This is a genomic window from Nostoc sp. DedQUE07 (genome assembly GCF_034530975.2).
Taxonomy (GTDB): Bacteria; Cyanobacteriota; Cyanobacteriia; order Cyanobacteriales; family Nostocaceae; genus Nostoc.
Genome location: NZ_JAVRCC020000026.1, coordinates 49259 through 106929, shown reverse-complemented (window position 1 = coordinate 106929; position 57671 = coordinate 49259). Strand labels below are relative to the sequence as shown.

The 57671-nt window shown below is 42.5% G+C and carries 45 protein-coding genes and 1 pseudogene; 22 read left to right on the top strand and 24 right to left on the bottom strand.

The window, feature by feature from the left end; genetic code table 11:
• The first annotated feature begins 302 nt into the window (after window positions 1-302).
• Window positions 303-668: a VOC family protein gene (locus RMZ95_RS20110; RefSeq protein ID WP_322685421.1), complete on the top strand. Its 366-nt coding sequence runs from the start codon at window positions 303-305 to the stop codon at window positions 666-668.
• 193 nt (window positions 669-861) lie between these two features.
• On the opposite strand, the gene RMZ95_RS20105 is transcribed toward RMZ95_RS20110, so the two are convergent.
• Window positions 862-2133 carry a hypothetical protein gene (locus tag RMZ95_RS20105; RefSeq protein ID WP_322685422.1) on the bottom strand — a complete coding sequence of 424 codons (1272 nt, stop codon included), beginning with the start codon at window positions 2131-2133 and terminating at the stop codon, window positions 862-864.
• A gap of 25 nt (window positions 2134-2158) precedes the next feature.
• Window positions 2159-3232: an undecaprenyldiphospho-muramoylpentapeptide beta-N-acetylglucosaminyltransferase gene (gene murG, locus RMZ95_RS20100; protein WP_322685423.1), complete on the bottom strand. Its 1074-nt coding sequence runs from the start codon at window positions 3230-3232 to the stop codon at window positions 2159-2161.
• Window positions 3233-3316: 84 nt separating this feature from the next.
• On the opposite strand from murG, the gene RMZ95_RS20095 reads away from it, so the two are divergent.
• Both RMZ95_RS20095 and RMZ95_RS20090 read left to right on the top strand, forming a co-directional pair.
• The gene (locus RMZ95_RS20095; protein WP_322685424.1) at window positions 3317-4156 is read left to right on the top strand and encodes a nuclear transport factor 2 family protein; all 840 of its coding nucleotides are present in this window, start codon (window positions 3317-3319) and stop codon (window positions 4154-4156) included.
• 152 nt (window positions 4157-4308) lie between these two features.
• A complete protein-coding gene (locus RMZ95_RS20090; protein ID WP_322685425.1) occupies window positions 4309-5082 on the top strand; it encodes an SDR family oxidoreductase in 774 nt (257 codons plus the stop codon).
• A gap of 644 nt (window positions 5083-5726) precedes the next feature.
• Here the strand turns inward: RMZ95_RS20090 and RMZ95_RS20085 are convergent.
• From RMZ95_RS20085 to RMZ95_RS20050, 8 genes are all read right to left on the bottom strand, one after another.
• Entirely contained in the window at window positions 5727-6350 is a 624-nt protein-coding gene (locus RMZ95_RS20085; RefSeq protein ID WP_322685426.1) for an O-methyltransferase, read from the bottom strand.
• A 70-nt stretch (window positions 6351-6420) separates the two neighbouring features.
• Window positions 6421-7305 (bottom strand): NAD(P)-dependent oxidoreductase, encoded by an 885-nt coding sequence (locus tag RMZ95_RS20080; protein ID WP_322685427.1) that lies wholly within the window; start codon window positions 7303-7305, stop codon window positions 6421-6423.
• A gap of 458 nt (window positions 7306-7763) precedes the next feature.
• Window positions 7764-8486 carry a carbonic anhydrase gene (locus tag RMZ95_RS20075; protein WP_322671952.1) on the bottom strand — a complete coding sequence of 241 codons (723 nt, stop codon included), beginning with the start codon at window positions 8484-8486 and terminating at the stop codon, window positions 7764-7766.
• A gap of 1000 nt (window positions 8487-9486) precedes the next feature.
• Window positions 9487-13209 carry a diguanylate cyclase domain-containing protein gene (locus RMZ95_RS20070; RefSeq protein WP_322689044.1) on the bottom strand — a complete coding sequence of 1241 codons (3723 nt, stop codon included), beginning with the start codon at window positions 13207-13209 and terminating at the stop codon, window positions 9487-9489.
• A 399-nt stretch (window positions 13210-13608) separates the two neighbouring features.
• Window positions 13609-14016, bottom strand: a complete 408-nt coding sequence (locus RMZ95_RS20065; protein ID WP_322671950.1) for a response regulator — start codon at window positions 14014-14016, stop codon at window positions 13609-13611.
• 203 nt (window positions 14017-14219) lie between these two features.
• Window positions 14220-14597, bottom strand: a complete 378-nt coding sequence (locus RMZ95_RS20060) for a response regulator (protein WP_322685559.1) — start codon at window positions 14595-14597, stop codon at window positions 14220-14222.
• An 82-nt stretch (window positions 14598-14679) separates the two neighbouring features.
• Entirely contained in the window at window positions 14680-17235 is a 2556-nt protein-coding gene (locus RMZ95_RS20055; protein ID WP_322685558.1) for an ATP-binding protein, read from the bottom strand.
• On the bottom strand, window positions 17232-19085 hold the full coding sequence (locus tag RMZ95_RS20050) for a response regulator (RefSeq protein ID WP_322685557.1): 1854 nt from the start codon (window positions 19083-19085) through the stop codon (window positions 17232-17234). The genes RMZ95_RS20055 and RMZ95_RS20050 overlap by 4 nt, the downstream gene beginning before the upstream one ends.
• A gap of 749 nt (window positions 19086-19834) precedes the next feature.
• On the opposite strand from RMZ95_RS20050, the gene RMZ95_RS20045 reads away from it, so the two are divergent.
• Window positions 19835-21784 (top strand): RluA family pseudouridine synthase, encoded by a 1950-nt coding sequence (locus RMZ95_RS20045; RefSeq protein ID WP_409883253.1) that lies wholly within the window; start codon window positions 19835-19837, stop codon window positions 21782-21784.
• Window positions 21785-21882: 98 nt separating this feature from the next.
• Entirely contained in the window at window positions 21883-23217 is a 1335-nt protein-coding gene (locus RMZ95_RS20040) for a DUF4041 domain-containing protein (RefSeq protein ID WP_322685555.1), read from the top strand.
• A 39-nt stretch (window positions 23218-23256) separates the two neighbouring features.
• Here RMZ95_RS20040 and RMZ95_RS20035 read toward each other — a convergent pair whose 3' ends face one another.
• Both RMZ95_RS20035 and RMZ95_RS20030 read right to left on the bottom strand, forming a co-directional pair.
• Window positions 23257-24519 (bottom strand): formylglycine-generating enzyme family protein, encoded by a 1263-nt coding sequence (locus RMZ95_RS20035; RefSeq protein ID WP_322685554.1) that lies wholly within the window; start codon window positions 24517-24519, stop codon window positions 23257-23259.
• A 34-nt stretch (window positions 24520-24553) separates the two neighbouring features.
• Window positions 24554-25621, bottom strand: a complete 1068-nt coding sequence (locus RMZ95_RS20030; protein WP_322685553.1) for a trypsin-like peptidase domain-containing protein — start codon at window positions 25619-25621, stop codon at window positions 24554-24556.
• A 520-nt stretch (window positions 25622-26141) separates the two neighbouring features.
• On the opposite strand from RMZ95_RS20030, the gene RMZ95_RS20025 reads away from it, so the two are divergent.
• The 6 genes from RMZ95_RS20025 (at window position 26142) to RMZ95_RS20000 (ending at window position 30446) form a co-directional block, all read left to right on the top strand.
• Window positions 26142-26348: an RRXRR domain-containing protein gene (locus tag RMZ95_RS20025; RefSeq protein ID WP_322666382.1), complete on the top strand. Its 207-nt coding sequence runs from the start codon at window positions 26142-26144 to the stop codon at window positions 26346-26348.
• Window positions 26349-26416: 68 nt separating this feature from the next.
• Complete coding sequence (locus RMZ95_RS20020) at window positions 26417-27073, top strand: hypothetical protein (RefSeq protein WP_322685552.1); 657 nt, start codon at window positions 26417-26419, stop codon at window positions 27071-27073.
• 1 nt (window position 27074) lies between these two features.
• Window positions 27075-27836, top strand: a complete 762-nt coding sequence (locus RMZ95_RS20015; protein WP_322666378.1) for a class II aldolase/adducin family protein — start codon at window positions 27075-27077, stop codon at window positions 27834-27836.
• A 270-nt stretch (window positions 27837-28106) separates the two neighbouring features.
• A complete protein-coding gene (locus tag RMZ95_RS20010; RefSeq protein WP_322685551.1) occupies window positions 28107-29225 on the top strand; it encodes a sulfonate ABC transporter substrate-binding protein in 1119 nt (372 codons plus the stop codon).
• A 101-nt stretch (window positions 29226-29326) separates the two neighbouring features.
• Complete coding sequence (locus RMZ95_RS20005; RefSeq protein ID WP_322685550.1) at window positions 29327-30148, top strand: NADPH-dependent oxidoreductase; 822 nt, start codon at window positions 29327-29329, stop codon at window positions 30146-30148.
• Window positions 30149-30167: 19 nt separating this feature from the next.
• Entirely contained in the window at window positions 30168-30446 is a 279-nt protein-coding gene (locus RMZ95_RS20000; RefSeq protein ID WP_322685549.1) for an SDR family NAD(P)-dependent oxidoreductase, read from the top strand.
• A gap of 604 nt (window positions 30447-31050) precedes the next feature.
• Here RMZ95_RS20000 and RMZ95_RS19995 read toward each other — a convergent pair.
• Together RMZ95_RS19995 and RMZ95_RS19990 are read right to left on the bottom strand one after the other, a co-directional pair.
• Window positions 31051-32079 (bottom strand): glycosyltransferase family 4 protein, encoded by a 1029-nt coding sequence (locus tag RMZ95_RS19995; RefSeq protein ID WP_322685548.1) that lies wholly within the window; start codon window positions 32077-32079, stop codon window positions 31051-31053.
• An 80-nt stretch (window positions 32080-32159) separates the two neighbouring features.
• Window positions 32160-32348 carry a hypothetical protein gene (locus RMZ95_RS19990; protein ID WP_322685547.1) on the bottom strand — a complete coding sequence of 63 codons (189 nt, stop codon included), beginning with the start codon at window positions 32346-32348 and terminating at the stop codon, window positions 32160-32162.
• Between the two features lie 51 nt (window positions 32349-32399).
• Here RMZ95_RS19990 and RMZ95_RS19985 point away from each other — a divergent pair, with 51 nt between their 5' ends.
• Entirely contained in the window at window positions 32400-32540 is a 141-nt protein-coding gene (locus RMZ95_RS19985) for a hypothetical protein (protein WP_322671937.1), read from the top strand.
• Between the two features lie 416 nt (window positions 32541-32956).
• Here the strand turns inward: RMZ95_RS19985 and RMZ95_RS19980 are convergent, their stop codons facing one another.
• From RMZ95_RS19980 to RMZ95_RS19960, 5 genes are all read right to left on the bottom strand, one after another.
• Window positions 32957-33796, bottom strand: coding sequence for an aldo/keto reductase (locus RMZ95_RS19980; protein WP_322685546.1), 840 nt, complete (start codon window positions 33794-33796; stop codon window positions 32957-32959).
• A 30-nt stretch (window positions 33797-33826) separates the two neighbouring features.
• Entirely contained in the window at window positions 33827-34390 is a 564-nt protein-coding gene (locus tag RMZ95_RS19975; protein ID WP_322685545.1) for a type 1 glutamine amidotransferase domain-containing protein, read from the bottom strand.
• A gap of 54 nt (window positions 34391-34444) precedes the next feature.
• The gene (locus RMZ95_RS19970; protein ID WP_322685544.1) at window positions 34445-35623 is read right to left on the bottom strand and encodes a zinc-dependent alcohol dehydrogenase; all 1179 of its coding nucleotides are present in this window, start codon (window positions 35621-35623) and stop codon (window positions 34445-34447) included.
• A gap of 123 nt (window positions 35624-35746) precedes the next feature.
• Entirely contained in the window at window positions 35747-36916 is a 1170-nt protein-coding gene (locus tag RMZ95_RS19965) for a zinc-dependent alcohol dehydrogenase (RefSeq protein WP_322685543.1), read from the bottom strand.
• 93 nt (window positions 36917-37009) lie between these two features.
• Window positions 37010-37522 carry an SRPBCC family protein gene (locus tag RMZ95_RS19960; RefSeq protein WP_322671932.1) on the bottom strand — a complete coding sequence of 171 codons (513 nt, stop codon included), beginning with the start codon at window positions 37520-37522 and terminating at the stop codon, window positions 37010-37012.
• A 433-nt stretch (window positions 37523-37955) separates the two neighbouring features.
• Between RMZ95_RS19960 and RMZ95_RS19955 the strand changes: the two are divergent.
• The 3 genes and pseudogenes from RMZ95_RS19955 to RMZ95_RS19945 form a co-directional block, all read left to right on the top strand.
• A pseudogene (locus tag RMZ95_RS19955) lies at window positions 37956-38102 on the top strand (ISAzo13-like element transposase-related protein); the annotation flags it as partial.
• Complete coding sequence (locus tag RMZ95_RS19950; RefSeq protein WP_322685542.1) at window positions 38054-38590, top strand: SDR family oxidoreductase; 537 nt, start codon at window positions 38054-38056, stop codon at window positions 38588-38590. The pseudogene RMZ95_RS19955 and the gene RMZ95_RS19950, both read left to right, overlap by 49 nt.
• Before the next feature lie 232 nt (window positions 38591-38822).
• Window positions 38823-40175 carry an NAD(P)/FAD-dependent oxidoreductase gene (locus tag RMZ95_RS19945; RefSeq protein ID WP_322671930.1) on the top strand — a complete coding sequence of 451 codons (1353 nt, stop codon included), beginning with the start codon at window positions 38823-38825 and terminating at the stop codon, window positions 40173-40175.
• Window positions 40176-40388: 213 nt separating this feature from the next.
• Here the strand turns inward: RMZ95_RS19945 and RMZ95_RS19940 are convergent, their stop codons facing one another.
• The gene (locus RMZ95_RS19940; protein ID WP_322685541.1) at window positions 40389-42827 is read right to left on the bottom strand and encodes a single-stranded-DNA-specific exonuclease RecJ; all 2439 of its coding nucleotides are present in this window, start codon (window positions 42825-42827) and stop codon (window positions 40389-40391) included.
• A 421-nt stretch (window positions 42828-43248) separates the two neighbouring features.
• Between RMZ95_RS19940 and RMZ95_RS19935 the strand changes: the two genes are divergently transcribed.
• The gene (locus RMZ95_RS19935) at window positions 43249-43689 is read left to right on the top strand and encodes a thermonuclease family protein (protein ID WP_322685540.1); all 441 of its coding nucleotides are present in this window, start codon (window positions 43249-43251) and stop codon (window positions 43687-43689) included.
• A gap of 777 nt (window positions 43690-44466) precedes the next feature.
• Here RMZ95_RS19935 and RMZ95_RS19930 read toward each other — a convergent pair.
• Complete coding sequence (locus tag RMZ95_RS19930; protein ID WP_322685539.1) at window positions 44467-45504, bottom strand: low specificity L-threonine aldolase; 1038 nt, start codon at window positions 45502-45504, stop codon at window positions 44467-44469.
• A 680-nt stretch (window positions 45505-46184) separates the two neighbouring features.
• Between RMZ95_RS19930 and RMZ95_RS19925 the strand changes: the two genes are divergently transcribed.
• Complete coding sequence (locus tag RMZ95_RS19925) at window positions 46185-46967, top strand: ABC transporter ATP-binding protein (protein ID WP_322685538.1); 783 nt, start codon at window positions 46185-46187, stop codon at window positions 46965-46967.
• Window positions 46968-47061: 94 nt separating this feature from the next.
• Complete coding sequence (locus RMZ95_RS19920) at window positions 47062-48576, top strand: MlaD family protein (protein ID WP_322685537.1); 1515 nt, start codon at window positions 47062-47064, stop codon at window positions 48574-48576.
• Window positions 48577-48945: 369 nt separating this feature from the next.
• On the opposite strand, the gene RMZ95_RS19915 is transcribed toward RMZ95_RS19920, so the two are convergent.
• On the bottom strand, window positions 48946-49908 hold the full coding sequence (locus RMZ95_RS19915) for a general stress protein (protein ID WP_322685536.1): 963 nt from the start codon (window positions 49906-49908) through the stop codon (window positions 48946-48948).
• A 588-nt stretch (window positions 49909-50496) separates the two neighbouring features.
• Here RMZ95_RS19915 and RMZ95_RS19910 point away from each other — a divergent pair.
• Window positions 50497-51351: a neutral zinc metallopeptidase gene (locus RMZ95_RS19910; protein ID WP_322685535.1), complete on the top strand. Its 855-nt coding sequence runs from the start codon at window positions 50497-50499 to the stop codon at window positions 51349-51351.
• A gap of 97 nt (window positions 51352-51448) precedes the next feature.
• Window positions 51449-51628: a hypothetical protein gene (locus RMZ95_RS19905; RefSeq protein WP_322685534.1), complete on the top strand. Its 180-nt coding sequence runs from the start codon at window positions 51449-51451 to the stop codon at window positions 51626-51628.
• Window positions 51629-51737: 109 nt separating this feature from the next.
• Here RMZ95_RS19905 and RMZ95_RS19900 read toward each other — a convergent pair whose 3' ends face one another.
• On the bottom strand, window positions 51738-52034 hold the full coding sequence (locus RMZ95_RS19900; protein WP_322685533.1) for a DUF3288 family protein: 297 nt from the start codon (window positions 52032-52034) through the stop codon (window positions 51738-51740).
• 307 nt (window positions 52035-52341) lie between these two features.
• Between RMZ95_RS19900 and RMZ95_RS19895 the strand changes: the two genes are divergently transcribed.
• Window positions 52342-54795 (top strand): ATP-dependent Clp protease ATP-binding subunit, encoded by a 2454-nt coding sequence (locus tag RMZ95_RS19895; protein ID WP_322685565.1) that lies wholly within the window; start codon window positions 52342-52344, stop codon window positions 54793-54795.
• Window positions 54796-55129: 334 nt separating this feature from the next.
• Here RMZ95_RS19895 and RMZ95_RS19890 read toward each other — a convergent pair whose 3' ends face one another.
• On the bottom strand, window positions 55130-56635 hold the full coding sequence (locus tag RMZ95_RS19890) for a DUF3131 domain-containing protein (RefSeq protein ID WP_322685532.1): 1506 nt from the start codon (window positions 56633-56635) through the stop codon (window positions 55130-55132).
• 149 nt (window positions 56636-56784) lie between these two features.
• Between RMZ95_RS19890 and RMZ95_RS19885 the strand changes: the two genes are divergently transcribed.
• Window positions 56785-57360 carry a TIGR04376 family protein gene (locus RMZ95_RS19885; RefSeq protein WP_322685531.1) on the top strand — a complete coding sequence of 192 codons (576 nt, stop codon included), beginning with the start codon at window positions 56785-56787 and terminating at the stop codon, window positions 57358-57360.
• The last annotated feature ends 311 nt before the right edge of the window (window positions 57361-57671 follow it).

Genomic DNA, 57671 nt, shown 5'->3' with positions numbered 1-57671 from the left:
CGCCTATACCGGAGAAGTCTGGAGTGCTGCCGTGGCAAAATGTGAAACTACTTTACACTGCTTTACAAAATTTAATCAAGTTTTATTACTACAGTAAATCTGATATGAGTTATCAGGTTTGCTTATTTAAGCTTGAGCTTTAGTGTTTGCAGTTGTTCACAATACTGTTGAACACAGGATTTAGATATATTTACTCTGGTGTTAGCTCTGAAAAGATAAAATAGAAAGGAACATTGTTGTTATCGACTCTGAAATTGAGAGTTGATATGGATTAGTACCAAAATTAGGAGGGAAGGTGTGACATGACAATTACTCTAAATCACACCATAGTGCCCGCACATGACAAAGAAGCAGCGGCGAGGTTCTTTGCAAAAATTTTCGGTTTAGAGGTCGAGCATCCCATTGGTCACTTCGCTGCTGTACATATAAATGATGCATTAACGCTTGACTTCACCGACGCTGAAGCGTTCGAGCCACATCATTATGCGTTCCACGTTAGTGATGAAGAATTTGATGCAATTTTTGCACGCATCAAAGAGGCAGGTATTGAATACAGTAGCGACCCCATGCATCACAAGAAAGGACAAATTAACCACAGAAAGGAAGGTCGTGGCTTCTATTTCTATGACTCCGATGGCCACAACTTAGAATTATTAACCCGTGCATAGATTTTTGAGATCAGGTCAAGCCCTTCGGGCAGGGATGCATCTTTATTGGGAAAGGGGAAAGGGAACCCCATAACTAAAGTTAGGGGCTTGATATGAGGCGAGGACGCTGTATTTCTCGTACTACGTATCTCGAAATACATCTTTTTCCTTTCCCTTTAACCTTTTCCCTTTCCCCCCCTCTTTGGTCAATGCATTACTTCTTGACTAAAAAATATGCCGTAGCATAATCCGGTAATTGGCTGATATTCTGCCCAAATTCTGTTTTATTCTTGAAAATACCTGCCAAAAAATCGAGCTGATAAAGATTGGGTAAAAATGCTCCGCCTGTATCGGCGATGACTCCCATTTGCAGATGTTTGCGACCACCTTGAGTATGCTCAATCACAATCACTTTACCTAAACCGATATTTAAAACATCTCCAGCAAAAGTAACTCCGGGTTTGATAGAAATTTTTGCATCTATTTTGTATCCATAGCCTTTAATAGCATCAACTTCTCTAAAATACCAATAACGTTTTTGTGCTGTTGCCTTTAATCCACGGATATAAGCCATTCCATTGTTTCTATCTACATTAAAAAATGCCTTATAACCATCTGTAAAATTAATCAGGATTGTTCCTTCCATAATTGCTTCTTCTAAGCCATTTCTGGTTAGATAAGCAAGAGTATTAACTTTTCCAAATTCTCGACCACCTGGTTCATAAATACCAGATAAAACATCTTGCTTTGTGTATCGAGTGTAGAATTTATCGTTATTAGAGTTATCTTTTAAGCTATAAATTGGTATATTAAAAGTAGAGGTTTTCTTGCGGGAACCAGGGTGAGTAAATACAGCATATTTGGTAATTCGTAATTGCTTTTGCTGTTTAGCTTTGGGGTTGTAAGCAGACCATTTAATGACTCGAAAGTTGGTATTAATAAATTGAGAGTCTTGTAAACGAGTAGCCCGATTATTAGCAATATCTTCCTTCAAAACAGCAATCATGAAATCCAAAGTTTTGAGGACATCGGATATAGTAACTCCTTGAGTAGCAAGCACTCCTGTACGCATAATATCTGGGTCTGCTGAAGCATAATCTTGAAAATATTTTCTAGTATTAACGAGAACAGTTAATAAATCTCTTTGATTGAATTTAACCTTACTATTTGGTAGTTTTCCTGAAGTAGCAATCTGGCTGCCATTAATGTTAAATTTATATTTTTTGAACTCATCAACAACTGGATAGGGTGTAGATGCTGTTAACAAATTCTGTCGAGATGTAAAAGCATTTTGAGACTTGGAGTTAAGTCGATCGCTATCTTTATTTGAGGTCAGAGAAATCTGCGATTGAAGTAGGGCAGAATTTTCTTGTTGAGTAAATGACTGTTTAGTTTTTGAGTGGGTATATAGATAACTACTTGCTAAACTGACAAGTAATAAGGCAGCACAACCTACTGTAAAGCGAAGTTTTTTGCTAAATAACATATTCTTTAATGCGAAATAATCAACGTTATGTTTCTATCACCTCACGCACTAACTGCGCCAATTTTTCGGCACTATCAGGAACTGCGATCGCCTTTGCTTTTTCCCCCATCTTTGCTAACTCTTGCGGTGACTGCAATAAATTCAACACACTACTTTGCAATACTTCAGTCGTCAACTCAGATTGCTTCAACGTTAACGCTGCACCCGATGAAGTAAATACGTCTGCATTGTAAGATTGATGGTCTTCTGCGGCAAAGGGGTAAGGAATCAAAATCGCTGGCGTTCCACACACTGCCAATTCTGTTAAGCTACCTGCGCCAGAACGACTAATCGCCAAAGAAGCACGTTGCAACAACGCTGCCATATTGTTGTAAAAAGGCAAGGCTATGTACTGTGGATGTTTGAGACTATCTGCTTCGGGATCGCGATCGCCAGTTAAATGTACTACATAAACACCAGCATCAAACCAAGCTTTTGCAGATTCGCGCACCAATTTATTTACTGCAACTGCACCCTGGCTACCACCAAAAACAACAATTAAAGGCACACCATCAGGAATAGCTAAATCTAGTGGCGCATTAATTGCCCCATCAAGAAATTGCGATCTTACCGGAGTACCAACATAGACATTTTTGGCACGAGGTAAATACTTAGCAGCGACTTCAAATCCCAAAGCTACCGCACTACACCAAGGGCCAAAAAAGCGAGTTACTTTACCTGGTAAGGCGTTAGATTCGTGGAAAACCACGGGTAAACCGAGAGAACGCGCCGCAATCACGGCTGGCCCGGCAATGTAACCGCCAGTGGTAAACACCCCTTGAAAATTTCCCTGTTTGAGAATTCGTCTGACTTCTAGAATCGAAAGGGCGAGTTTACCCAAAATGCGAATCGAGGAAACTCCAAACCCTTGCTGAAACCCTTCAACTGCAATAGTATTCAAGGGATACTGTTTCGGGACAAGTTGAGTTTCTAGCCGATCGGGTACTCCCAGCCATTCTATTTGATAATCTGGAAGTTTTTGTGCCAGGGCGATCGCTGGAAACAAATGTCCACCAGTCCCACTGGCAGCTATTAATAATCGTATCGGTGCGTTTGCCATCAAACCTCTACCGTTTAGCGTCTAGCTTAACTAAGATAAAACAATTTGCTTGCTTTCTCTAATCAAATCAGTAAACTCTTACCAATGACTAACATTATTACCGCCTTAGTGAGACATCAACTCAAATTTCCAGCAAATATTTGGCTAGTTTCGTTTCTGCTGACTATTGGTTTAACAACTGGTTGGCAACGTACTCAGGCGACGACACCACAGCAATTATCCCAAGCCACAACAGCCCAAAATGCACCAGCTGCTTTGACAAACCTGTTGACACAAGTTGATACCGCCGCCAGCCGAGGCGATATCAGAGGGGTGTTGCAATTTTACAGTCCCAATTTCACTCATGGCGATGGATTAAACCTCCAAACCCTGGAAAAGTCTTTGACTTCACTTTGGCAACGATATCCGAAATTGCAATACAGCACGAAACTGCTATCTTCAAAACCTGAAGCTAATGGAATTATTGCTGAAACAGAGACGAAGATAACTGGCTTACCCTCTGGTAACGGTAATAAGTTAGCTCTCAATGCCACAATTAAATCGCGTCAGCGCATTGAAGGCGGAAAAATAGTCCGCCAAGACATTTTGTCAGAACGCACCCTGCTTACTTCTGGTAGTAATCCGCCCCAAATTGATATTAAATTGCCCCAGCAAGTGCAAGTCGGTCAGAAGTATAATTTTGATGCGATCGTTCAACAGCCACTTGGTGATGATTTTTTACTAGGAACGGCCTTAGAAGAATCTATCCAACCAGATAAATTTCTTAATCCTACACCCGTCGATTTGGAATTACTGACATCTGGCGGATTGTTTAAAGTAGGACAAGCACCATCTACCCCAGGTAGCCAATGGATTTCTGCTGTCATCCTGCGAGGTAATGGAATGACAATGGTAACTCAGCGCTTGCAAGTGGTGAAGAAGTAGTTAGGAGTTAGGAGTTAGGAGTTAGGAGTTAGGAGTTATAGACCGAATGATGATAAATTATGAACGATGAAACTTGTGCTAATTCATAATTCATAACTGTTAACTCCTCACTTCTAACTATCCTTGTTTACTTTTCACTCCTAACTATCCTAATGACTTCCCTACAAAATCAAATCATTTTGATTACTGGTGCAAGTAGTGGTATTGGTACTGCTTGTGCAAAAATCTTTGCTGGTGCGGGTGCAAAACTGATTTTAGCAGCACGAAGGTTAGAACGTTTGCAGCAGCTAGCAGATACTCTGAGTAAAGATTTTAGTACTGAAATTCATTTATTACAGCTAGATGTGCGCGATCGCCATGCTGTTGAATCTGCTATTGCAAATCTACCCCCTGCCTGGTCTGACATCGACATTCTCATTAATAATGCTGGCTTGAGTCGTGGTTTAGACAAGTTACACGAAGGCAGCTTTCAAGACTGGGAAGACATGATTGATACTAACGTTAAGGGTTTACTTTATGTCTCCCGCTATGTCGTTCCAGGAATGGTAAGTCGCGATCGCGGTCATGTGGTAAATTTAGGTTCCATCGCCGGACATCAAACCTATCCCGGTGGCAATGTCTACTGTGCTACCAAAGCTGCTGTCAGAGCAATTTCTGAAGGTTTAAAACAAGACCTGTTGGGTACGCGAGTCCGTGTAACTTCTGTCGATCCTGGTATGGTAGAAACGGAATTTAGCGAGGTACGCTTTCACGGAAATACTGAACGCGCCAACAAAGTCTACCAGGGAGTTACACCCCTAACAGCAGATGATGTGGCTGATGTGATATTTTTCTGTGTGACGCGATCGCCCCATGTCAATATTAATGAAGTTGTGCTAATGCCTGTTGACCAAGCTAGCGCTACCCTAGTTAATCGACGAACATAAAAGTAACCGATCTCATCCCATTCTCAAAAAGCTTACCTCTGCCACTTACTCTACTCAAGAGACATTTGGTAGAAAAAATGTAGAGACGTAGCAATAGTACGTCTCTACTAAGGTTCTGGATAATGCATATTTAATTTCACTAAATATTTAAAGTCTTACAGTTTATGTTTCAGTTTACGTCTAGAGAGTTTGTTAAGCCTTTAAGTAAGTTGGCGAGAAAAAACATAACTATGTTAATAAAGATAAACGAAGCTCAAACTCTCTTTCCTCCTGCCTCCTGCCTTGCCCTGACGATAAATATTCACGACGACCTACTTACCAACTCAGCTAGAGTGAAGAACTCTTAACCCAAGCGTATTGGATTTTAATTGTAAATTAACCTATTTAATAACTTTTCTTAACTGTGTTTTACGAAGTATTTAGTTACTGTATTTAGGGATACGCAATTATTTTTTACAAATAAGCGCTAACCAAATCAAACATGGCCAGAATATACTATACCTTCCTGGCAGGGGGACTTGTTATATAGTCCCTGCTGGGTTTATTTGTTACAAGCTTTAAGTTTTTTCTAAATTTTCATGAGTTTGCGTTAGTGTAGATGGACTCAAACATCGCCAACACTATTTTCAAGGCAGATATATTGGCTATTGATCGGCCGTGACGATCGCGATCGCAAAGCCGTCATATCCTTTGCTACCCACAGTCTGGATTGCCGTGGCGTTGACGCGTGGCTCAGAAGCAAGCAGTTCGTTGAAGCAGCGCACCCCCTGAACGCTAGGATCGTTGCTACTGGAATCAATCACCGCTCCGTTACGTACAACATTATCAGCGATAATCAGGCTGCCGCGACGGGAAAGCTTGAGCGCCCACGCGAAGTAATCGGGATTACTTGGCTTATCAGCATCAATGAAGATTAAGTCAAATGGGCTGTGACCTTCGGCGGCAATCTGTGGCAGTGTAGAGAGGGCTTGTCCGAGGCGGAGGTCAACAACGTCAGACAGACCAGCGTAAGCGATATTGGCGCGGGCAATTTCGGCGTGCTTTGGGTCAGCTTCCAGTGTGATTAGGCGGCCATTGCTGGGTAACGCCCGCGCCAGCCAGATCGTACTGTAGCCGCCCAGTGTGCCAATCTCTAAGATGCTTCGCGCTCCTTGGATTTGCGCCAACAGTAACAACAGTTTGCCTTGGTTTGGCGAAACGTTGTGCGGCGGTAGTCCGGCGGCGGCACTGGTTTGGAGGGCTTTATCCAGCACGGGATCTGACGGCATAAGCAGATCGGTAAAGTAACGATCGACCGCAGTCCATTGCTCTTGAGTCATAGATTCTCAATTTTTACGATTAAGTGTCACTTGCTTCATGAGAAAGGATTGTAATGATTTCATCCAACGGGCGATCGCGATTAGACTTTTCTGGTGTTTCTTTACCCAAGGAGGTTTCTTTCACCAAACGGTAAACCTCAGCTGCTCCGTAAAAAATCTGCTCTGTCAGACCTAACTCTTTAAAGGTTTCTGCAATCTCTTCCATCTCTCCTACCCAACGATGTGCTTTCGGTGTCATCGTGGGAATGGAACGCGTCAAAATACTAGCAAGTTCTGGTTGACTATTAGATATTTCATCCCATAGTTCCTTATCTAAACCTAAACGATGGGCTGCAATTAGTAATTCTGTGCCAATTGCTGTAAGTCCTTTTGTCAGGGCTGCGTAGGACATTTTCAACCCGGAAGCCTGACCAATTTCATCACCAATTACCCGTACATCCAAGCCATGATCTCGCAGTTGTTGGACTTGATTTGCCTGTTTTCCAGAAGTGTAAATGCGGGTGCGATTGGGAACTCGCGGTGGTGGGCCAATAATTGATGCATCTACAAATGTTCCCCCAACTGATTCAATCAAGTGGCCGATATTTATGACTTTTTGGGGTGCGATCGCATTACAATCAACGTAGAGAATGGGTTTACCAACATTGGCGATCGCCTCAGCTACTTGCTTCGCCGCTTGGGTAGCCACTGCCGGGACTAGAACTGACAACACCACATCAGATTCAATGACCAATTGTGTGAGGGAACCCACATCTTGGATGTTGGCTGCGGCTGCTAATTGCCGAGTTCGTTCACTGCGATCGTCTAGGGCTGCAATAGTTTTCAATCCATGTTGATTGAGAACAGCTGCGATCGCCTGTCCCATATCACCCGGACTTAAAATACCAATAGTTTGGATAGGCATGGAAAGTTTTATATTTATTTTATGGCTGACAAGTTAATTCAAGTAATTGAGTAGTCATCAACTACGATAAATCGATGTATATGCCGTACTTTAATCAAACCACGGATAAGCTTAACAAGCAAGCTATCTGCTGAGAGATATGTAAGAGGTAGGAGCAAAACCAGTACGGTTCGGTTAACGTTTTTATATTTTGAAGATCCCCCCAACCCCCCAATTTATTGGGGAGCAAAAAGCCTCTTTTACCCCCTTTTTAAGGGGGTCGCCGTAGGCGGGGGGATCTTAACCGAACCGTATTGGCAGCAAAACAATCTTTATATATAAGGATTTTGATGAATTGCAATAGGAAATGGCAATTTCTCAAAATCAACTAGATTTATTTCAATTTCTAATAGGGATTTTAATGAATTGCAATACACTAATATAGTGTAAGAATCCTACACTGGAAATGTGGGAGATATTCAAGTAAGAATGTTGACTTTACCAGTATCAATATCGTAACAAGCACCAACAATTTTTAGTTTACCTTCACGAAGCAATTTAGCTAAAATAGTTGAGCTTTCTTGCAACTTTTCAGTTTGATATTGAATGTTGGCTATAACTGCATCTTGCATATTATCGCCAGTTCTGAGCTTTACCCTTTCTACAGATGGTTTGATACCTTCAATAATCAAACCAATTCTGCCCGGAAGTGGTTCGTTTTTGATTGCTTCTGCTACTGCACCACATCTTCTATGACCCAAAACCATAATCAACTGCGAACCCAATACTGCTGTAGAATATTCCAGACTACCTATAACCGTGTCACTGACAACATTACCAGCAACTCGCACGACAAATAAATCTCCAAGTCCTCGATCGAAGACAATTTCTGCGGGTACTCTAGAATCTGCACAGCCCAATATGGCGGCAAAGGGATACTGAGCTTTCGCAACTAATCGCAGGTGTTCTAGTGATTGATCGGGATATTGACGTTTTTGATGGATAAATCTTTGATTACCATCAAGCAAGCGTTTGATGGCTTCATTTGGACTGATTGAATTAGGGTTAACTGGGTGAATATCAGCAACAGCAGTTTGCTCTGTATTCCAAAAGCTATCACCAAAAGTAGTAGCTGCAATACCTACAACACTGGCGAATTTCAAGAAATTACGTCGCCCGACAAATCCATTAATTCGACTCATCAATCTACCTGACAACAATAAAGCTGTTCCCAAGAAGATATCAGACTTAATTAAGATGCAAGAGTACTTGATTACACGGTTTAAGAGTCATTTAATATTCGCGTGATTTCGAGTGGTTATAATCCTATCTGGTTGAGCGATGAAAGCAGATGAACAAGCGATATAAGAGAGTCATTATAGCAGCTTTATCGCTTCTTTTCTAAATTCTAACAATTAATAAAAATATAAGTTTTTTAAAAGGTTTTTGGAGAGACATTACTTAAAATATTCTGTAAATATAGGGATATTATCTTTCAATCTATTAGTCAAACTATTTTAGAGGATGTTTGAAAAGTATTGGAAATTAAACTTTTCAAACATCCTCTAAAAGCGATAGTGTAGCTCGTTTGGTATTTGCTTCTTGATTCATTCAAACACAAAGCTCTGTTCTGACGTTCATTTTCAAAAATTTGTGGTTGACTGAAATTGATTCTTTGGTTAATAGTGTGTTTTTTCTAGTCAAATTTAAAGTACTTTTATCTAAACTCAGGTTAGGCATCTCTTGCCAGCAGTGGCGGCAGAACCAGTAGGTTTCTTGTAAACGAATGTGACGAAGCATTTGGTTGGAACAGCAAGGGCAGTTTGTCATAAAATTGTTGTTTTATTAAAAAAATTAAACACAAATAAGTAGTTTGCTCTTGGCTTAACTACCAACAGCTTTAATTTATAAACAGAAAATAAAGAACTAATAAAGAAATGATAGTAGTTAAAAAACTTTAGAAAATATTAACAATTACTTGATGAGCGTAGGATCGCAAGAACCGCAGGCATTACTCACTCTCTAAGCTCGACTTTATCCATTTTTACGAAACCCAAAACCTGACACTGAAACCTTTGTGGGACGGTAGTTTTACTTTTTAGATTTAACCGATAATCAGTGACATGGAAAAAGTTTTTGCCAAAAAGCTAGGGTTTTTGCCGTATCAAGATAAGCAAGTTCTTAATTTTGGATAAAGTCGAGCTAAGACAGTCTATTTATACAAGAACGATTACGCCCGTTTGCTTTGGCTTGATAAAGGGCTTGATCTGCTGCCTCAATCAAATCTAAAGGAACCATACTGGGTGTCGGAATCACTGTAGCAATTCCGATACTCAAAGTGACGTGGTGCATCACAGGCGATGCCGCGTGGGGAATATTTAGCTGTTGGATAGCTTTATGAATTTCTTGGGCAACGTGAAAAGCCCCATCACTAGCAGTGTTAGGCAAGATGACAACAAACTCTTCTCCACCATAACGAGCAGCTAAATCTCTAGAACGTTTGACATTTTGTTTGAAAGCTTGGGCAATAAAGCGCAAACAATCATCTCCGGTCGTATGACCATAAGTATCGTTATATTGTTTAAAATAATCAATGTCGCATAAAAGTAGTGAGAGAAAACCTTGTTCTCGTAAAAGATATTGCCAGGTAGAATTAAGTTTAATATCAAAACATCGGCGATTGGCGATTTGAGTTAATTCATCCACCATTACCATATTTTCAAGCTGCTGGTTGGCACGCTGCAATTGTTGATAAAGTTCTGATTGCTGAATAGCGATCGCTACCTGTGTTGCCAATTGCTGAAGCAGTTCGCTTGCCCAAGATTGCCACTGACGCGGGGCGCTGCAATGATGAGCAACCAAAAGACCCCAAAGGCGATCGCCCTGTAAAATTGGTACAACCAGCTTGGCTCTGACTTGCAACTTTTCCAATAACTCTACATGACAAGGGGCAAATCCGGCGGTGTAGATGTCTGGAGTAACTCTGAGCGTACTTTCTGGATAAGACTGTCCTTGTATATTGACAAAATAGCTGTCTGTAATTTCCATATTCAAAATCGATTGCCAACCTGCTGTTATAGACTCCGTGACAATCACACCACTCCAATCACGGTTAAAGCGATAGATGATGACGCGATCGGTTTGCAGAAAATGTCGAACTTCAGCAACAGTTGTGTTTAAGATTTCATCCAAGTCTAAAGACCTACGGATATGTTGAGCGATCGCATAAACCATACGTTCCCGTTCTGTTTGCTGTTGCAGGGCAATTTGTGCCTGTTTGCGGTCTGTGATATCTGTAAATGATGTCACCACCGCAGATGGTTTTGATTCATCCGATTCAAACAGTGGCTGAGAATTGATTGAAATCCAAGTCAAACTGCCATCAGGTTTATGAACGCCCATAATCACGTTAAATTGGGGTTGTCCGGTGCGTAAGGTGACAACAGCAGGGTGAGTTTCACCTGGAAAAGAAGTACCATCTTCATGAATCGCTCGCCATAGCAAAGCGATGGAAGTTCGCCCCATCATTTGATCGGCTGTTAACCCTAAAATTCTTTCGGCACTGTCATTACAGGTGGTAATGCGTCCATCGGATTGCTGTAGGACAATACCTTCTGCCATCGCTGTAATTACGGAACGATAGCGTTGTTCGCTTTCTCGCAGCGCTTCTTCCATACGCTTGCGTTCAGTAATATCAGTATGAGTTCCTAGCATCCGTAGGGGAAAACCATTCTTGGCGCGACTCGAAACTTGACCCCGATCTAAAATCCACTTGTAGGTTCCATCCTTGCACTTAATCCGATATTCACTGACATATTGTTGGGTTTCACCGGACAAATGCTTGCTAACCTCCTCGTAAACCCTCGCTTTATCATCGGAGTGAACCCGCTGTTCCCATTCACTGAGGGTATTTCCAACTTCATGCTCTGCAAACCCTAACATTTCTTTCCATCGCCGGGAAAAAAAGACTTCGTTAGTTTCAGCATTCAAATCCCAAACTGCGTCGCCATTTCCTTCCAAAGCATACTGCCATCTTTCTTCACTGGTTTTGAGTGCGGCTTCGATTTGTTTACGAGGGGTGATGTCTTCAAAAATGTATAACCGCCCAAAGTATCGATCCTGAGTATCCCGAATTTGACTGGAAAAGCGGCGAATCGTTCGCCCATCGACAAATAAAATTTCATCCTCAATCGTGCAACGATTTTCTTCAGACTGCAACGGTTTATAGGATTCGACAAATGCCGATGCATCGACAATTGAAGATATACAATCAGGAATGATGTCATTATTTTTTAAAGCACCCAAACGCATTTGGTCTTCTAGATGTTCGATGCCCCAAATTTTACAGAAGTGGTGATTGAAATAGAGGATTTCATCGGTACGATTGTCAACAACAAAAAATCCCAGCAAAGAAGTTTCAGTCATAGAACGCAGCAAAGCTTCCCGCCAGCGCAATTCTGATTCTGTACGCTGGTGTTCTTGTAGTGCAGCTTGTTGCTTGGTAATATTGTTTTCGTTGACGAGGATGATGGAGTTACCTGTTACTGGATCGCGGGTGCATCGTATATCGATCCCATGCCATTGAATTCCCTCAGTAGTAAACACCTGAGCCTCTATGCTGAACGCCTCACCGCAATTAATCGCTTTCATAGCTTGTTGTCCAACACTCTTGTCAACAAAGTGACTCAGGAAAATATTCTCAGCTGACGAGTTAGGGTACAGGGTATCCCGATAACAGCGAAGGGCTGCCGGATTTTGCATCAAAGGTACACCATCGATCGTGTAAAGCGAGATCATTACTCTGGTGTGACGTAGGGCTTCAATCGATCTGAGTGTTTCTCGATCGATCTGATTGATAATTTCTGTCGATCCTTCAACCAGCATCGCCATTCGCCCTTCTTCAATTTGAATCCCAGAAAAGATGCAGCGCAGAGAAACAGGTTTTCCTTCTGGGTAAAATGTCCAGTTTTCAGTGATGGTTTTCCCTTGCTGAAATTCTTGCAAATAGCTTTGCATTCGAGTGTGAGTAGACTGGGAAACATCACTGAAGTTGCGACTGAGCAATTCTTCTCGACTTTGAGCATTCCAAATATGCACAGCGGATTGATTCGCCCACCACATCTGCAAGTTTTGAATATCATAAATCCAAACTGGAGTTTGTAATCGGTCAAATGCAATCAAGTCTGCAACTGATATATTCTTTGGCAATGCTGTTCTTGTGATAATGGAACCTCTAAAATTCTGATACAGAGTTCTTTTGATTGATTTTAACTTTGGCTGAACTGTCAAATTTTTCAGGTTTTGATTCAGTTGCAGCGTTAGTTTTTGGCAGGATGTAGCCTTTTGCCGATGGCGTTCTGCTTCCCCAAGAGCGATTCCTAGTTCTGCGGCTATCAGTTGGAAATACTCAATTTCTAAAGAACTCCATTGACGCGAACCACTGCACTGGTGAGCAATTACTAAGCCCCATAAATAAGGATATGTACTAGAAACTCCATCAAGTTCTTGATTATTGACTAAAATTGGTACTACTAAATTAGCTCGAATCTGCAAGTCTGTTAATAGTTTTTTGTAACAAGGGTCAAGGTTTGTAGTATTAATGTCTTCAATGACACTAACGCTTCCATCTCGATATCGCTCTACCCATATCGCATTGAAGCAACGATCGTAAATTAATTGCCCTAGAATCGGTTTCCATCCATTACTTACAGACTCTTCTACGATGACTCCATCTCCATCCGGCAAAAAACGATAGATAATGGCGCGATCGCTTTCTAATGTTGTTCTAACTTCGCTGACAATAATCTTGAGAATTTCACTCATTTTAAGTGACTGATGAATTTGATCGGCCAGCATCCTAATTCGATCGAGGATTTGCTTTAAATCAATTTCAGAACCCGATAGACGATTGAACAGCATAGTCATAATCTATGTATATGCACTTAGGTAGATGTAAGATTTTTCTCTGGTATTTAATTTTATTCCAAATTACCTAAAACGTTAAGTTAAATTTAAGCTTAAACTTGATATACAGCAGAATTCAGAAGTAAAACAGGCTTTATACCTGGCTTTGAGACGAATCGTTGCGTACTTTACTTTCTTTAAAATCCGCTGTAGCAATCCAAATTGAAACGTGAGAAAATATATAGGCAGAAAAAAAGTATCTATAAGTGTTTTAGCGATTTTATTTTTTACTAATAATTTAAGATTGCTATTATTGGTAATAACTTATTGATTTTATTAAACTTATTAAGTTTAGGTATCAAAGTCTTCTTAATTCTGACTTCTTACGGATGTTTTACCCATTCTTGTTTAATCTTTTAGTCAAGTAAAATCCCAACCCAGCAATTGAGCAACTTGAGACGGGAGGGTAACTGGATTAAAGGGTTTGAGAATTACACCTGCAACTTGATACTGTCGCAAAATTTGCGAATCCAACCATCGCGCTTTCGCACTGAGCAACACTACAGGAATAGCTTGAGTTTCTGGATGATTTCTTAGTTTATTCATAAATTCAAAACTAGCCAAATCGCGGATTGAGATATCTAATACAATCGCATCAGGAGTATAGTGTACTGCATTCTGCAATCCTTCTAATGGAGAATCTGCTGTCACCACATTCCAACCAGCTAAATCTTGGAGGCAAAATTTTACTATCTCACGGACATGCAGTTCATCATCAATGAGCAATATCGTTTTGCCGATTATATTTACCTCCTTTAGCATATTCATTTGATTTCATATACCTTTTTTGGTTACAGATATAGCAAGGGACTGGGGACTGGGTGAAAAGCCTTTTGTGTCTAAGTTTTATCGTCTGTTGATGTCCTAACCACCAAGACTTGTGCTATAAAAGGTTTTTATCTGTAACCAAAAAATACATTACAAAAATAAAAAACTAATAAAGATATAGATTTCGTTACCAAACTTAATTATTAATCGTCCCACCCCAGAATCTCACTAACTTCGTTGCAAATAGAGGTGGGTTCAAAAGGTTTGGTGATAATTCCGGCAATTCCCATCTGGGCGAAACGGGCGCGATCGCTCCCTTGGACTTTCGCTGTTAACAAAATCACTGGTATAGCTTCGGTTTCTGAATTTGCCTGAAGTTTTTCGTAGACTGCAAAGCCGTCCATGTCAGGCATAGAAACATCAAGTAGAATGGCATCAATAGGTTCTGTCTGGGCGATTTTTAATCCTTCTGACCCTGATGCAGCTGTCAGGGTGTCCCATCCTCCTAAGTCTTCTAAACAAGCTTGCACTAATTCGCGGATTCGTTCTTCATCATCTACAATTAACAATTTTTTTGTCATTTGTCATTTGTCATTGAGTATGGGGATTGAATCTTCAATTTTGAATTTTGAATTTTGAATTTTGAATTGATTTCTCCCCTGCCTAATTTATCGGCAATGGCAGAGTGAAGAAAAACGTGCTGCCAACACCAAGAGTGCTTTCAGCCCAGATTTGCCCACCGTGCCGATCGATAATACTACGACAGATTGCCAATCCCAAGCCTGTGCCGCCTTTGGTGCGAGAATCAGAGGCATCTACTTGCTGAAATCTTCCAAAGATTGCTTCTAACTTATCTGCTGGAATACCTCGTCCTCGATCCGTTATTTGGAATAGTACGCAGTCTGTTTGCTGTTGGACACTGAGAGTAATAGTAGAATCGGCAGGCGAGAATTTAATCGCATTACCTAACAAATTGGTGAGTGTTTGCACAATGGCATCAGGAGCCGCCCAAACTTGAGCATTGGTAGGATGGATCTTAAAAGTAATATTATGCTGATTGGCGATCGCTTGCAGTCCTGCTACTGCTTGTTGAATTAAATCAGCTGCATTGCAGATGGTTTTTTCTAAGACAGCTCGATCCGATTCTAAGCGTTCCAAATCGAGAATATCGTTGACTAGACGCACTAAGCGATCGCTGTCGATGGCTGCAATTTCAATCATCCGTTTAAATTTATCTGGTTTTTTGTCGTAGATACCAGTTTGTAGTAAACCCAATGCTGCCCGAATTGCAGTTAAGGGAGTACGAAGTTCGTGACTAACGATGCCAATAAACTCACTTTTGATCGAATTAATCTGCTCTAGTTCAGTGATATCTTCGGCAATCCCAGCAATCCGAACTACCTCGCCTAATTCATTTTTGATCGGAAATGCGCGATCGCGAATCCAACGGATTGAACCATCAGGGCGGATAATGCGATATTTTTTATCGTATTGCCCTGCTTTCATCTGTTCAATGAGTTCAATTTCGACGCCCTGGCGATCTTCTGGGTGAATTGCATCTAACCAATTTGAATAGTTGTGATACAAGTCCTCACAATTTTTTTGCCAGATGGTTTGGTATGCATTGCTCACATATAGAACTTGCTGATTTTGAATATCGGTCATCCAAAATACTGCTTGGATGTTTTCTGCCAGCTGACGAAATTTTTCTTCGCTGTGGCGTAAAGCATCTTCGATGCGTTTGCGTTCGGTGATATCTTGGTGAACTGCAACCAGAACGTCGCCGTAGTGGGGATGTCTGAATACCGAAGCTGTCACACTACACCAAAATGGCGTACCATCTTTTTTAAGATTCTGAACTTCGTAGGTGGCTTCAGTATTTTGTAAAACGGCAGACAAAGTGGCTTGATTTACATTTTTAGTAGTTACTGATTTGGTAACACAGTTCGCAATCGAAACGTGTTGACCGTTGAGTTCACCAGAGTCATAGCCAAACATCTGCTCAAATTTCGGATTGGCATAGACAATGATTGCATTATCAATTCTTACTAAGCAAATGCCTTCCCCCATATTTCGGGTGATTACAGCCTGAAGCTCCAGCATTTGCGTCTGTTCTAAAAGTGTGAGTTGGGTTTGTTGCTGCTCTATAACTGTTTTTCGCAGGCGATCGTTCGTCTCTGTCAGTTGGGCAGTGCGTTCTTGCACCCGTTGCTCAAGTTCGGTATTGAGTTGTTGTAGGTCAATTTCTGCCTGTTTGCGCTCTGTTAGTTCTGTCTGTAACTGTTTGACCAAAGCTGCTTGCTGGATAGCAATGCTTACCTGCGCTCCCAACTGCCGCAACAGAGAAATTTCTCTTGATTGCCACTCACGAGGAGCCTTACATTGATGAGCTGCTAATAATCCCCACAATTCATCTCCTACGGAAACAGGAACGACCAGATTTGCCCTCACTTGGAGACTTTCCAAAAATTCAACGTGACAGGGACTAATTCCAGCAGTATAAATATCAGTTTTCGCAGTGACTAAGCCTTGTTTAAAGGGTTCGACGTTCTCTTCACCAATGCAAGCGTCATAAATCTGGAGTGGTAAAAGAGCCATGCAGTCCGGTGCGACAGACTCAATCACAATCGTTCCTCCCCAACCTGGATAAAATTGGAAGATAGTGACGCGATCGCACTCCAGAAATTGCCGCACTTCATCGACAGTAGTTTGCAAGATATCTTGTAAATTCAGCGATCGCCGGATACGCTGGGTCATCTCCATCACTAGGCGCTGTTGCTCAAATTGCTGTTGCAGCGTTTCTTGTGCTTGTTTGCGCTCGTCAAGAGCTATCCGCAGTTGCTCGGCATTTTCTTGAGACAATTGTTGATTGAGTTGTTGAATCTTCCGTCTGCTGTACTGAAGATTGCCTGTCACCAGATTAATGATCGAGGCAACTAAAAGGAAAAGACCTAGCCGTAATATATCTCCTGGTTGATTAATCCTCAGTTGATATCGAGGGGGAATTAAGTAATAATCAATTGCCAGTGTGGAAAGGACAACTGTAACAATTCCTGGTTTAAAGCCACCATACCAAGTACTTACAATAATAGCTATATAGAAAAAAGCACCAGTGGTTCGGGAAATAAGCGGTTCTAACCAGAGTGACAGCAGCAGGGCGATCGCAGTTGAACCAATAGCCACACCGTACTTCAATAATTGCTGATAATTTCTCATCATGCTTTACTTCTCCCCGCCTGAGAGCGCCAACGCGTTCTTTGAATGCGGCTCAGTACCCGTGTCACAAGTTCTGGCCCTAGTACTGGCTTGCTGATAAAATCATCGGCTCCGGCAGCAAAAGCTTGCTGAAGAAATTCTGCTTCAGTATGGGCTGTAACTACTAAAATCGGTAAATCTCCCCACTGGGCATCTTGGCGCACGACCTTGCACAACTCTAATCCGTTGACTATCGGCATTTCTAAATCTAGCACCACCAAATCAGGAGATGTTGCAATCAGCACTTTCCAAAATTGTTGTGATTGGGAGAGGGTGATTACTTCCAGTCCCCAAGGAGTTAACAACGCCGATAATCCAGCTAGCATTACAGGATCGTCGTCTACGATTAAAACTTTGGCTTCGGAAGTTTGAGGTTGAGGTAAGACACGAGCGATCGCCTGAAAAATCTCCTCGGTTGTCGCCGGTTTATGCAAAAATTGTCTAGCTCCTAAACGCGATACTTTCAGTCGATCTGCTAGGGTATCTCGTCCTGTAAAAACAATTACTGGGATATTTGGCGATCGCTCTACTATCTCGCTCAATAATATTAATCCGTCTTCCTCTACTGTTGTAAAACTCAAATCCAGTAAAACTGCGTCAGGAGTTTTTAAGGAAAAAAGCGATCGGGCGGTTGCTAAGTTTGGTGCAACCTTCATCCTGATTCTCCATGAATCGGCTTCTGCTTGCAACTGCTTTGTCAGTATAGGATCATCATCGATTACTAACAGCCGATGAGTTTGCTTCATCGGGACGCTTGGAGCAGTGGAAGTGACAGCAGGCTTGGTTAACTCTTGCTGTAATGCTGTTACCAGTTGCGAGAAATTAGAGATTTGCTCTGGAGATAGCAAGGAATCTTCAAGCAGCAAATGTTCTATTTTCCGTCCGAGCCGAGAACCCTCTGGATAACCGAACGACCCCATTGAACCTGCTAGCTTATGAGCTTCACGCAATGCATTCTGCTGTAAATCTTCATTTAAATTTCCTGCCAAGAGTGCAGTTTTTGCTTGCTCTAGCACTGCAACTTGTCCAACAAAGGAATTACGAAATCGCTCCAACACACGATTTACAGAAGTCATATCTTTGGGGCTGGGTTTCTTCTTTCCATGTTGATTCTTTTCCCCAACAGACATAGGGTGATTAGGTGCAGGCTTGATCCGATAGCCCATACCATATACCGTTTCTAGAAGTTCTTCTGCTATACCTGCTGTTTTCAGTTTCTTGCGCAAGTCTTTAATATGAGTCGTAACTGCATTTTCAGTCGGTGCATCCCCAAATCCCCAAAGCCGATCTAGAATCACTGCACGACTAAAGATCCGGTCTGGGTTTTGCAAAAACAACTCCAGCAGTTTGTATTCTGTGGCTGTGAGGAGAATTTCCTGCTGATTACAAGTTACTCTGCCGGCACTTGGATCTAAAGAGAGATTTCCCCAGGTTAAAATAGATGATGAGATCGCCCCATTGCGTCGTAATAAAGAGCGAATTCTGGCTAGTAATGCTTCTGGGTCGAAGGGTTTGATGACGTAATCATCTGCTCCGGCATCTAACCCCGCCACAATATCTGCATTAGAATTTTTCCCTGTTAATAACAGAATAGATTTACGGTAGCCTTGCTTTCGCAATTGCCGACACAAGGTAATCCCATCCAGTTTTGGAATTAGCCAGTCTAGCAAAATCAACTCATATTCAGTCGATAGCGCTAGTTCTAATCCAGCTTGTCCATTGCTTGCAATGTCGATAGTATAATGATTTGCACTCAACAACTCGAAGAGTGCTGTACTCAGTAATACGTCATCCTCTACCAACAAAATTTTCATAAATTGTATCAAAAGAAGATGCTGATGACACCTTCGCGATCGCAGGGCACACCCTCTGCGCGGTCAAACTTTTGTGTAATTTTAATATATTGTTACAAACAATACAACAAGTTAATTTAATGTGAGTTCGACGGGTGCTATTTTGACCTCTCCCCCCGCCCCTCTCCTACCAGGAGAGGGGAGCAAAAACCCTCCTTACCGTTACTCCTCCGTCTCCTTACGGAAACGCTTCGCATTCGCCTTTTAAAAGAGGGAGGCTGTCCGGGAGAGGTCTGTCGAACTCACGTTAATTTAGATAGATTTTGCAGTCTGACATATTTTGACTTATATCTGTGTCAGTGCATTAGTACTATATATTTTCTGTTTGATTTCTAGCCAGTTGTAATGAAGCGGTGGCGCTGGCGCTGCATACACCTTAAGGTGGTTGGGAGAGCGCGAACGTCAACAACTGGCCATTGGGTGGGATTTTGAGACGGGAATCGATCCCTTGTAGAATTTTCTCAATGTCCCTGTAACCCTGTTGATATATAAATTAAAACTGCAACAGAAAAACTTTGGATGCCAAATTGCCAAAAGCACTCAACACAATAGATTCTTGGCTTTTGTAATTTTTGCTTTCCGGTTGGGGAAAGGTTAAAGAGAAAGGGAAAATTCCATACCTTTACCCTTTACCCCTTACCCTTTTCCCCACAATGCCATAAACGCTATATATATTAGGAAGATCGGCTAGATTTGCAATCATACCTTGTATGGTAGTTCTGCACCCACTTTCAGATTTCATCGACTGCGATTTTGCGATCGCTGACTCATCTTGTAGCTATTGGTACGAAGGGCGTTGTCCGCAAAGTGGCGATTGCCTAAAATTACCCCGCACTTCAATGTCCGAAGCGATCGCCCACGGACTAATGCAACATCTTGCCAACAATGACTGTTATTCTCATGAAGGGAAGATGTATGGAATCCTATTGGTTGAACTGCCTAATGGCGAACAACGGGTACTAAAAGCCTTTTCTGGTCTTTTGAATGGTTGCAGTATGATTGAGGGCTGGGTGCCGCCAATTCCGGGACGAGATGAAGTTGCTTTCGAGGAAAGCCGTACTTTGGCACAGTTGGACGCGATTAAGCAAGAAATTATTACCTTGAAGCAACTAACCGAACGCCAGCAGTATGAAATCTTGTTTAATGACTTTGAGCAGCAGTTACAAGCAATGAGCGATCGCCATCGCTATTGCAAACATCAACGACAGGAAAAACGTCAGCAAATCTGCAATACACTCACTCCCGAAGCGCTTACTATTGCCCTTGAACAACTCGATGAAGAGAGCCGTCAACAGGGAATTGAGCGACGACAACTTAAACGCCAGCAAAATGCTGTATTACAGCCTCTCCAGCAATTAATTGCAGCGGCGGATGCGCGAATTAGCGAACTGAAACAACGGCGGAAAGCACTTTCTTGTCAATTGCAAGCTCAAATGCACGCTAGCTACAGCCTGACTAATTTTTCCGGGCGATCGCAATCATTGCAAGAATTGATGCCAGGAGGTTCTCCCACTGGCACAGGAGACTGTTGTGCCCCAAAGCTGCTTCATTATGCGGCAACACATAATCTCAAACCCCTAGCAATGGCAGAATTTTGGTGGGGTGCGTCTTCCGCAAATCAAGATAAAATTCCAGGAGAGTTTTATAGAGCCTGTGCCGAGCGATGTCAGCCATTGATGGGGTTTTTGCTCTCAGGCTTGAAACCTCCCCTCCCTGCTAGGGAAAAAAGAAGCCTCTCTTCTGATAGGCTACCGTGTATACACAAGTCCTTCTCACCCCCTCTAACTCCCCGATGCCTTGGGGGAGAACCGGGAACCGGATATTTCCCCCAAGGCATCGGGCTACAGTGTACACACAAGTCTGAAATAGCTTACTCATCTGGGTTTTTGCGTCACTTTTACCCCACCCTAACCCTCCCCTTGCAAAGGGGAGGGAACCGGATCTTTAATCTCCCCCCTTTGCAAGGGGGGATTAAGGGGGGTAAATCCGGGGTTGGCGCTTCATTACCAAGATATGTGTACACAGAGGTAACTTTACCGATTATTTATGAAGATGAATGGCTGATTGCTGTCAACAAACCTGCTGGATTACTTTCGGTACCCGGTCGTTATCGCGATCGCCAAGATAGTGTTTTGAGTCGCTTACGTCATTTGTTACCTGATGGTATGGCGCTTATTTCTGTGCATCGCTTAGATCAGGAAACTTCCGGGATTTTGTTGTTGGCACGCGATCGCCAAACCCATCGGCAACTCAGCCAGCAGTTTCAGCAACGCCAGGTTCACAAGGTTTATGAAGCCATACTTTCCGGTGTTTTGACAATTGAGCAAGGTAAAATTGAACTGCCATTATGGGGAGATCCTGAAAATCGCCCATATCAAAAAGTTGATTGGCAGTACGGTAAACCCAGCTTGACACACTTCCAAATAATGGCGAGAGAAGAAGACTATACCCGCGTAGAATTTACGCCACTAACAGGACGCACTCATCAGTTAAGGGTTCATGCGGCTGATGCGCGAGGACTTGGGATAACTATTTTAGGCGATCGCCTTTATGGATGCCGTGCAGCTACCAGTCGTTTACATCTGCACGCCAGAGAGCTTCGGTTCAAGCATCCGCAGTTAGGAAAAACCCTGCATTTACAAGCAATTACGCCATTTTGATAGAATATCTCATCGGCGATGACTAATTATTTGGCCACACGTCTAAAAAAATATTCTAAGCTAAATTAAAGGGTACACAAGTGTAAATACTAGGTTTCATGTCCTTAACAGTTCTAGGATTATTGGTATTAGTAGCCGGACTTATTGCTGCATTAGTACAAGCATTAATTGCAGAGTCTCAGGTGAGGGAGAAGTTACGTAGGTATGATACATTAGCTGACAAAGAAGGGTATCAACGGCAGTTGGAATCAAATATTGATTTACTAGAAAATAAACAGGTATCTCTTAATACCAAAATCATAAATCTTCAGCAGCAATTTTCTGAACTTGATGCAAAAGTCTATCTTCAATCTATAGATTATTATGAGCCAAAGTATGAGTTTATCAGTTCTGAAGATTACATTATTAGGCTAAAGAATATCAAGTTACAACAGGAAAATATGGTAAAAAATAACCAAGCCTATATTTGTGATACTCAATGGACAGTTGGTGATAGTAAAAGAAAAGGTGATAAAATGATAAACGACATTCTCAAATTGGTTGAGCTTGCGTTTGAAGAACGATGTAAGTATGCGGTAAAAGAAGTTAGATATAACAATGTTGACTCTTTAAAAAAGAGAATAAATAATACATTTAATAAATACAATAAGTGTTTAAAAACTTTAAATTTTAACATATCAGAAAAATATTTGCAATTGAAATTAGTTGAGTTAGATTTACAGTACGAGCTAGAAGATAAAAAACAGCAAGAGCGCGAGAGAGAGCTAGAAGATAAAAAGCAAAACAAAGAACGTGAATCAATTGACAAGGCAAGACAGAAAGCTGAAGAAGCTGAAGAAAGAGAAATACTTCACCAACAAGAGCTTGATAAAGTTAGACAAGAAATAGAACTGACTGAAGGCGAAAAGCGACAACAACTATATTTGAAAATTCAGGAACTAGAACGGCAAGTTGCTGAAGATCGCAGTGATAAAGAAAATGCTCTTTCTGAATCTAGAAGACTCAAATCGGGATACATCTATATAATTTCTAATATAGGCTCTCTTGAACGGGATGTATATCGAATATGTAGAACCGTTCGTAATAGAGAAGATGAATATATTAGGGACATGAACCCCGCAGTTCCATTTCAATTTGATGTTCACTTCAAAATATTCTCTGAAGATTCTTTTGATACATTGCAGCGCTTGCACCAACGTTTTGATGATAAAAAAGTGAATACAGTGAACCCAAAGAGAGATTTTTTCAAAGTTTCAATGAATGAGATTGAGCAAGCTGTCAAAGAAATTCAGAAAGCAACTGGCGTTTTAAGGATTGATGTATTTGAACCAGCGCCTCAAGCATACGAATATCGCCAAACTCTTGCAGCACGCAAAAAGCATCAACACCTCACCATCGACAATTCATCTTTAGAGGAAGATGAAATAGCATAAGTGATGAATAAATTAGACAAAAATTTACAATGTATCAGTCTAGAGAGAACAAACAATTCTAAAACCAATATGGTTAGACATCTCACTCGCATTTTTTTGTAAGCGGGAACTTGATCGGCACAGGTGCGGGTCGTTGCGCCATGATCCACCGCGCATTACACGAGTTTGATTATCACTGCTATCCCACCAAGTATCTCCATTATTTGGTGCATTATTATAATTCTCATGCCAATGGTCTAAGCACCACTCCCAAACATTACCATGCATATCAAATAGTCCAAAAAAATTAGCAATCTGCAAACTACCCACAGGAATAGTTATTTCACGATAAATTCCTTTTCTTTCTGACCGATAAGAGTAACGACCATCATAATTAGCTAGATCGGAAGTAATAGTTTCCCTAAAATGAAAAGGAGTAGTGGTTCCAGAACGACAGGCATATTCCCACTCTGCTTCGCTAGGAAGACGATACTGTTTGCCTGTTTTTTCAGATAAGCGATCGCAAAATTCAACAGCATCAAACCAAGAAACTTGGGTAATAGGATGACTTTTGCCTCCGTTGCGCGACGGACGAAGTTTAAGGGTTTGACGAACTTCTTGCAAAGAAGCAACTTCTCTCCACTGTACTTGTGTAATCGCGTACTTGCTTATCAAAAATGGTTTAATTGTTACTTTATGTTGAGGTCTTTCATTGGAGTATCGCTTTCCTTCAGATTCTGGCGAACCCATCCAAAATTCTCCGCCTGGTATATAAACCATTTCTAAATTTACCCCGTTACCAAGGTCTTCAGTTAAGTAGTAGTTTTGTCTTTGACTACGTTTAATCTCTTTGCCTTGGGCATCTACCATTACAACTGTAAATTCAAAAGGCTGAGTTCCCAGAATTGGTGGAACAAGCAACTTTGTATCTTGTTCTTCCTCCAAGATTTCCCCACTTTGGTTAGGAGTAGAAATAATACTAATTGCTTGAGTACTCTTACGTTCAATAAAATCGCTATTCCGTTGTTGAAATTCTAAAGTGGAAATCTCTGCAATAATAGCATTTAGTTTTTGCCTAGTCTCCAAACCACTAAATTCGCTATCTGCAAGCATCCTAATAAATACCAATAATTGGTCTTGTCCTTCAGAGAATACGAGTTCAATCAATTCTGTAAAAAAGACTATATTACTTTTCTCGAAAGAGTTGATTCTAGTATTCAAATGATCAAATCCCGTAACCATCAAGAGAGCCTTACGCTCTCCAATCTGTAGAGTAGCTGGCATCTTGACTAGCAACTGTAACAATTGGGATTTGATACTCATACATCATAGAACCTTAGATACTTGTAGGATTTCTCTAAAGCGAGGTATTCCTTGCTGCCTTAAGCAAGTTTACAAGCTCTAAGGGTAAATCGGCTAAGATGCTCTCTATCTGTATCCCCTCGTTTCTAAAGTAACGCTGCTGAGTTGTTGGTTCAGGGATATTACCCCCAGCATGGTGTAGAGCAACAATCTGCCAACCATCATTAAAAACTGGAGAACCAGAGGAGCCTTGTAAAGTAGAGGTTATATACTGCACCACATTACCGCCCACGTATTGAACAAAATTATTCTGAAGCGAAATCTGCTTAGGTTGTCCTGATGGGTGCTGAATTATATTAACTCGGCTACCAATACTAATAGCTTTAGATGTAAGTGGCAACCAACCCCATTTTTTTCCAGGTTCTCCTCCAAGTTGAACTAAAGTGTAATCAAGAGCTTGGTTGGTATGAAAAGCTCCATTGGGTTTAGGGCGATACTCATCAGTTTGTTGAGCTTCTCCCTGAAAATTCTCTTCGTAATTAAAACGAAAAATTGTATCTGCCAGTAGATTTGAGCTAGGCAGAACATGATTGTTAGTCAACAATAAATCTTGAGCCACAAGAAATCCGGTTCCTGACCAGCGTTCTTGGCTAGTTATTACCCCAATATAGGCAACTGATCGCGCTACCTGAAGTCCCTGCTGTAAAAATGAGATTGGGCGTAGAGTATTCTCACCAATTATTTTCTCTAATACATCTGAAGTCGTTTTCCCTCCTCGCCACTCATTGATAGCAGGTAATCTTGCGATCGGGGTCATCATGTCATACTTAGTCAGCAGCATATCCAAAAACTCTTGCTGCTGGACTCCCATAAGGCTTTTCAAAGTATTCAATAACTGCCCCAGCGCCTCATCGTCATAGGTTAAACGCCCGTAATTAGATAGATAGCTAACGATCTCACTAACCGCCACAAATGAAGCACCCGAAAGATTGATCATGGGTATTAACTGTTTCAGACCTGCTAGCTCCAAAATTTGCTGACGCGATCGCTCTGTAGCCAGTTCTGGTAAATCTTTTAGGAGAGTTATTAATTGTTTGCGGTCTTCAGCTTCGAGATTGACCATATTTCCTTTTTGGCATTGTGGACGAACGATACATATCTAGATGATATGGACAATTCCGCCTTTCGGCGTTGCTCCCATCCAGAACTATGATCAATCGACTTGCTTTTTAAATTTGTATGTGATAATTTCTGCTTGTAGTTAATTCAACGGTTATCCGACCGACTTATAGTACTTACAGAAATTAATATAGCTGCTAAGGGGCTTCCTAATAAAAATATCCAACTACAAATGATTGTGGGACACCCCACGAAATTGGATGATTTATTTCTTGGCAATCCCTAAATGAGAGGTAAAGACGAGAGTGCTGGAGTTGACTTCTAGACTCTCATTCTTATCTTCTCCTTTTAGAAAAGGAGCAGGGGAGCAGCACTTCGGCTCCTTTCGACTTCGCTCAAGGCAAGTCGCTCTGTTACCGGGGAGCAGAGGAGCAGGGGGAAAGAGGCTGTGTAGCAAATGCTATAAACCCTTTAAATTATTTACTGTCATAGCTGGCGATCGCAAATCTAAAATTTAAAATTGTATGACTAAAGTATTCATTCTTGATGCCAACAAACAACCGTTATATCCAGTACGCATCAGCCATGCTAGGCTGCTATTGTCACAAGGTAAAGCTACTGTATTTCAGCGATATCCTTTTACTATCATTCTGAAGGAGTCCCTTTCTCATCTAAAACTTGAGCAACTTGGCTTCAAGATTCATCCTGGTATTAAAATAAATCGTAATTAAATTACGAATTACGAATTACGAATTACGAATTAGTTAATCTTAGTCGCCTCCTCAACAGAGGAATATAGATGACGAACCACACTATTTTAGAACCGTTACCAGAAGACCAATGGTTTATTGAGAGCCAGGAACTACGATCCTTTGTAGCAACAGTGCAAAAAATTAGCGTTAGCACTGTTAACGATCGCACACAAACTCTCGCTAGATTAGAACCTTATTTTCAAGAACTCCTTGCCCAACAGCAATGGCTACCCCAAAAGTTTGCCCAAGTCAATCCCGAAAGCCGGATGGGTGGCGGTATTGGTCAATGGCTGCTTTATCGCGCTCAAGATCGTTCGCTGTCGGTATTCAGTTTGGTAATTCCCCCAGGTTCCACGACTCCCGTCCACGATCATCTAGCCTGGGGATTGATTGGTTTATACAAGGGCGATCAAGAAGAAACAGTCTATCGCCGTATAGATAACAGTGATGTAGAAGGGCACGCACAATTACAAGTAACTGAAGTGCGTAGGCTTCAACCAGGGGATATCTACCGCCTCTTACCACCAGATGGTGATATCCACGCCGTCAAAACCACATCCCAGAGCGCATCTGTATCGATTCATACCTTGGGTAATGATACTGGTTGCGTCTTGCGTCACCAGTTCATCCCAGCATCTCACAGCGTCAAATCCTTTCGCTCTGGATATTCCAACGCTCCCTGTAAAGAAGAGGAGGAAAAATAACATGGCCAATTATATTAGACCAAAACCCCCAGTTTTCGAGCGAGTTGAAGACGAACGCCTGCACCGCAAGCAACGTCTCGCCGCCGCCTTTCGCTTGTTTGGTAAGTTTGGCTTCAGTGAGGGAATCGCAGGCCATATTACGGCTCGCGATCCTGAGTTCACAGACCATTTCTGGGTCAATCCATTCGGGGCATACTTTGGTCATATCAGAGTTTCTGACCTGATTCTAGTTAACAAAGATGGTGAAGTCGTTAAAGGCGATGCTGATGTAAACCAAGCTGCTTTCGCCATCCATTCTCAGATTCATGAAGCTCGACCTGATGTCATCGCAGCGGCTCACGCCCACTCACTTTATGGTAAAGCCTGGTCTAGTTTGGGGCGTCTCCTTGACCCCTTGACTCAAGATTCTTGTGCTTTTTACGAAGACCATGCCCTGTTTGACGATTTTACAGGTGTTGTTTTAGAAACTTCTGAAGGTCAGCGATTGGCGCAAGCCTTGGGGCCAAAGAAAGCCATAATCCTACGTAACCATAGTATTTTAACTGTGGGACATACAGTCGATGAAGCTGCCTTTTGGTACATTAGCTTAGAGCGATCGTGCCAAGGCCAACTGTTGGCAGAAGCTGCGGGTAGACCCACTACTATCAAACACGAAACAGCCCGTTTAACACAAACTCAAGTGGGGTCACATGTAAGTGGGTGGTTCAGTTTCCAGCCGCTTTACGATCGGATTGTGCGCGAAGAACCCGATTTACTAAATTAGTGCTGTGTTTTTCGGCATTGGGATATTAACAATTCAAAATTCAAAATTCAAAATTCAAAATTATTCGCGCTGCATCTCGTAGAGAAGAGAGTTACATAAGGAGATTTAAACCCCGACTGTAGCTTACTTAAGAGCAGGGTAACTGAACTGAGCGGAGTAGTTCCGACTCCGCCTCCCAGTTATTTATTGTCAATTGAACCTAAATTTATTTATATACTCCGGTAAACCTATAAGTTTATAGTATTCATATAGCTCAGAGAAATCATTTTGATGATTAACCAAATCTTTCGCCGTTTTATTGCCAAGTGGATATCGTTGATAAAATTCAGGAATATCCCCTTTAACAACCAGCATAAATTATTCTTTTCTTCTCCTTTGCCAACAGTAGGGGCTTTTGTTACAGGTCTTTGTCTGAGCTTGCTATTTGCTGCTTGTTCATCGACACCGACTGTTAATGCCCCTAATCCCAATGCCACATCTCAGGGTAATTCTACTTCCAGTAAAGCAACAGTAGTCAGATTTGGTTATCAAAAATCGACCATTTTGCTGAGAACTAAGGGTGTTTTAGAAAAGCGTTTAGCGCCAGAAGGAATAACTGTAAAGTGGACTGAATTTCAAGCGGGGCCACAACTACTAGAAGCGATGAATGTGGGTAGTATTGACATTGGCCCTGTGGGAGAATCACCGCCAATATTTGCCCAAGCAGCGGGAGCATCACTAACTTATGTTGTTGGTACTGCGGCTACTCCAGCTAGTTCTGCAATTCTTGTTTCTCAAAATTCGCAAATTCAAAAACTTACTGACTTGAAGGGTAAAAGAGTCGCCTTTCAGAAGGGATCTAGTGCCCATTTATTGTTAGTCCAAGCTTTAGAAAAAGCTGGATTAAAATATACAGATATTGAACCTAAATATTTGGCTCCGGCTGATGCTCGTGCTGCATTTGTGAAAGGGAGTGTAGATGCTTGGGTAATTTGGGACCCATTTTATGCAGCCGCTGAAGAGGCAACTAAAGCTAGAGTCCTGATTGATGGCACAGGAATTAATAAACAGGGAGGATATTATTTGATGAGTCGCAAATTTGTCACTGAAAATCCCCAAACTGTCAAGGCAATAGTAGAGGAAATTAAAAATCTCGAAGAATGGTCTAAACAGAATCGAGAAGAAGTAGCAAAAACTCTCGCACCTGTGTTAGGAATTGATTTAGAAACGATGAAAAAAGCAACTAATAGGCGGACTTTTGGGATTGTACCAATTGACGACAATTTGATAAATCTACAACAAGGTGTTGCAGATACATATTACAAATTGAAGTTAATTCCCAAAGAAATAAATGTGAAGGATGCAATGTTGACAAAAGAAGAATATGCTGCTTTCTCACCAAAAACATAAACTAGTACAATGAATCGGCTGTAGGGGTATACAGATGTATGCACCTACAGATGAAATTGGTATTAGTAGCAAATTTGAAAATGTAAATCTTGGAATTGATTATGACTAATCCTACAGAATTACTGCGATCGCGTTACGGTGAAATTCCCTTCAACCCCGAAATTGCATGGAATGATTCGCTAACAGCACTACTATCTCACCGTTCAATTCGGTCTTATCTAGCCGATCCTTTACCACCGGGAACTCTGGAATTACTAATTGCAGCCGCCCAATCTGCATCTACTTCCTCAAATTTGCAAACCTGGAGTGTGGTAGCAGTCGAAGATCGACAGCGCAAAGAGGAGTTATCCAAGCTAGCGGGAAACCAAGCACATATTAAGCAGGTTCCTTTATTCTTGGTTTGGTTAGCAGATTTGGCGCGTCTAAGTCATGTTGCTGACAGTCGCGGCATATCTCATGATGCGCTGGAATATTTGGAAATGTTTGTGATGGCAACAATTGATGCAACGTTGGCGGCGCAAAATGCCGCAGTTGCAGCTGAGTCACTTGGTTTAGGAACAGTATATATCGGTGGAATCAGGAACCACCCACAAGAGGTAGCACAGATATTGAATTTGCCCTCCTCTGTGTATGCTGTATTTGGGCTGTGTGTGGGCTATCCGAATCCGGAAGTAGAAGCGGCGATTAAGCCAAGGTTGCCCCAGTCAGCTGTGCTGCACCGTGAAACCTATAAATTGGCAGAACAAGAAGAAGCGATCGCTCATTACAACGACATCATCAAAGAATTCTATACTGAACAAAAGATGAATGTTGCCGGCGATTGGTCAGAACACTCAGCCCAACGCATCGCCACTGTAGAATCATTGAGAGGACGCGATCGCTTGCGTGAAGCTCTCAATAACCTTGGCTTCAAATTGCTGTAAATTAAGAAGAATCAAGATTATGGATTTGCAACTCCGTGGCAAAGTCGCCTTAGTGACAGCTGCTAGTAAAGGTTTGGGCAAAGCTACAGCGAGGCAATTTGCCCGTGAGGGTGCAAAAGTTGCCATCTGCGCCCGCAGTGAGTTAGTTGACAAAACCGCTGCCCAGATTGAAAGCGAAACAGGTACAGAAGTGCTACCTCTGCGTGCGGACGTTACTAGTCAAAAAGATATTGAACGTGTAAGGGAATTCCAGAAAATAAAATATACAAATCATAAATATGCATCCTGTATATCTTGAAGAGCCTGGGTTCATTACTAGTCAAGTTGAATACACTTCCGGCCGGCTTCTGCTGCTGCTTGGGGGTATAGTACAGTCTTTGTTCACCAAATACTGCGCCATCAGCACTAACTAACCGAAACTCCCAGAAATATCTCTGTGTGTTAAACACAACTAAAGTAAAGCTTTGAATGCTGACCACAGAGTAAATTTTGATGATAGACACAATGGTATTTAATCTATCTCTTTCAAGATGTTATGTGATGGGCTGATTTATTTGGTTAAGAGAATTACAACATTTTTAACAGAAGCAAAGTTAGTGATGATTAATAGTATTGCTCCTCTGATTGAATAATAAATGTTAAAAGATGAGTTTATTTAAAAACTAGACGTAAGTTAACGTGGGGAATTACCAATGATGATGTAATCGCACAAGGAAGTACCAAAAGCAAAAACGTTGTTAGGGTTGTTTGCTGTAATTGTAGGTAATTGCTCAACTCACAGGTCGGAAAATTTTTCTCCCACCAGTCCAGCATTGCTCGTCACCTTTAGCACCTGATTTCTCTTACTGTCCCGTATATGCTGTGCTGTTACTTAAATCCTTTGCTAGTAAGCTTTTCAAGACTTAACGGGAAAAGTCAGGTTGATAAACTGCTTCATAGCCATCTACCATTTTTGGCACACTAAAACAATTCTCGACATGCTTACGACAAGCATAACGATCTAGTTCTGCCACTTTGTTAACGGCATTAACACATTCAGAAATGCTGTTACATATGAAGCCAGTTTTTCCGTGGACAATTACTTCGGGAACTGAACCCAAATTCATGGCGATGACTGGTGTTCCTGCTGCCATTGATTCTGTCATTACCAAACCAAATGGTTCTCGCCAAGTAATCGTAAATAAAGTTGCTACTGCACCCCCCATCAAAGCATTCTTTTGAACATGGTTAGCTTCACCCAAATACTGAATTTGCTGACCATCAATTAAGGGTTGAATTTCTCGCTCAAAATACTCCACATCAACGACATCTACCTTACCTGCCATCTTTAAACGCCAACCAGCCTCTTTTGCAATCTGTATTGCTAAGTGCGTTCCCTTTTCTGCTGCAATTCTTCCCAAAAAAGCCAGATAAGGTGGTTCGTCCGGCTGAGGATGAAACTTATGACTACTGATATCAATACCATTGTAGACAGTTGCTACATAATTCAACCCTAACCTAGATTCACGTTGGGAATTGGAAATACTTACATAGGGCTGGTTTTTGGCATATTGAAACATCTTTTCGTTATCAGGGGTAAAGATACCATGTAATGTGGTAACTGTCGGTGTCTTTACTAAATTCGCATAGGGCAACGCACTACAGCCTATATGTGAATGAATTATGTCAAAGGTTTCTGCTTGCTCATATACCAAAGCCAGTTCCAACATTTCATAGATGTTACACTCTTTGATGCTTGAATCTAGTCTCAAAGCACAAGGATGAACTGATTGCAGTTTTGCCAAAGTTATTGAATCTCCCGATGCAAATAGCGTTACTTCATGCCCTCGCCTAACTAATTCATCGGTCAATAAGCCTACAACTAATTCTGTTCCACCATAACCAAGAGGTGGAACTCTCTCCCAAAGAGGAGCAATTTGAGCAATCCGCATAGAAACTCCTAAAAACTTAAGACTAGAATTTCAAGAAGGTCTTTCTTTTAAAAAGGGTTTTAAAGTAACTCAGTTCATTACTAGTCAAGTTGCATACACTTCCGGCCGGCTTCTGCTGCTGCTTGGGGGGTATAGTACAGTCTTTGTTCACCAAATACTGCGCCATCAGCACTAACTAACCGAAACTCCCAGAAATATCTCTGTGTGTTAAACACAACTAAAGTAAAGCTTTGAATGCTAACCACAGAGTAAATTTTGATGATAGACACAATGGTATTTAATCTATCTCTTTCAAGATGTTATGTGATGGGCTGATTTATTTGGTTAAGAGAATTACAACATTTTTAACAGAAGCAAAGTTAGTGATGATTAATACTCTCCGTGTCTTTTCTCCTGCCTTATGGTTTGAGTACAACTTTGATGGCATAGATATAGCAAAGCTGTCACCAGAGGCAAGATAGCCTGAAAGTACTGTGGTGAATGACTTTTAGATATTTCAGTTACCAACCAGCCAAGGGATTAATAAAGTTGTAACAGCCAGTCTACTCGATCTAGCAGGAGCAAGTCGTGAAATTGTTCAATACATCGCTGGGCCAATTGTGACTCAGCAAAACGGCTGGCAACAGTCAATTCCATCCTGGGTAGGAAAAGCGAATGCCTCCGGCACGCTACGCGAACGCAGTTGATAGATTAGATGCAGCTTTACAAGAGATAGACAAGGGAGAAGTAGGTAAACTCCCCCATCAAGGAAGCTTGACTAGCTAACGATGTCAACCTCCTCAATGGTGGGCGGCTAGGCAAAAAGCTCGGAAGTCTTCTCCATCAGCGCGGTGCCTTCAATTCATGGGCAGGCAGCCCGCAGGCGAGCCAATCAGGCTTACAGCATGGGAAGCACGCGGGGACGAGATCCGGTCGGGAAGGCTGCGTCGATTCGATCGAGTTCGGTTTGGGTCAGATTGAGTTCCCCGGCTCCCGCGTTTTCAGCGGCGTGTTCGGGGTTGGATGCTTTGGGGATTGCGAAGAGCGAGGAATGCCGCACCAGAAATCGGAGCGCGACTTGGCGAGGGGTGGCGTTATGGGCGGCGGCGATTTCCTGTAGTACGCGACCTGCGGTTGTGCGCGAGCTGGGAAAATCCCCATGACCGAACGGGCTGTATGCGACTACGGCGACCCCATGCTTCTCACACCAGGGGATCACAGCGTGTTCGATCGCTCTCTCTCTCAAATGGTAAAGGACTTGATTGCAGACGAGAGAACCCTCGCCAGCGATCTTCTGGACTGCTTCAAGGTCAGGCAGATCGAAGTTGCTCACGCCCCAGCAGAGAATCTTCCCCTCGTGCTGAAGCTGCTCGAAGGCAGCGATCGTCTCCTCCAGTGGGTGTTGACCGCGCCAGTGCAACAGATAAGAGTCCAGCCGATCGGTATGAAGTCGAGCGAGGGATTTCTCGCAGGCTACGATCGTCCCTCTCCGAGAAGCATTTCCAGGAAGAACCTTGGAAACCAGGAAAACCCGATCGCGTCGTCCAGCGATCGCCTCGGCGACCACCTCCTCGGCGCTGCCGTACATCTCTGCCGTATCGATGTGGGTCATGCCGAGATCGAGTCCTTGGCGCAAAGCGGCGATCGCAGAGGCGCGGTCACCGTTATCGATGTACCAGGTTCCTTGACCGATCGCTGCCACCTCGCGCTGCGTGGAACCAAATCGATGCTGTTCCATAGCTGTTCTCCTGATTAACGCTCCGAGTCCTCACACTGTCTGACGTACCTGCCCTGCATGGCTGAACAGCTCGATCATTTCCCGGTTGAAGGCTGGGATGTCGTCTGGCTTGCGGCTCGACACGAGGTTGCTATCAACTACAACTTCCCGATCTAGCCACTGGGCACCTGCGTTCTGGAGATCGGTCTTGAGCGACGGCCACGAGGTGATCTGCCGTCCGCGCACCACATCTGCCTCGATCAGAGTCCAAGGTCCGTGGCAGATCACTGCTACCGGCTTGTCAGCATCGAAGAAGGACTTTATAAACTCGATCGCAGAGGCTTTAGTCCGAAGTTGATCTGGATTGGCAACACCACCGGGAAGCAGGAGGGCATCATAGTCGGCTGGATTTACTCGATCGAGGGGGACATCTACCGAGAAAAAATCCCCTTTGTCAAAATGGTTCCAGCCCTGAACGCGATCGCTCTTAGGTGAAATGATGTGGGTTTGAGCACCTGCTGACTCAAGGGCAAGCTTTGGTTGAGCCATTTCAACTTGCTCAAAGCCATCTGTAACCAGAATGGCAACTTTCTTATTTGTGAGTTCTTCTGTCATCTCTACCTCCTAAAGTATTGGCTAGACTTGGTTTTTTCGTGTTCTTGTGGGGTTTTAGGCAGCCTGACCTGGCTTGAGCACGATCTTGATACAGTTGTCCTTCTTGTGCTTGAAAATTTCGTAGCCGTGCGGTGCTTGTTCTAGCGGCAGACGATGGGTGATTACAAAAGATGGGTCGATATCGCCATTTTGGACGCGATCGAGTAACGGGCGCAAGTACCTATGAACGTGCGTTTGTCCTGTTTTAAATGTTAAGGCTTTGTTCATGGCAGCACCCATCGGTATCTTGTCTACAAAGCCGCCGTAAACACCAGGAATTGAAACAGTGCCACCTTTGCGACAGGCAACAATCACTTGCCTTAGGGCAGTGGGTCGGTCGGTTTCCATACGCACGGCTTGCTTTACCTGGTCGTAAAACGCATCTGGACCCGTACCGTGGGCTTCCATTCCCACTGCATCCATGCAAGCATCGGGGCCGCGACCACCCGTCATTTCTTTCAATGCTTCACCCACCTCGACTTCCTCATAGTTAAGGACTTCTGCCTTGCCGTCTTTCGCCATCTGTAGGCGTTCGGGAACTCGATCGATCGCAATGACGCGCTCGGCACCTAGCATATATGCACTTCTAATGGCAAACTGTCCGACTGGACCGCAGCCCCAGATCGCTACAGTATCTCCTGGCTGGATATCGCAGTTTTCCGCTGCCATGTAGCCAGTGGGGAAGATATCCGTCAGAAACAGGACTTGTTCGTCTGTTAGTCCATCAGGAATCTTGAATAAACCGACATCGGCAAAGGGAACGCGGGCATATTCAGCTTGACCTCCAGCATAGCCACCCATCATATGGGAGTAGCCGAAAAGACCAGATGGGGAATGACCCATCAGTTTTTCTGCGATCCAAGCGTTAGGGTTGGAGTTATCGCACAACGACCACAAATCTTTTTGACAAAAGAAACAGGAGCCGCAGGAAATGGTAAAGGGGACGACAACGCGATCGCCTATCTTCACATTCTTGACGGCACTGCCTAGCTCGATGACCTCCCCCATAAATTCATGACCAAGGATGTCGCCCTTTTCCATCGTGGGGATGTAACCGTCATAAAGATGTAAATCAGAACCGCAAATCGCCGTTGACGTGATTTTAACAATCGCATCACGCGGGTTAATGATTTTTGGATCGGGTACTGTTTCTACCCGTACATCGTTAGCGCCGTGCCAGCAAACTGCTTTCATTGAGTTGTTCTCCTTTTTTATTTCGCACATTAGCCAGAGGCGAAGCGTTAGACGCAAAGGGTAAGAGATGACAAGCTTCCTTAGCGTCTTTGCACCTTGCCGCACCCCAAAATTTGCTTGAAATCAGGGTTTGAGTAAGACTTTGACACAGTTGTCTTGTTTGTGTTTGAAAAGCTCAAAGCCGCGTGGTGCGTCTTCTAGACTGAGGCGATGTGAGAATACAGCAGATGGATCGACTTCGCCTTCGATGACGTGACCCAGCAACCGAGGCATATACTTTTGACCGTGCATTTGTCCCGTTTTGAGCGTCAAACCTTTGTTCATGAAAGCGCCCATCGGCATCTTGTCCACGAAGCCAGCATAAACGCCCATGACCGACAGAGTGCCACCCTTGCGACAAGCCAGAATCATTTGCCGCAACACATGAGGGCGATCGGTTTCCAGCCGTACTGCCTGCTTCGCTTCATCGTAGAATCCTTCCAGCCCGATCCCATGAGCTTCCATGCCACAGGCATCAATGCAAGCATCGGGACCGCGCCCGCCTGTCATTTCTTTCAGGGCTTCGCCCGCATCGACTTCCTCATAATTGATTGTTTCCGCTTTCGCGAAGTCCTTAGCCAGTTGCAAGCGGTAGGGAAAGCGATCGATGCCAATCACGCGCTCGGCACCGAGTAGATAGGCACTGACCATAGCGAACTGTCCGACTGGGCCACAACCCCAGACTGCTACGGTGTCTCCAGGCTGAATATTACATAAATCTGCTCCCATGTAGCCGGTGGGAAAGGCATCGGTGATCGGCAGCAGTTTTTCATCGGGAATGTCTTGGGGAAGTTTAAGCGCGCCGAAATCAGCGAACGGCACGCGAACATATTCTGCATCGCCACCGGCATAGCCACCGAATAAATGGGAATAGCCATAAATTCCCGACGTACCAAAGCCAAACACCTTTTCCTGCATCCAAGCGTTGGGGTTGGAGTTATCGCATAGTGACCATAAATCTCGTTGGCAGAAGAAACACGAGCCGCAGCCGACCATAGAAGAGACAGCCACGCGATCGCCCTTTTGCAATTTCTTGACTTCGCTACCAATTTCAACAACTTCCCCCATAAACTCGTGACCAAGAATGTCACCCGGTTGCATCGTCGGAATGTAGCCATCGTAGAGGTGCAAGTCAGAACCACAAATGGTTGTTGATGTCACTTTAAGGATGGCATCGCGCGGGTTGAGAATTTTTGGATCGGGAACTGTTTCGACCCGCACATCATTAGCACCATGCCAGCAAGCTGCTTTCATAGTCATTAGTCCTTAGATCATTGGTTATTAGTCGTTAGTCTTCTCATTAGTCCTTAGTCATTTGTCGTTAGCTAATAAACAAAGGACAAGTAACTATTTCCCTCTTGGTTGTCCCTCTGTGGTGGCAATCTCGCCTGCTTCCATCATCATTTTTAAGCGGCGTAAATCATCTCCGATTTGCTGTTCTGGGTCTTCGCCAAATAATTTAGCGATGTCTGCGACGGGCTTCGCCAACGCAGCCCCAATCGCACCCCCAGGCGGGGTAAATTCTCGGACTGTTTTTACCTCAGTGCCACGATTCCCAGGTGCTGGCTTGAAGTGGACGCGACCAGAGGTTTCAATTGCTGCGCCTTCAACCGAAGTCCAGGCAATCAATTCGTTTTCTCGGTCTTCGGTAATGACTACATCCCACTCAACGCTTTCATTTAAGAATCCTTTGCTAATCCAGTGCGATCGCTTCTCGTCGTATAGCCTCACCTCTTTGAGATGCTTGATAAAGCGTGGCAAGTTATCAAAGTTACGCCAAAAGCGATAAAGTTCCTCTACTGGTTTGTTAATGGTTAAAGTCTTTTCAACGTTGATCCGTTGGTTCATGACTGTACTCATGACCATTACCTCTTGTGGTTGGTATATGTGTTTTAATTATCAAACTTGGGACAAATTGATTTGTCTTAACTCTTCTATTGCTTAGAGTTTTAGTTAAAAAAAAATTACTTTTACTCTTCCAATAGTCTTAGTTTTTCAATAAATTAATACTTCAAAAGTAGTAATTGGCATTTACAATATTTGTATACAAAAACACTTAGTTAATTTACAAAACAGTTGCGTTTTCAGAAGCAGAAATGGTGTTAGGGACTTCCAGAAAATAAAATATATAGATAATAAAAATGATAATCATTGTTAGGGGGGTGGGAGAGGCTGCCAACGGCAGCCTCTCCCACCCCAAGTTGTAGTAAATTGAATGATGATTCGATTTTGGGATGTTTGAGGTGTCAATACAATAAACAGATTCATTGAAAAAGTTATTGAAGGAAACGCGCCTTATGGTATCTTTCTTCCAGAGCTTGACGAGCTATTTTTGTATTTCACAGAATCCAAAGTAACTAGCGATTTTATCGTTGACATTTTAGTGGATTTTTGGAAATCAGAAAGCTGGCGATTTTCGGAAATAAAAACTTTAGTTTTGATGATATTGATTTGGCAACTTGGGAAACTTCGATCGACTTGACTTTGTTGAGTGCGGTACGTCTGGTAAAATACGCTTTACCTCACTTACGCCAATCTACCGCACCAGCAATTCTGACTATCACCTCAACCTCAACTAAACAACCAGTCCAAAATCTGGTTTTATCTAATTCCATTCGATTAGCAGTGATTGGTTTAACGAAAACTCTCAGCCAAGAACTGGGTAGCGATAAAATTCGCGTCAACAGTATTCTACCAGGCTGGACATATACAGAACGGGTAGAAGAATTGCTCAATGCCCGCATTGCTAAAAGTCGTGAAACGAAAGAAGCAGAAATTGCTAGAATCAATGGGACAGTCCCTTTGGGTCGTATCGGAACACCAGAAGAGTTTGCCAATGTTGCGGTATTTCTGAGTTCACCAGCAGCCTCATTTGTGAACGGAGTCATGCTACAGGTAGATGGCGGAATTATTCAAAGCACATTTTGAGCGGCTCGATCAACCCCACCCCCAACCCCTCCCCGCAAGCGGGGAGGGGTTGGGGGTGGGGTGCGATGACTGTGGGAATCATAACTAAATTAGCCGGACTTGATATAAAAACTAACTTTGACTACTTTCATCATTTTTTCAATTGTTCTAAATAGACAGCAACCACTATCATAATGCTGTTACATCTTTGTTAAGAATAGTTACAACTTCTTAACACAAGGAAATATTTCTTATGGAAGTCTCACTTGAAAAGAATGCACCACATCGGGTTGTTATTGTTGGTGGCGGCTTTGGTGGACTGTATACAGCAAAAGCTTTGAAGAAAGCAAATGTAAATGTTACTCTCATTGATAAACGTAACTTTCACCTATTTCAGCCGCTTTTATATCAAGTTGCCACAGGTACGCTATCACCTGCTGATATTTCTGCACCATTGCGATCTGTATTCAGCAAAAGCAAGAATACAAAAGTGTTGTTGGGAAAGGTAAATGATATCGATCCAAAAGCACAACAAGTTATTTTGGGTGATGAAGTAGTACCTTATGACACATTGATTGTCGCCACAGGTGTTAACCATTCCTATTTTGGTAAAGATAACTGGAAAGAATTTGCTCCTGGCTTGAAAACTGTTGAAGATGCTATAGAAATGCGTCGCCAGATATTTTCGGCATTTGAAGCGGCAGAAAAAGAAACCGATCCAGAAAAACGCCGTGCTTTGTTGACTTTTGTGATTGTGGGGGGCGGGCCCACAGGTGTAGAATTATCCGGCGCGATCGCAGAATTAGCATACCAAACTCTCACAGAAGATTTCCGCAGCATCAATACTTCAGAAGCGAGAATTGTACTATTGCAAGGTGGCGCTCGCATCCTCCCACACATTTCACCAGAATTATCGAAAGTAGCAGCAGAATCTTTGCAAAAGTTGGGTGTGGCTGTCTACACCAACACCAGAGTGACAAATATTGAAGGTAACATCGTTACTTTCAAGCGAGGCGATGAATTGACAGAAATTACCTCAAAAACTATCTTGTGGGCAGCAGGTGTTCAAGGTTCGCCTATGGGGAAAGCCCTAGCAAAAAGTACAGGTGTAGAGTGCGATCGCGACGGACGTGTGATTGTAGAACCGGACTTGTCTATCAAGGGTTATAACAACATTTTTGTAGTGGGAGATTTAGGCAACTTTTCCCATCAAAATGGTAAACCCTTACCTGGTGTTGCACCTGTAGCCAAACAACAAGGAGAGTATGTAGCTAAACTCATTAAACGCAGGTTGCAAGGTGAGACTTTGCCACAATTTCGTTACAATGACGTGGGTACTTTGGCGATGATTGGGCAAAATTTAGCTGTTGTAGATTTAGGCTTAGTCAAACTCAAAGGTTTCATTGCTTGGCTCTTTTGGCTAGTAATTCACATCTACTTCTTAATCGAGTTTGACACTAAAGTAGTAGTAGCAATTCAGTGGGGATGGAATTATATTACTCGTAATCGCCGCTCTAGATTGATTACAGGTCGAGAAAGTTTTGTAGAAACAAAAACTGTTAACAGTAACAATAGGTTGCAACAGCCTTCTGGTACACCTCTGTAACTTCAGGGATGACACCCGATAGGACTCATATAGTGTCCTGCTGAAGACTTATCATTTAGACCGCAGGGGAGCAGGGGGGCATACTTCGACTCCGCTCAGTAACCGGGGCAGGGGAGCAGCACTTCTCTACGAGAGGCTTCGCCAACGGCTACGCTCAGTGACCGAGGAGCAGAGGGAAAGAGGCTGTGTAGCGAACGCTATAAACCCTTTAAATTATTTACTGTCATAGCTGGCGATCGCCACAATCGTAGATAAAGGAACTTCCGCAAAATACTGTTGCTGAAATTGTTCTTCTCGAACAGCAGCTAAAAATCGTGCAACTGCTTCCTCAGCAAGGTTTTCGGCACTATCGTTTGGATTCCAACTAATTTGTAAAGAACGGTCTTGTCGTTGAACTGTGAACCCTAAGTATTTTAAAGTTTTGATGCCGACAAGTAAGGTTTGATCGCTGATGCCAATTTTCTCTAAAAGTTGTCTGCGGGTAACTAGTTGATTTGTGCGACTGAGATATTTGGCAATTCCGACAAGAGTCAGCCAAATTTGATTGGGTGGTTGATGCTTAGGTTTAGACCAAGCGATCGCTAATTGTTGCTGATTCTCAAGCCCAGACGTAGAGCGGCTGATTGCCAAACATCGCCGCAACCACATACGTAAATCATCCCAATTCGTGGGACAATCTTCAATAATTAGTCCTGAATGTTGAGTTGCTGAGTGTTCCTGATTCCGTAAGTCTAGGATGAAGGGTGTTAGCGATAGCTGAGTGTTGAGTGCTGAGTTAGCAGAAGAACGCACGGCAATCAATCTGATTTCATAACGTTTTTTGAAGGTGTTGTAGTCTAGTTCTGCTATGCAATCACATCTTCCTATAGGCAATTCATCTTTGTAGTGTCCCCACCATAAACCAGGAAAAGCATTTCTGGTAGAGTCATCCCGAATATCAAACTCAGCTTTAATGTACTGTACCTTTTTCCCCTGCCAATCCTGCTGATTGCGATGCCAAGAATTTTCAAACCAGCAGTTTTGAATTAGCAATTTCGGAACAGGATTACCCATTCCACAAGGTTCTAACAGTTTCAGTTCCAAAAATAACTCTTTCCCCAAGTCGGCTACTGTTACCGTCAAGTCTGCTTGCACGGTTGGCGTTAGAGTTGTACTACCTAAAGATTGCCGCAACTGCTGATTAATCGCTGCTGTAAATAAAGGAATATTCTCCACCAACAAACTCAAACCAGCTGCAAAGGGATGTCCCCCAAAGCGATGTAACAAATGTGCTTGCTCTTTCACCAGTTGGTATAAATCGACAGAATTCACCGAACGAGCAGAACCACGAGCTAAGATGAGTTCTGAGTTCTGAGTTCTGAGTTCTGAGTTAGAAGATAAAGAAGTAATTTCTCCCCCTGCTCCCCCTGCTCCCCTGCTCCCCTGCTCTCCTGCTTCCCCTGCCCCTTCCGTACTCAACAAAATCGTCGGGCGTCCAGTTTCTTGTGCTACCTGTCCAGCAACTAAGCCCAATACACCCGCAGGCCATTGGGCATCTTCTAAGACAATGACGCTGGTGGTTGATAAATCTAATTGAGTGAGTTTTTGCGCCACTTGTGCTTGCACATCTTTTTGTAAAGATTTGCGGCGGGCGTTGGCGAGTTCTGTAACTTCGGCTAGTTCGTTACAACGTTTGACATCCCGACTAGTTAATAATTCCAGGCAAAAACTGGCATCACCTTGGATGCGACTAACGGCGTTAATTCTCGGCCCCAAACCAAAAGAAATATCTGTGGGGCGATCGCCACTTTTCTGGCACAATTCTAATAATCGCCCTACACCTGGCCGCCGTCGCGCTGCTGCTGGCTGTTTAAAATCTTCTTGCAGTCGTTGAATTCCCATCTGTGCCAAGTAGCGGCAATCTCCACTTAACTGCACCAAATCCGCAATTAATCCAACTGCAACTAAATCTAATAAATCTTCTAACGGATATTTAGCAACATTGGGCAGACTTTGATATAGCGCTTCCACCAACTTATAACCTACCGCCACCCCAGAAAGATTAAATAACTGATGTTCCTTTGGAAAATAGCGGGGATTGATAATTGCTGCAACAGGTGGGCGTTCAGCTGGTAAAGTGTGATGGTCTGTAACTATTACATCTATACCTAGCTGTTTGGCATAGATAATTTCTTCAATGTTTGTGCTACCTGTATCGCAAGTAACTATTAATTTGCAACCTTCTTTTGCTAAGTTATCAATTCCTTGATTATTAAGTCCGTGGGATTCTTTCAGACGATTAGGAATGTAATAAACTAACTGAGTATTTTGAGCAAAAAACTGCCCCAATCCATCCCAAAGTACCGATGTAGCGGTAATGCCATCAGCATCGAAATCTCCCCAAATGGCAATTTTTTCTTTAGTATTATATGCTTGTTGCAACCGTGCGATCGCCAGATGCATTTCTTGTCCAAACTCAAAGGGACTTGCTGGTTGATAAGCTTTATAGTTGATAAAAGCTGTTAATTTTTGACGATCTTTAATACCTCGTTGCCACAACAACTGCGCTGCATACAGTCCATTTGATGCAGGTGTATACTGTTTTACTGCTTGGATAAACCATTCTGGTGGTTGTTCAGTTGCTGTTATAGTCCACTGCTGTTGTTCTGGCATATCAACAAAGTTAGGATTTAGAAGTTAAAACTCTTAAAATACAAGGATAATTTATAAACCTGTAGAGTTGACCTTTAGAAGAGTGAAGAAAGGTTTCAGGAATTGCTTAAATAATCTGGTTATCAAACTGAAATTCAAGTACAACAATATTATCGAAAACGTAAAAGACTGAAGTCAACCAAGCATAATTTTCTAGAATTATTTAACTTTGCTTACAATGATACAGCTTATTTTTACTTGTTTTTTGTTGTATAAATTTAAATTTGGTTAAGTAAAATTTCGCAATTTAGTTGTATATAAATAGCAAATGTCTTTAGTAGAATCTTTATATCATGTTTACCTGTAATTTGTGAGCTAAATCACACTAGGAAACTAAGTACCGAAATAAAATTCTATTTGTGCATAAAATACTACATATAAAATGATGGAATTACTTCAGCTGATGTTGGTGCTAGGTACAGTAGTTGGTATTACAGATGGAAACACAATTTTGGTTAAAGATAATACAGGACAAACAACTACAATCAAGTTAGCGTGTATTAACGCACCAGAGGCAACTGACAAGCGCTATGGTTTAGCAGCAACACAAAGGCTAAAACAGCTATTACCACCTCAAACTCCAGTCGTGATTAGAAGCACAGAACAAGTTAAAAGTGGTCGCGCGGCGGGTGAAGTGTTTGTAGATAATCGGTCAGTAAATCTTCTTTTGGTAGAGTCAGGTAATGCTGTCGTTGACCAAGAATCTTTACAAAATTGCTATGAGAGCAAAACCCAATTTTTAATTGCAGAAGCTAATGCTAAAAATAAGCATTTGGGTTTGTGGCAACAATCAAAATTGCAATTTAAGTTATATACCAAGTAAGCGCTGACATTATCAGTTATAATAAGCTGGAGCAATTTTAAAACAATATAGTTGAGAATGAGCAACAAAACCCTAATGTAGAGACGCGATTTATCGCATCTTGAAAAAACAATAATCTACACCAATAACCCTTAACTAAATCGTATTAAATTTTAGGATTGCTGCACTTATTTCATTACTTGATATTTTCCATATTTAATTTTTGTTAATAAGTAATATCATGTCCGCTTGATTACTTATTAAACCCTAAGAACTCCAAAGAAATAAAACTACACTTTGCCTCCCCGCTTGCGTAGCTACGGTGTATACACAAGTCAAATTACCCCCGTTAATCCCCCCGATGCATTGGGCTACGGTGTACACACAAGTCGAAAAAAGTTTGATTTTCCATTATTTTTTCGTTGATCTCGTTCCCATGCTCTGCATGGGAACGCCTGATTTAGAGGCTCTACCTCCAGTCAAATATTGAGTCTCTGACTCAATGAATGTATTCCCAGTCTCCGACTGGAAACGAGGAAAAACGAGGAAAGTCTTATCAAGCTAGGTTTTTAGGACTTGTGTGTACACCGTAGGATGCATTGGGGGGAAAAAATAAATCTAGTTCCCTCCCCAATACATACGGGGAGGGTTAGGGTGGTAAAACCGTGATTTCTCAGCTATTTAAGACTTGTGTATACACCATAGGCTTGCGTGGAGAAAATTAAGAGATGGGGTGCAATTACTGTAGGAATCATAACTAATTATTTATGCAAACATGATACAAGTGGGTCAAATCGCTTACTTTGTTGCGTTTTTAATATCACCAATCAACTCATCAATCCTTGATTGAGTAGTGTTCCAAGAACACATAAAACGCACTCCTCCTACACCAATAAATGTATAAAACTGCCAGTTCTTGGCTTTTAAGCTGTGAATTACTTCTTCAGGTAATTTTACAAATACGGCGTTGGCTTCTCTAGGAAACATCAAGTCAACACCTTCTATGTTTAATAGTTGATTTTCTAAGTATTCAGCACATTGATTGGCATGTCTAGCATTTTTTAGCCAAGCACCAGTTTCTAATAAACCCAACCAAGGAGCCGAAATAAATCGCATTTTTGAAGCTAGTTGGCCTGCTTGCTTGCATCGATAATCAAAATCTTCTGCTAGCGCTTTATTGAAGAAAAGAATGGCTTCACCTAATGCCATTCCATTCTTGGTACCACAAAAACACAATACATCCACTCCAGTTTTCCAAGTAATTTCAGCAGGGCTTTTATTCATAGCGGCAACTGCATTTGCAAAACGAGCGCCATCCATGTGAAGTTTTAAGTTATATTTGTTTGCAACTTTTTTAATACTTAAAAGTTCTTCAATAGAATATAAAGTTCCTAATTCAGTTGATTGCGTAATGCTAATAACTTTAGGTTTGGGATAATGAATGTCAGTACGTCTGGTGACAATTGACTCTATAGACTCTGATGTTAATTTGCCATTCTTACCGTGAGCAAGTAACAATTTAGAGCCATTAGATGCAAATTCCGGTGCGCCACATTCATCTGTTTCTATGTGAGATGTCTCATGGCAAATGACGCTATGATATGACTGGCAAAGAGCAGCTAAAGATAAAGAATTTGCGGCTGTACCGTTAAAGGTAAAAAATACTTCACAATCAATTTCAAAGAGATCCCGAAAATAATCTGTTGCTTTTTGAGTCCATTCATCATTTCCATAAGCTGGAACACTACCTTGATTTGCCCTAATCATATATTCCAATGCTTCAGGACAAATACCAGAGGAATTATCACTTGCAAACTGTTCTAATTGGCTACTCATAATTTTTATTTTGATTTTTAACTAATTATTACAATTTTAGTAAATAATTTTTTAATTTGCCAAATCCCTTGGCAAGTAATGCTATTAATCTCTCCATTTATTTAAGAATTCTGCTAATTACAATAACTTTGGATAGCAGGAAGCTAATTTTTTGATAACCATAGTTCATAATTAATGAAAAACAAGGTTTGTAACTTATATAAAAAATAGCAAGTCTGAACCTTTTGATTTTCACAACTTAAATTTGATTTTTATATTTTGTATCAACCTGAATCGTTATAAAGTTAAGTAAAATATTAATAATATATAAATGACTTTGCTGATGTCTACAGAAAACTGAAATCTTCTTTTCACATCACTGAGATGTTTAATTACTACGGTGTCTTCCTCAGCCTTGCATTGAGGGTATTTTGAGACGATAAACATCGTCAGTAACTAAATATTATGCTAAAAAAATAAAGTTGACTCTAATCAGAATGCTAATTATGTACTTATAATACACTATACAATGTCCTACCAATCACCATCAAATCACTATTGGGCATATTTGTCCTTTGTAAGTTCTCAGTAGTCATTTGTTTATTTTCTACTGACTAATGACCAACGATCGATGACCAATACTTCGGCTTACCTCGGCTCCGCTCGGCACGAGTCGCTCAGTACAAGTGACTAAATAACTAATGACTGAACCATTGATTGAACTGAAAGGTGTTTCTAAGTCCTTTGGTAGCCATAAAGTTCTAGATAATGTAGACTTGACCATTTACCGGGGAGAAGCACTGGGTATTATTGGGCCATCAGGGACTGGGAAATCAACTATCTTACGAGTAATAGCGGGGTTACTTAGTCCTGATGAAGGAGAAATTTATGTGCAAGGAGTGCGGCGAAAGGGTTTGATTGAGGATGGCGGCCAGCAGGTTGGCATTGGTATGGTGTTTCAGCAGGCGGCCCTATTTGATTCGCTGACAGTGGAAGAGAATGTGGGATTTTTACTTTATCAAAATTCAAAGCTGCGGCGATCGCGCATCCGAGATTTGGTAAACGAAAAATTGGAGATGGTAGGTTTGCCAGAAATAGGCGACCTCTACCCAGCCGAACTTTCCGGGGGAATGCGCAAACGGGTAAGTTTTGCCCGTGCGATTATGTCTAACCCCGATAATCCCAATGAAGGGCCAGAAGTTCTATTATACGACGAACCAACAGCTGGACTCGATCCCATTGCCTCGACAGTCATCGAAGATTTAATCCGCCACTTGCAATGTTTACATGGAGTTTGTAGTACTTATGCTGTTGTTACCCACCAAGACAGCACTATCCGCCGTACATCTGATAGACTTATATTTCTCTATGAAGGTAAAGTGCAGTGGCAAGGTACAGTTAGTGAAATATACAACACAGAAGATCCCTTGATCAGACAATTTATCAGTGGAAGTGTTCAAGGCCCGATTAAAGTCGCCGGCTAGAAACTTAAAAGCCAGGAGTAAAAAGTTAAATTTAACTACTAACTCCTAACTTTTAACTCCTAATTGGTTATTGGTTGTTGGTGGAGGCAAAAAAATGCGAGGTCTTATGACAAGTCGCTTCGCGTCTGGGCGAACATTTAGAGAAGGTTCTGTGGGGTTATTACTCCTGCTAGGACTAGGGGTATTTGGATTACTCTTTCTGTGGTTAAATAGATTCACTGCTGCTGGCCGTTCATACAAAATTATTGTAGAATTTGCCAACGCTGGCGGAATGCAAAAGGGAGCAGCAGTTCGCTATCGTGGCGTTAAGGTAGGAACTATTTCCCAGGTTCGACCAGGGGCAAATGCTATTGATGTAGTGATTGAAATTGCCCAAACTGACTTAATTATCCCCCGTAATGTAGTGGTGGAAGCTAATCAAAGCGGATTAATTAGCGAAAGTATTATTGACATTACACCAAGAACAACCTTACCTCCTGGGGCTGTACTTGCTAAACCCCTAGATAAAAGTTGTGATACCAGTCTCATAGTCTGTAATGGCTCTCGGTTAAAAGGTCAGGTTGGCATTAGTGTTGATGCACTAATTCGCAGTTCAACTGAGCTAGCTGGTGCATACAACGATCCAAAATTTTATAGAAATGTCAATAGGGTTCTAGAAACTACCACAGGCGCAGCATCCAGTTTTACTGAGCTAAGTCAGGATTTACAAAGTTTGACAAAAAGCTTACAACTACAACTTAATACCTTTTCTGCTACGGCTAATTCAGTGCAACGGGCGACAAACCAACTTAATGCATCCGCAAATCAAACAGTAAATAAATTCGGTGCAACTGCAACTCAAGCAAATCGATTGCTGAACAACCTGGATAATTTGGTGACAACAAATCGGTCAACACTGGTTGGTGCGTTGAACAATATCACCGAAACCAGCAACCAATTGCGTGTTACAGTCAGTAGCTTATCACCAGCTGTCAATCGATTGACTCAAGGACAATTACTCAACAATTTAGAAACGCTTTCAGCAAATGCAGCCCAAGCCTCAGCTAATTTACGTGATGCTTCTAAAGGCTTAAACGATCCAAAGAATGCGGTGTTGCTGCAACAAACTTTAGATTCAGCACGAGTAACCTTTGAAAATACCCAAAAAATTACATCTGATTTAGATGAATTGACAGGCGATCCTAATTTCCGTAAAAATCTGCGGCAATTGGTGAATGGTTTAAGTGGTTTAGTATCTTCTACACAACAGATGCAGCAACAAGTGCAGGTTGCTACTACTCTAGATTCGGTAAAAGCTGCTGTGAGCAAACCAAAGAATCTAATTCCTACCCCAGCACCAACCCAACAGGCTATGTTTAATGACAAGTCGCTACCAGTCTACGAAAATAATCCTTCAGCGGCTAATTTTGCAAGCACCGACACCGACCTTCAATCAACTCCTAGTCCGTCTATCCCGAACTCATCCCAAGAAAACCTTTTGAAGCAGCTACGCGAGTACGGCAAGCAACGAGAGCAACTGGAGACGGGGAAAGAGGCAATACAGGTTGACCCTTCGGCTTCGCTCACTGCTGACCCTGAGCAAAGCCAAACTGTTGAAAATTTTAAGTAAGATATTTTACTGTCAGGTGAATGTCTTGAAGCTCATCGACACCACTCGCCATAACCTTGAAAACCGTATAATTTTGTTGACTGGTGTCGATTCTTTGCACAGTAGAGTTTTCAGGCTGCAAAACCCATTGCTTATTGATACAGCAGATTTCAAGTTGGTGAGCTACACAAGCTAAGTCTGTTACCCAGATATAAAGCGTGTTTTACTCCAATACGCTTGGGTTAAGGGTTATTGGTGTAGAATTCTGGACTGTATTGTGTTTTACTCCTGAATTCTGTTAGCAGTAGCGGGGCGTTTAGCCCATTCTGAATTCTGCTGTATCTTCCAAAACTTAAATAAGTTTGCTCCCTTTCATGACAGCCGCCGCTTTTAAGAGCGAATTAACATTGGGTCATAAATTTGAGACTCTTGAACCCCATAATTGCACAGAATAGACCTAGCTATATCTTGCTCGCGCTCTGTGCCACTAACGATAAGTATGTAATTGCCTTGCTCTATTTGCTCATTATAAAAGCGTGCCCACTCATCTGCTATTCCTAACCTCATAGCGTCAAAGCGTTCACTTAAATTAATGCCTATTGGCACAACCAATTGAGAAAAGTCTTTACAAATTAAGGAAATCTGGTTTACTGAAAAACCTGCGATACACATATCCTTAATTGCCGCTTCAGCATTATCTATGCTATTAAAGCAACTAACACTATACTTAGACATCATCCCAATTTTACTAGGAATGGCAGTAGCAGAAGTCGTTGTGGTCAGAGAATTTGTAGTTTCATATTCACTGTTGAGATGCTCGTAAATGCCAAACTCTTCAATACCCCAACGCTGTAGTATTTCTTGTACTTTAGCAATTTCAAAAGATGTACAATCCACGATTATTAAATAGTGTCCCTCCTCTACTCGCTCGTTATATGCTCTAGCTTGCTCTGACGACATTCCCCAACCAACTAATGCACCAGCAAAAGTCCCAGTGGCAGCACCAATACTTGCGCCAACAAGGGTTGTAACCAAAGCAGTTGCCGCTGCCCCAGCCAGCATTATTGGGCCAATTCCAGGGATTGCTAAAGTCCCAAGACCCACTAATAAACCAGTTAACCCACCAACAGCGCCTCCTGAAAGCCCTCCTACTGTTGCACCTTCGTCAGCTTTATCACCAGTGTCCTCTTTAACTTTATTATCGGTAATCTCATGATTGCGATCTGAATTTTGTACAAGTATAGATACTTTCTCCATTGCCAAGCCAGAAGCTCTCAACTCATGTATTGCCTGTTCTGCATCTATCCGATGAGTAAATACGCCTACAGCACGTTGATATTGACTTAAAACCATAATTACTCCTTGGTCGCAGGGGAAAGATTAATCGCTGACAAAGTTGATTCTTCAGTACTTGTTATATTAAATACGAGTTGGTTCAACTCAAAACTATCCTTAGTAATAAAATACATTCCTTGCTTATGAGGTAGGCAATAACACCCTCAACGGTGCAAGTAAAAAAATGAATACACCAAGATGGAAAGACCCTTAACTGATGCGGAATTATTATTAGTGATTGACACAGGACAGCCTCAACTACATATGTATGTCCAACGCAGACATAACTAGATTCCCCTGTGTTGATATTTTAAATTCTCACAGCTTGGTCGTGGAATGCAAATTACGTCTTTGAAATTTCTTTCGCTTTCGTCCTGACTGTGGTGTTCCCTATAAGGAGTCCAGGAATTCTGTGTGATTTGATGGGCAACCTATTTAACAAAACCTTCCTAAAGGCTGACTGTCCTTTATTTATAGTTTGTCCGTAGACAGAAGAGATCGATACATACAAAAAGTAATATTTATTTGTATAGCTAAAAGGCTTGTGTAGATTTCATCCTACGTAGTTCAAGCCGTATTTTTTTATGAGTTTGGTAAGCAGTAATTATGCGTTGGCAAATAGGTCGTCGGAGTACAAATGTTGAAGATCGGCGTGGGATGAAGATTTCCGCTCCTGTCGTCGGTGGGGGCGTAGGAGCAGCACTTATATCGCTACTAGTTTTACTATTGGGTGGCGATCCTAGTGCCCTTTGGCAAGAAGATTCCCCACCAAATGATAGCCCGGTAGCTGAGTCACCTCAAACAACAGGATCTCAAACTCAAGATCAAATGGCGGATTTTGTATCTGTTGTACTGGCTGATACAGAAGATACATGGAGTGAGTTGTTTCGGCAAGATGGAAAAAGTTATGTAGAACCAAAGTTAGTTCTTTACTCAGGAGCGGTAGAATCTGCTTGTGGATTTGCACGTTCAGCAGTTGGGCCGTTTTATTGTCCGCGCGATCAAAAAGTGTATATTGACTTGAGTTTTTACCGCGATTTGAAGACTCAATATCAGGCACCTGGAGATTTTGCTCAAGCATACGTGATTGCTCATGAAATTGGGCATCATGTCCAAAATTTACTGGGGATTTCGCAGCAAGTTAGAGGTTTGCAGAACCAAGCGAGTCAGACACAAGCAAATCAGCTTTCTGTGCGATTAGAATTACAAGCAGACTGTTTTGCAGGCGTTTGGGCAAATCATGCTCAACGCTCACGGCAAATTCTGGAAACAGGTGATATTGAAGAAGCATTGAACGCAGCTAGCAGTATTGGAGATGACCGCTTGCAAAAACAAGCTAAAGGTTATGCTGTGCCAGAATCTTTTACACATGGTAGTTCTGCCCAAAGGGTTCGTTGGTTTAAACAAGGTATCCAAACGGGCGATCCTCAGAAATGTAATACTTTTGCCAGGACAAATTAAATTCTTAACATAGAGCAGAATTCAGAATGGGCTAAACGCCCCGCTACCGCTAACAGAATTCAGGAGTAAAATACGCTTTATATTTGGGTAAACAAACTTGAAATCTGCTGTATTTCAAGTTTTACGATTCTCTGGCATATCGAGCTTTATTGGCAAAACTTTCCCGGTCGGGGAGCAGATATTGAGGAAGCGATCGCCAGAATCGATTTTGTTTAAACTCATCTGGTTCTGGAAACGAGATAGCGATCGCAAAACTCCCAATACCCCTCAATATTAGTTCCCAGTTATGAGTGCTGAGTTCTGAGTAAAGAAGTGAGATTCCCTACTCAGCACGGGCTAAATGCCCTGCTTCCGCTAACAGCACTGTTTTGCCCAATGTCCCATAACTAATTCCAATCCTGTTCGTCTTTCTTGCCACGGCTTTTGTAAATTCCCCCAAAATCGTGAATTTGACGAGTTTTCTCAAAAAGCTCGGCTTCGGTTAAACCCCACTGCTGCAAGACTTTATCTAGGTCTTTTTGAATGTCTCTCGCCCCTGGAAACCCTTGATAACGCATTCGCAGCCTAGCCAATTCTGCTAAGTTATAGTCTGTTGCCTCTTGAGCGAGTAAAATATCAATAAGGGGGCGATCGCGGTTATAAAGTGGATGTTGTTGGTCTTTCCCGGCCGTTGCTTCAGTCATTGTCAGTCGTGAGTTTAGAGTGCTAAGTCCTGAATTTTAAGTTTAGCTGACAGTGGAAAACAGAACAGACAAAAGAAAATTGTCAAATACCGAAAGTTTAACTGTCAACTTTGCAACTTCTGACTTTCCCCGTACTACACTCAGCACTCCTACTCGACGGCAAGTACACCTGATGTCTTACGGCTCTCACCACTGCCACTTAACTTTAAATAAAGTTACATTGTTCTTAAGAAAATACAAAAAACTTTAGATGAGGGTGAATTTTATCTCACCCAAAGTCCAAGCAGCGAGGGAGCAAGAACCCATTATGTTTGAACACTTCACTTCCGAAGCCATTAGAGTAATTATGTTAGCTCAGGAGGAAGCCCGTCGCCTGGGACACAACTTTGTAGGAACAGAACAAATTCTCCTGGGTTTGATGGGAGAAGGAACTGGGGTTGCTGCTAAAGTGCTGGCTGAATTAGGCGTTACCCTCAAAGATGCACGTCGCGAGGTAGAAAAAATTATTGGTAGGGGTTCTGGCTTTGTACCACCAGAAATTCCTTTTACTCCTAAAGTAAAAAGCCTCTTCGAGCAATCGTTTAAAGAAGCTCATAGTTTGGGACAGAATTACATCAATACTGAACACTTACTCTTAGGATTAACCGAGGCTGGTGAAGGTGTCGCCGCCAAAGTATTACAAAATCTAGGGGTTGACTTCAAGAGTGTCCGCACTGCCATAGTTCGCCGTTTGGGTGAAAATGCACCAGCTTTTGCTGGTAGTGGTAATCAGAAGCGCACCCAACCGCTAACAATGGAAGAGTTTGGCAGAAATTTGACCAAATTAGCCCAAGAAGGCAGACTTGACCCCGTAGTTGGTCGCCAGAAGGAAATTGAGCGGGCGATCCAAATTCTCGGTCGCCGCACCAAGAATAACCCAGTGTTGATTGGGGAACCAGGAGTTGGTAAAACTGCGATCGCAGAAGGTCTAGCTCAACGGATTATCAATCAGGATGTTCCTGAAAGCTTACAAGACAAGCAAGTTATCAGCCTCGATATGGGGTCATTGGTAGCTGGAACTCGCTTCCGTGGCGATTTTGAAGAACGCATCAAAAAAGTTGTGGAAGAAGTCCGCACTGTGGGCAATATCATCCTAGTGATTGATGAAATTCACACCTTGGTTGGCGCTGGTGGTACAGAAGGTGGCTTGGATGCAGCCAACATCCTTAAACCTGCCTTAGCACGGGGTGAACTCCAGTGCATCGGCGCAACTACCCTTGATGAGTATCGTAAGCATATTGAGCGCGATGCTGCCCTAGAGCGTCGTTTCCAACCGATTCAGGTCGGGGAACCATCGGTAGAGGAAACCGTACAAATTCTCTACGGCTTGCGCGGTGCTTATGAACAACACCACAAAGTCACAATTTTGGATTCAGCACTTGTGGCCGCCGCAGAATTATCAGACCGCTATATTAGCGATCGCTTCTTGCCAGATAAGGCAATAGACTTGATTGATGAAGCTGGTTCTCGCGTTCGTTTGCGGAACTCCCAAAGTTCTCCCAATAAAGAACTTAAGCGGGAACTCGCTGGCGTCACCAAAGAAAAAGAAGCAGCAGTCAGAGTCCAAGATTTTGACAAAGCTACACAACTGCGCGACCAAGAGTTAAAACTCGCAGAACAACTGCAAGCAACGTTTACACCAAACGAGCAACCTGTCAACTCGACTGTAGTTGACGAAGAAGACATCGCTCAAATTGTTGCCTCTTGGACTGGCGTACCAGTTAATAAGCTCACTGAATCTGAGTCAGAGTTGCTTTTACATCTAGAAGACACTTTGCATCAGCGGCTCATCGGACAAGAGCAAGCAGTCACGGCTGTAGCTCGCGGTATCCGTCGCGCCCGCGTTGGTTTGAAAAATCCCAATCGTCCGATTGCCAGCTTTATCTTCTCTGGGCCTACCGGAGTTGGTAAAACAGAATTGGCGAAGGCACTAGCTGCCTACTTCTTCGGTGCGGAAGACTCAATGATTCGGCTAGATATGTCTGAATACATGGAAAGTCACACCGTCGCCAAGCTGATTGGTTCGCCTCCTGGTTATGTCGGATACGACGAAGGCGGACAGCTTACAGAAGCCGTGCGGCGCAAACCTTACACAGTGCTGCTATTCGACGAAATCGAAAAAGCACACCCCGATGTATTCAATATGCTGCTGCAACTCTTGGATGACGGTCATCTTACCGATGCCAAAGGTCGGAAAGTGGACTTCAAGAACACGCTGATCATTTTGACTTCTAACATCGGTTCCAAGGTAATCGAAAAAGGTGGTAGTGGTTTAGGCTTTGACTTCGACACTCAAGCCGACGCTAGTTATAACCGGATTCGCACCTTGGTAAATGAGGAATTGAAAGCTTACTTCCGTCCTGAATTCCTTAACCGTCTTGATGAGATTATCGTCTTCACCCAGCTTTCCAAGGATGAAGTTAAGCAAATCGCCGAAATTATGCTTCGCGATGTTGCTAGCCGCTTGACAGAAAAGGGAATTATCCTAGAAGTTAGCGATCGCTTCAAAGAGCTTGTGGTACAAGAAGGTTATAACCCCAGCTACGGCGCTAGGCCATTACGTCGGGCAATTATGCGCCTCTTAGAAGATTCTCTCGCCGAAGCAATGCTATCTGGTGAAATTACAGATGGAGACACAGCCCTGATTGATGTTGATGATGACTCTCAAGTGAGAGTACAAAAATCAGAAAAACGAGAATTGCTCTTGGCAAATGTTGGCTAATTTTATACCCGATCGCTTTTTACTGTAATATTTGAGAAACACTCCAGCCTCTTGCGTAGAGCAGAGGCACAAACAGGGTCATCTCAGACAAACATCAAGTGAAATGGTATTATTTCTCACCCCTAGTAGAAATGCTAGGGGTTTTTTTCTGCGATTTATTTTGAGTGGGCAATACCCGTCTCCCACTGTAGCAAATAGAGGATTGAGGAAGAGTATGCTCGCGGACATGAAATAAGTTATACCAATTTAAAAAAAGAATGCGACAGATACATATTCCCAAACCTTTGTTCTGTCTACCTTTCCTAATTTTGAATGCGTGAATTTTGAATTGGTATTACGGTCTTTTTATAGTCTTCTCGGTTGACTTATAACTCCTGACTCCTGCCCAAACAGTAAGTGGCTGCCCAACTTGCTTATAAAGTAAGCTTTCCAGAATTACACCATTATTGTTAGCGGTGAGAGTTTTATTCGGCTGGCGCAGAGACTCATAAAAGCCGTTGTACCAGCCATCTTGAGACTTAAGATTGCCTTGAACGAAATCAAATAACTGACGGGTATAAGCAGTGTTATAAAGCACATGCCAGCCGATCGCAGCTTTGGCGCTGAGGAATCGCAAATTGTTGTGCTGTTCTCTAGTATCCGCGATGGTTGCCCAAGGTTCTCCATTGACAAATAGGCTGCTGTAAACAAAGTGTGGCGAGCGATCTAAGTTGTCTTCAGTGACAGCGGTTAATTGTTTTGTCGCCTCATAACGCGCTGCTTGAGCAGCTAAAATTCGATCGGCATAAGCTTTAGGCAAAGCTTGAAACCCAGTTTCGATGCCATCCAAGATATAGGGTTCGCTAAGAACGTAGTTATTGGCTCCAGAGTTTTTATAGTCCCGTTTGTCGTAAGGAATTCCCTGTCCGTAAAGATCGACAAAGGCAGTATGGGACTGATAATCTAAAGCTTTATTAACATTCAAGCCCCAAAGCTTCAAACCATAAGCAGCATAATTCTCATAGCCCAAGCGACCCTCTTGATTGTATTGTTCTTTGCCTTTGATAACGGCAGTACCATACATTTGGCCATTTGTCGTCAGACGCTTGACTTGCCAGTGTTGCCAAACTGCTGCTGTTTGCGATCGCATTTCTGGATACTTGGCCTCGACAATCTTCAGCCAGATTGCCATTCTTCCTAAATCGATGGCTGACCAGCCAATTTCTTCCCGTTTATCTAGTTGACCATAATTAACAGGTACGAGAGTTTTCGCATTGTAAACCTTGTTGGGTAGTTCTCCTTTATACAAAGGCATTGACGCCAGTGTATTCAACATTTTGCTCATTTTGGCTTCAAATTCAGCCGCAGGCACAATATTGAGTTCTTTAGCACTGACTAAAGCTGCGATCGCTGCTGTCTGATCCCACATACTTATTGAGGCAAAGCCATCAACGGAATTGATCAAGCCGGTTTCATCGTTCCAGTTGCGCTGGAAGTATGACCAAGCTTGACGGGCCGTTGTCATTTCCTCTGGGGTCAGTTTTCCAACTCCAGGGGCAACGTATGGAATTATGGCTACTGTTAATTGATTCTTAGGAATCGGTTGACCTGGCAAAACTACAGATTTAGCATCAAGGCTAGCAACTATTTCAGCATCTTTGACACCAAAGACAGAGGGTTGGGGTTTCTCTGGTTGTAAAGCAGTTGGGGATGTTGATATTTCAGGTTTTTTTATAGAAGTATTGGAAAGTTGCTTAGACCAACCATTTAAAAGTGCGATCGCGATCGCAGCGGTAACGACTCCTCCTACAGTAGCTAGTATGGACAAGCTCTTAGGTGGTGGTTGAAAGTCAGAACTCATACTGATTAAAGCCTTATTTCGTAAGTCAGGGTTATTTGCGTAGTTTCACCAAATACATTCTTCCCAACTTTGAAATCTAACTAACACCCAGAAGTGCACCTGACTACTACAATAAAATAGTCACGCACCCGATCTCTGGAGTTCTAGCAGTGGGATTATTTGATGATTTGAGTCGGTTTCTAGAAAACCGTTTAGAAGAATTCTTGCGTAACAATCCACATTTGGAGTTAGAGGCGCTGCTAGAACAGCTGCGTGAGCAAGAAGAAGACACATTAAAGTTAATCGCAGATTTAAAATTACAAGAGAAGCGATCGCAAGAAGAAATTCTTTCCACCGCGCAAGAAATTCAGCGTTGGCATATCCGCATTCAAAAAGCCAAAAACGCTAATAGAGAGGATTTGGCGGCGGCGGCGGGTGAGCGAGAAGCAGCCCTGTTGCGCGAAGGAAATCAGCGCTGGGGACACATGCAAGGGTTGAAAGAACGCATTAACCAATCTCAAGAATTACTGAAAAAAATTCAGCAACGGCGACAAGAAGTGCAAGCTAAAGCTGCCGAAGCACAAACAGCCCGTGCGAAAGCGCAAACCCAGCAGCGTTCAGAAAGCATTGGCTGGTCAAATCAAACTAGCAGTTTTTCTAGTGGTTTTGATGACTTAGAAGAGAAGTTCCGTAGCTGGGAAACTCAGGATGAGTTAGAACAAATGAAGCGGAATATGCAGAAGTAGCGCCTATTGGCTAAAATACGCCGAAATAACAAATGCGATCGCCAAAGCAACAAATGCGATCGCCAAAGTAACAAATGCGTAGGCGTAGCCAGCCGTAGGCATCGCCAGAAATAGCTTACTCACTTGGTTTTCCGCGTCAGTTTTACCCCACCCTAACCCTCCCCTTGGAAAGGGGAGGGAACAAGATTTCTTATTTCCCCCCTTTACAAGGGGGGATTAAGGGGGGTAATAATGTGATTAAAATCACAGCCAACTACTTTTTCAACAACCTCTTAAGCTGAGTGAACACTAAAAACGAAAAATCAAAGCTT

Bases quoted from the DNA above. Each gene is read 5' to 3' on its own strand.
- RMZ95_RS20085 (WP_322685426.1), bottom strand. From the start codon at position 6,350: ATGCCGTCAGATCCCGTGCTGGATAAAGCCCTCCAAACCAGTGCCGCC.
- RMZ95_RS19900 (WP_322685533.1), bottom strand. From the start codon at position 52,034: ATGACTGAAGCAACGGCCGGGAAAGACCAACAACATCCACTTTATAAC.
- RMZ95_RS19965 (WP_322685543.1), bottom strand. From the start codon at position 36,916: ATGAAAGCAGCTTGCTGGCATGGTGCTAATGATGTGCGGGTCGAAACA.
- RMZ95_RS19975 (WP_322685545.1), bottom strand. From the start codon at position 34,390: ATGACAGAAGAACTCACAAATAAGAAAGTTGCCATTCTGGTTACAGAT.
- RMZ95_RS20105 (WP_322685422.1), bottom strand. From the start codon at position 2,133: ATGTTATTTAGCAAAAAACTTCGCTTTACAGTAGGTTGTGCTGCCTTA.
- RMZ95_RS19960 (WP_322671932.1), bottom strand. From the start codon at position 37,522: ATGAGTACAGTCATGAACCAACGGATCAACGTTGAAAAGACTTTAACC.
- RMZ95_RS19915 (WP_322685536.1), bottom strand. From the start codon at position 49,908: ATGGTTTTAAGTCAATATCAACGTGCTGTAGGCGTATTTACTCATCGG.
- RMZ95_RS19920 (WP_322685537.1), top strand. From the start codon at position 47,062: ATGCGAGGTCTTATGACAAGTCGCTTCGCGTCTGGGCGAACATTTAGA.
- RMZ95_RS19930 (WP_322685539.1), bottom strand. From the start codon at position 45,504: ATGAGTAGCCAATTAGAACAGTTTGCAAGTGATAATTCCTCTGGTATT.
- RMZ95_RS19995 (WP_322685548.1), bottom strand. From the start codon at position 32,079: ATGCGGATTGCTCAAATTGCTCCTCTTTGGGAGAGAGTTCCACCTCTT.
- RMZ95_RS20030 (WP_322685553.1), bottom strand. From the start codon at position 25,621: ATGGTCAATCTCGAAGCTGAAGACCGCAAACAATTAATAACTCTCCTA.
- RMZ95_RS20020 (WP_322685552.1), top strand. From the start codon at position 26,417: ATGACGAACCACACTATTTTAGAACCGTTACCAGAAGACCAATGGTTT.
- RMZ95_RS20095 (WP_322685424.1), top strand. From the start codon at position 3,317: ATGACTAACATTATTACCGCCTTAGTGAGACATCAACTCAAATTTCCA.
- RMZ95_RS20040 (WP_322685555.1), top strand. From the start codon at position 21,883: ATGTCCTTAACAGTTCTAGGATTATTGGTATTAGTAGCCGGACTTATT.
- RMZ95_RS20070 (WP_322689044.1), bottom strand. From the start codon at position 13,209: ATGACTATGCTGTTCAATCGTCTATCGGGTTCTGAAATTGATTTAAAG.
- RMZ95_RS19890 (WP_322685532.1), bottom strand. From the start codon at position 56,635: ATGAGTTCTGACTTTCAACCACCACCTAAGAGCTTGTCCATACTAGCT.
- RMZ95_RS19935 (WP_322685540.1), top strand. From the start codon at position 43,249: ATGATGGAATTACTTCAGCTGATGTTGGTGCTAGGTACAGTAGTTGGT.
- RMZ95_RS19940 (WP_322685541.1), bottom strand. From the start codon at position 42,827: ATGCCAGAACAACAGCAGTGGACTATAACAGCAACTGAACAACCACCA.
- RMZ95_RS19980 (WP_322685546.1), bottom strand. From the start codon at position 33,796: ATGGAACAGCATCGATTTGGTTCCACGCAGCGCGAGGTGGCAGCGATC.
- RMZ95_RS20065 (WP_322671950.1), bottom strand. From the start codon at position 14,016: ATGAATATGCTAAAGGAGGTAAATATAATCGGCAAAACGATATTGCTC.
- RMZ95_RS19970 (WP_322685544.1), bottom strand. From the start codon at position 35,623: ATGAAAGCAGTTTGCTGGCACGGCGCTAACGATGTACGGGTAGAAACA.
- RMZ95_RS20045 (WP_409883253.1), top strand. From the start codon at position 19,835: ATGGTAGTTCTGCACCCACTTTCAGATTTCATCGACTGCGATTTTGCG.
- RMZ95_RS20005 (WP_322685550.1), top strand. From the start codon at position 29,327: ATGACTAATCCTACAGAATTACTGCGATCGCGTTACGGTGAAATTCCC.
- RMZ95_RS20075 (WP_322671952.1), bottom strand. From the start codon at position 8,486: ATGAGTCGAATTAATGGATTTGTCGGGCGACGTAATTTCTTGAAATTC.
- RMZ95_RS20035 (WP_322685554.1), bottom strand. From the start codon at position 24,519: ATGAGTATCAAATCCCAATTGTTACAGTTGCTAGTCAAGATGCCAGCT.
- RMZ95_RS20015 (WP_322666378.1), top strand. From the start codon at position 27,075: ATGGCCAATTATATTAGACCAAAACCCCCAGTTTTCGAGCGAGTTGAA.
- RMZ95_RS20080 (WP_322685427.1), bottom strand. From the start codon at position 7,305: ATGCCTATCCAAACTATTGGTATTTTAAGTCCGGGTGATATGGGACAG.
- RMZ95_RS20090 (WP_322685425.1), top strand. From the start codon at position 4,309: ATGACTTCCCTACAAAATCAAATCATTTTGATTACTGGTGCAAGTAGT.
- RMZ95_RS20025 (WP_322666382.1), top strand. From the start codon at position 26,142: ATGACTAAAGTATTCATTCTTGATGCCAACAAACAACCGTTATATCCA.
- RMZ95_RS20010 (WP_322685551.1), top strand. From the start codon at position 28,107: ATGATTAACCAAATCTTTCGCCGTTTTATTGCCAAGTGGATATCGTTG.
- RMZ95_RS20050 (WP_322685557.1), bottom strand. From the start codon at position 19,085: ATGAAAATTTTGTTGGTAGAGGATGACGTATTACTGAGTACAGCACTC.
- RMZ95_RS19945 (WP_322671930.1), top strand. From the start codon at position 38,823: ATGGAAGTCTCACTTGAAAAGAATGCACCACATCGGGTTGTTATTGTT.
- RMZ95_RS20055 (WP_322685558.1), bottom strand. From the start codon at position 17,235: ATGATGAGAAATTATCAGCAATTATTGAAGTACGGTGTGGCTATTGGT.
- RMZ95_RS20110 (WP_322685421.1), top strand. From the start codon at position 303: ATGACAATTACTCTAAATCACACCATAGTGCCCGCACATGACAAAGAA.
- RMZ95_RS20060 (WP_322685559.1), bottom strand. From the start codon at position 14,597: ATGACAAAAAAATTGTTAATTGTAGATGATGAAGAACGAATCCGCGAA.
- RMZ95_RS20000 (WP_322685549.1), top strand. From the start codon at position 30,168: ATGGATTTGCAACTCCGTGGCAAAGTCGCCTTAGTGACAGCTGCTAGT.
- murG (WP_322685423.1), bottom strand. From the start codon at position 3,232: ATGGCAAACGCACCGATACGATTATTAATAGCTGCCAGTGGGACTGGT.
- RMZ95_RS19925 (WP_322685538.1), top strand. From the start codon at position 46,185: ATGACTGAACCATTGATTGAACTGAAAGGTGTTTCTAAGTCCTTTGGT.
- RMZ95_RS19910 (WP_322685535.1), top strand. From the start codon at position 50,497: ATGCGTTGGCAAATAGGTCGTCGGAGTACAAATGTTGAAGATCGGCGT.
- RMZ95_RS19895 (WP_322685565.1), top strand. From the start codon at position 52,342: ATGTTTGAACACTTCACTTCCGAAGCCATTAGAGTAATTATGTTAGCT.